Consider the following 57,671-nt stretch of genomic DNA (forward strand, 5'->3'; position numbering starts at 1 on the left):
ATACATCTCTTACGGAGAGAATTGATTTTCTACTCAACACTTATTCCGTTTTTAGAAAGAAAAGAAAATCGCCGTAAAGCATGTCTTTACAGAAAATTTACGGCGTTGGATTCCCGTTTTTACAGGGATTTTAAGATAAGACTGTTTGCCTTGTCCACTACCGAAGTGTCCAGAGAGGCAAGATAGATGCGTGTGGTAGTTTCCGAGTCGTGTCCCATCGCTTCGCTGATTGTGGCAATGGGGATATTCTTGCTTTTGGCGATACTTGCCCAGCCGTGGCGGGCAACATAGGTTGTCAGCGGAATGGCCAGCCCCAACCGTTCGCCGATTTTCTTCAGGTTGTTGTTTATCCGGTGCGCCTCGCTCTTGTATTGCTGTCTTTCATCTTTACCATTGCTTTTGATGATAGGTAACAGATAAGGCGAGCCGGTCGTGTCGTACTTGTCGATCAATTCCTGCATGGGTTTCTCCCATTTGATAAACAGTTGCTGGTTGGTCTTGTGCCGGCGGTAGGATAGAATACCGTTCTGCAGATTTTTTTTCTTCAAAAACGCCATGTCGACGAATGACATTCCGCGTGTATAGAACGAGAACATGAAAACATCTCTTGCGTAGTCCATCACCGGATACAATCTCAAATCCAGATCCCGTATCTGACGGATGACGTGCAGAGGCACTGCACGTTTGACAGTCTTGTCGATTCCGGTATAGACGTGTTTGAACGGATAACGCTGCACAATCAATTCTTTATCCACTGCACGGTTGTATATTGCCCGGAGATTGCGCATGTAGAATGAAATGCTGTTGGGACAGACTCCGGTTGATTTGAGGTATGTCTCGTATGCCGTCATCAAGTCGGAATCCACGTTGTCCAAAAGGATGTCGCATCCTTTCCTGAACCTTGCAAAACTATTGACGGCGGTCGTGTAGGTTTCTGCAGTACATTGTTTCCCGATTTGTTTCAACTGATCGACAAGATCCCGGGCAAAGGATATAAAGCAACGATTGTCTGCCGGTGAAAAGTATTTTGACACCACATTCTCTGCCATATAGTCACCGTCCGCACGTTCAAGATGCGAGATGATACTTTTCAGTCGTTTCGTATCTTCCTGTACGGCATTTTTTAATGAAACCAGATAGTTTTGGCGTACCTCCCCGATGTCAGGAGGAAAAACAATTTCCTCATTTTCCGCATCCCATTCTCGCAGGTGCAGTTTATAACCGGTGCGGATCTGCCTGGCTACCCGGTTGTGAATCACTTGATAGAATAATGTGCCCTCTTTCGTTTCGGCAGAGGATGCACGAAATTTGGTTTTTACTGTTGCCATAAATTATATATATAAATTGTTCTCCGCATCCTGTTGCAACGGTGTGGAACATTTTGGTATTTAGCCTTTTGTTGCCATCCATTTCGTTTGCAAAGTTACTTTGGATTCAAAGAGGCACAATGTGGGGCGAATGGAGATTTACAGAATTCGATGGAACTGTTTCAGTTCTTCAGCAAAGATAGCCCTTATGGTATTGAAGGTTTACACCGGATCATCCCGTCTTGACATTGATTCCCTTCAGAACATCCTTACCTCATACTGGAAACCTTATCTTGAGAACCTTCACGCGTATATGACTGACGCCACATGCTATGAAAGTCATATGCGTTTTCCTACGAATATGAAGCTCCTTTGGGAAAGCATCGAATAGCTCTACCGGCATATCTGCATGCATTGCAGGGAGCTCGGCATAAGGCGTCCTCGTAACAAATACACAGATGTTACGGAAAACCCTCTTTCCTATTACAAGAAAAGAAAGAGAAAGGCTTTAAGAACAAGGATACCGAAGCGTCGCATGATCAGACTTCTGGAAAACTCATCATACAAAGAAATGACATGCACAGAGAATACGGATCTTTACTCAAAAATACTTCTGACACGTATTACAATAATAGATACTCCCTCCCATGTAGCTTTCCTTCAAGATCATATCCCCGCAACGCAGGCAGTGAGTCCCTACCGTGTCTTTGGACAAATAAGGAATGTATCCCCCCTTTTGGTCGAATAAATCTTTCTCCGAATCACGCCCTCCTTTTTCAAGCATTTCGTGCATCGTGTTCTTCACGTGGTGGTACAAATCTTGCCGTTGTTGCCCGGACAAGGTGCTGACCTTAACCTTCGGGTGAAGACGGGCATTATACAAAATATCCTGCAACACCCCGTTTCCCAGACCGGGAATCATCTGATCGGTGGCAAGGAAAGCCTTCACGCTCTTGTTCTGCACATCCTCCGCATTAATTAAACTTAAAAAATATTCTTGGGTAAAAGCATCCGACATGACTTGCGGCTTCATCTTGGCACACGCGTAATAAGAGTTCAACCCTCCCTCGAACGAATCGCCCGTGAAACACAATATTCCCCCGTACATCCGCACCGAAACGATGATGCAACTCTCGTCATCGAACCCCACGAGCAGCTGGTGTTTATTAGGCAATTTCGCACCCGGAGCGTAATAACGCAGATTTGCCCCATCGGTAAACACAAGTTTAGCGTCCCCCACGTTTACCTGCACCATTCCCCCGTGGGCACACGAATCCCCCACGATTTTATCCTGCAACAACGCGGGATATTCTTCCGGCTTTCCGCAAGAAAACGTGAATTTATGTGGCGTGTGACCGACCAAAACATAGGTTACTCGCTTCCCTTTAATCGTTTCATTCAATTGTTTCGCCAGACAAATAGCTTCCGGTGCTTCTATCATATCATTCTATTTTTATTGTTCGTTCTCAAATATAGAACAAAAAAGTGAATCATAACATTCTTTTCATTACTTTCGTTACAAGAGAAAAAAGAAGTTATGAACTACAAGATCACACATTATCCCCAAGAACAGCGGTTCGAGATCGAACTCGGGGGCATGAAGGCTTACGCCGAATACGATTTACACGATGACAGTCTGGATATTATCCACACTTTTGTTCCGAAACCGTTAGAGGGACAAGGCATCGCCGGGGCACTTACCGAAGTTGCTTACGAATACGCGAAAGCCAATGACCTGAAACCGAAAGCAACGTGCTCCTATGCCGTCGTTTGGCTGAAAAGACACCCGGAATACCTGTGATTTTTACCGCGTGGGCATTTCATCCCGTGTTCGAGGATAATCACATATACCGGCAATATATATTAAACAACTCTTTAGGCATCTTCAACAAATGCGTGAATTTTATACGACTGTCCCCTTTCTCGATCCACGTGTCAAGAGGTACCTCGTGAATGATCTTGTCATAATCGGGATAATCTTTCCGTACCCGCAGGATCAACTCCACGTCGAAAAGCCATTTGGAATTAAAACTATCCTTGAATATCCCGGGAACTAACTCGCTCCGGAATAACTTTGCCCCACATTGGGTATCATACACGGGAAGGCGGTATAACATCGAAACCAACGTGGCAAATCCCCGTCCCAGGTAATGGCGATACGCCTTACGTTGCACGTTCGCCCCCAGGCGTTTCAGCCGGACACCCATCACCACTTGCACCCCCGGTTTATAATCCATCTCCTCCGACAGCAGATGAAGATCCTCCAACGGGGTAGCCAGATCGGCATCCAAGAAACCTATCGCCTCGTATCGCCCCAACGAAGCGACATATAGCATACCACTCCTCACGGCTTCCGCCTTGCCCCGGTTGTCCGCGTTATCCACCAACAGGAAACGCTCCGGCTCGGACGCCACCACCTGCCGTAAAACTTCAGAAGTGTTATCCCGGCTTCCGTCGTTCACGAAGCAAAAGTCAAACCGCTCGTCTTCACGCACGAATTCTCGAAACTTGGGCACATCCAATCGTTGAGCCTCATTATAACAAGGTATGATAATACATATTTTTTCCATATTGCCCTTTTTTATAATCGAATATCTCCCCCTTGGGACAACATCTTTTGCAACTCGGCAGCTTCCCAATCATGAGGATCGAGTTCCGCGGCTTTCTTCACGTACTCCAACGCTGTTCCCCGGCGTCCTTCCGACAACTCGTACAACGCCCACAATAACATCAACTCGCTGTCTTCCTCCACGTCCTTCATCTGTACCAGCAGATCATGTGCTTCAGCCAATTTCTTCTGTTGCAGGAAAGCCCGGATTTCTATCTTGCGTAAGGTCACCTTATCCCGTCCTTGTTCGTTCAGCAACTTCGTCACCTGTCCCAGCATCCCGTAATTCTTCACCCGGCAATAACACTCCGCCAACGAAAGCAGCACTTTCTCGTCGGCTCTCTTTGCCTGCACCACCTTCTCGTAAGGTTCGATCGCCTTCGCATAATTCCGGTTGCGTTTCAAAATATCCCCACCTAACGCCAGTGCCAAATCGTTGCGCCCGTTATATCGCAAAGCCTTGTTCACCAAATCGAGAGCCTCTTTGTCCCGACCTTCCGTGTAGTAAATCAATCCCTTCAAGTAATAGGAAGAAGAAGCCACATCATTCTGCGCCAACATGGCATCCACCGCTTGATGTGCCGTGGCATAACGCTCCAAATCCAGCGCGGCGAGAGCCTTTATATTCAGCGCATCCATCAGCTGGGGTTGCCACTTCAAAGACTCCTCGGCACAGCGCAAGGCATCCTCGTTCTTGTGTTCCGCGTAATACATCTTGGACAACCGCATCCACATCTCCTCGTTCCACGGGTGCGTTTTCAAATATTCCTCCAGCTTGGCTATAGCCTCGGGGTATTTCTTTTCTTGTTCCAGCACGATAGCCTCGTAATCCTCTTTGGAAGTACGCTTACCAATCACGCACATGGGTAAACCGTCGGCATCCACCGAATGGAGAAAACCCTCCTTCACGGGGAAAAGCCCGTTCTTCAGCTGGAAACTGTTGATGTACACGTTACCGAATATCATATAATCCCAGTCTTTGCTGTATTTATCGTAATAGCGGCTATAAATAACCTTCACGTTCGTGTCTTTCCGGAAATAATGTTGCAGGTTGGCACTGTGGTTGGTCACAATTGTCACGGGGCGTCCTTTATAGTCCACGTTCGCTTTGAACCAATCCACCCCTTTCTTCAGGGAATTATAATAATAATCCGTCTCGTAATCACCATAGGCACCCTTTAACCCTCCCACCGACTCGTTGAAATAAACGTAGTCGTTCGGGTGGTTGACCGCCATATGCCGTGCCGGAAGGAACAACAATCCGATCAACACGCTCGCCGCCACGAGTTTCAGATACTTGGGTGCCACTGTCAACAGCAACGTCCAGAAACGGGCTGCCAGCAACACCATAAACGGCATGACAAACAACAAGTGCCGGATGCCGCCATACAAGTTCGATTTCTTGTAAATCACCCAGAACACGGGGAACACAAGCGAAAACAAGATAAAGAAAGAAAGCAACGAAAATTCCTTCTTCCGGGAAATCATAAAAATAAAGTACCCGAAGAAACCAACCACAACTACTAGCGGTGAAGCGATCAGCAAGTATTTCGGGGCATAATGCACGGGCAACATATTGGACATCATCTGTTGTCCCTCGAATATGGTACGCAACCCGATATTATAATTCGTGAACTCCTTCAAGGAAAGCACCACGTTCGTGAAAGGACGAGCCAGTGCAAAAGGCCACGTGACGATAGACAAAAAGTACCCCACGAACAACACGATCACAATCAGAAACAAAATATTCTCCACCTCTTTCCGGTATTTCAAGAAATTGTAGAATTCCTTGAAACCCACCCACAAGATATAGAACAAGCCCCCGTACATCACGAGATAAGGGAACAACAGCAATCCACCGGAACGTGTGCCCAACGCCAAGGCGATACCTAGCACGGTACCGATCACGTGGCGGAGTTTTATCACCGGGTAACGGTCGAACAAGCGGACGAAATAGAATATCGCCACCAGATAGCCCTCCGCAAAAGGAATATCCTTCAGATTATTCATGCTATGCCCAAAGAACCGGGGCGAAAAGAAGAGCAGCAACATGGACAGCAGACCACACAATCCGCCCCCGAAACGCAACCCCATCAGTCCGATCACGATCACCCCCAACGCCCCGACAAGGGCACACACCACGTGGCGCACCGCATACACGTCGTCCGCACCGATCGCATTAGCCACGACCGCCGCCACGACCTGCATCGAATTGCCATAAAGATGCAATGCCGTCTTCGGCTGGCTCAACGCAGCTTTATCCCCTTTCGTGAAATAATCCAGCACGTAACCGGAATGGCGGTGGTCGACATACTCGTCGCCGCTAATCCCGTAATCCTTACTCACGTAAGGCATATAGAAAAACACGAATACCCCGAAAAGCAACATCAGCATACGGTAGACCATATCCCGGCGGGCTCGATTGCCGGCATCGAACAGGGTTGTAAAGAAACGCCCGGAAAACAAGAATCGGAACGGAACCCGCCACAAGTAATTGACAGCCGGGTTAGAGTTTGACACGGAAGCCTTCCAAGTAATATTGGTTTCCAAGCGATCGAATTTCATGTATGCTTTCTGCAAACTGTAACTCACCGCCCTTAACAAATTGCTATCCAAGTCCTCCCCGGCGTATGCTTTCATGAACAACGACTTCTGCCCGATCAACACCGGAGAATCCGTGATCACCCGGTCGCCCCGCCACAACGCCATATCCATGAAACCGAACCACAATTTCCGTTTCTGAACCGACACGTAATACACGTGCTCCTTCCGGCATGATTTCCGGTAAACCTGCCCCAAGGGTGCCAGGGAATTAAGCGCCACCCGGTCGAGATCGACCAACATGATTTCATCGGAATCTATCTCCCGAAGCACCTTCAAAAACTCCTCGTGACTACATCCCGCTTTTAACAATACAATATTATTCTGCAAGCCGCTACCCGCATCCCAACGGGACATCTGAAAATCCACATTCCCGGTAACACCAATCACCTGAATCGCTTTATTCTCGTTCTCTTCCACAATAATTCCTTTTACGCAACAATTTATATACTTCTCTAACCCTATCGATTTTTTTCCAAGGGGATAAATATAATAAAAAACTTTTTCTCATTCATCATTCTTAAAAAGTATTTACTCAACACATCCGCCCTAGATCACGGAGTAAACAAGGCGAGGATGAAAAAGATTCCTGGGAATCACGGCAAAATTTCACCAGGACCATCCCCGACACGCGGGTAACATGACAATCCCGACAGGACATCACTAGGCACGGGAGAATATTTCAGTCGTGTTTCTGACAAATCGTGACGTTCTGTCAGTAAATATGTCATTAAATATTCCAAACAGGATATATTTTTATGAAAAAAAGTCTTGTTCCACGGCTGGCACACCGTTTGATAAAAGATAAATGTTCTTGAAACTATTCGAGGAGAAAGAACGAAAAAACAAGTATTGAAAATAATAACATTATAATATTTAATCATATGGGAAAGATAATTGGTATAGACTTGGGAACCACAAACTCTTGCGTTGCCGTAATGGAAGGTAACGAACCCGTGGTAATCCCTAACAGTGAGGGAAGAAGAACGACACCGTCTATCGTCGCTTTCGTTGATAACGGCGAAAGGAAAGTGGGTGATCCTGCAAAACGTCAGGCAATCACGAACCCGACGAGAACAATATATTCTATCAAACGGTTTATGGGTGAAACCTATGACCAAGTGTCAAAAGAAATCAACCGTGTACCGTACAAAGTAATACGCGGCGAAAATAACACGCCCCGCGTAGAGATCGGTGACCGGAAATATTCTCCGCAAGAGATTTCCGCAATGATCCTTCAAAAGATGAAAAAGACTGCCGAGGACTACTTGGGACAGGAAGTTACGGAAGCGGTAATCACCGTGCCCGCGTACTTCAACGACTCTCAACGTCAGGCAACAAAAGAAGCCGGAGAGATTGCCGGATTGACCGTGAAACGTATCATCAATGAGCCGACAGCTGCTGCTTTGGCTTACGGGCTGGACAAGCAGGACAAGGATATGAAAATCGCAGTATTCGACTTGGGAGGTGGTACCTTTGATATTTCCGTACTGGAATTGGGTGACGGGGTATTCGAGGTGAAATCAACCGACGGTGATACTCACTTGGGTGGTGACGACTTCGACGACGTGATTATCAACTGGCTTGCTGACGAATTCAAGAAAGACGAAGGCGTGGACATCCGGAAAGACCCGATGGCTCACCAACGCTTGAAAGAAGCTGCCGAAAAAGCAAAAATCGAGTTGTCAAGCTCTACTTCCACGGAAATCAACCTGCCGTACATATTCCCGGTAGACGGAATTCCAAAGCACTTGGTTAGAACGTTGACCAGAGCTCAATTCGAGCAATTGACCGACCACTTGGTACAAGCCACAATCGAACCGTGTCGCCGTGCCTTGAAAAACGCTAACATCAGCGCTTCGGACATCAGCGAAGTGATCCTCGTGGGTGGTTCTACCCGTATCCCGGCTGTTCAGAAGAAAGTTGAAGAATTCTTCGGCAAAGCCCCGTCAAAGGGTGTAAACCCGGATGAAGTAGTTGCAGTAGGTGCCGCTATCCAAGGTGGTGTATTAACCGGAGAGGTAAAAGACGTGCTGTTGCTTGACGTTACCCCGCTTTCTTTGGGTATCGAAACGTTAGGTGGCGTGATGACCAAATTGATCGAGTCGAACACGACCATCCCTACCAAGAAGTCAGAGGTATTCTCAACGGCTGCCGATAACCAACCGTCAGTAGAAATCCACGTGTTGCAAGGAGAACGTCCTATGGCAAAAGACAACAAGACAATAGGACGTTTCCACTTGGATGGTCTACCACCAGCCCCGCGTGGAGTACCACAGATCGAGGTTAGCTTTGATATTGATGCCAACGGTATCTTGAAAGTATCAGCCAAGGATAAAGCAACCGGAAAAGAACAATCTATCCGTATCGAAGCTTCATCCGGTCTTTCTGACGCCGAGATCAAGAAGATGAAAGACGAGGCTGCCGCTAACGCAGAAGCAGACCGTGTAGAAAAAGAACGTATAGACACGATCAACAAGGCTGACAGTATGATCTTCCAAACTGAAAAGCAATTGAAAGAATTTGGAGACAAATTGCCTGCTGACAAGAAACAACCGATCGAAACCGCTTTGCAAAAACTGAAAGACGCTCACAAGGCTCAAGATGTCGCTGCAATTAATTCGGCTATCGATGAACTGAATAATGTATTCCAAGCTGCATCACAAGAGATGTATAACGCCCAACAACAAGCCGGCGGACAACAACAAGGTGCACCGAACACGGAACAACAACCGAACAACGGAGGAAAAGACCAAGAGGTAACCGATGTTGATTTCGAGGAGGTGAAATAACAAAAAAGGGCTGGAAAACAGCCCTTTTTTTATTCATTATATCAAAAGTCCATAAAATCTATATTCACATGAACCTCTTGGTTTTATAGATTTTATGGACTTTATTTTATTATCTACTATTTCAGATATTTCGCGATAGTTTCCTTTAACAGGATTGCCGACAAAGGCTTGGTCAAATAATCATTACACCCGGCTTCCAACGCTTTCACGCGATCATCGTCAAAAGCAAAAGCGGTTAACGCGATGATTGGAATATCTTTAGCTTCCGCCCGGATAGCACGAGTTGCCGCCAAACCGTCCATTACCGGCATTTTAATATCCATCAAGATAAGGTCTGGTTTTGTTTCGTTGAACATATCTATTGCCTGTTGTCCATCCCACGCATGAACTAAGGTATAAATCTTTCCAATAATGGCTTTCAATAAAAGATAATTGCTTTCAACATCTTCTGCAACCAGAATTGTTCTACCAGCATTTACACTTTCTTTTGTCTCTTTGTTTTCCATATCGTTCGTCCCTGTTTCCATTGCAATTTCTTGATAAGGAATTGTAAATTTAAAAATAGAACCTTCATTTTCTTCAGATTGGACTGATATATCTCCACCCATTTTTTCAACTAGCATCTTACATATTGCCAATCCTAATCCCGAACCTTGGACAAAGGTATTCAATTTTGTGAAACGATCAAATATTGTAGACACTTTATCTTCGGGTATTCCGCACCCAGTATCCTCTACATAGAACTCGACATATTCGCCGACAAGCGTGTACCCGAAACGGATGTACCCTTTCGTGGTGAACTTGGAAGCATTGATAATCAAATTAGAAACAACCTGAAACAATCTATTCCCATCAGCCGACAAGAACAAGTTCTCGCTCCGCTCGTCAAATATTAGTTTCACACCCTCTTTCATCCGTGATCCGTGCACTTCCAGTATTTTCAAACACAACTCACGGATGTTCATGGGTTTATAAACAAATTCCAAACTTCCCGCCTCAATCTTGGAAAGATCGAGAATATCATTAATCAATTGGGTCAATAATTCCGAATTATCCTCAACGATATTCATGTAATACTCCCGCTCGTCCATATCCTCAGACTCGGCAATCAAGCGGGTAAACCCAATAATCGCGTTCAACGGAGTACGGATCTCATGGCTCATGTTGGCAAGAAAAGCAGATTTCAGTTTATCGGATTGCTCCGCTTTCACCCGAGCTTTGATTAATTCCTGTTCCGTGTTCTTCATATCGGTCATATCCCACGAAATACCGACTAAGAAACAAGGCCTCCCATTATCCCCGCATACCAATGTTTTCAACGTTTTCACTGTACGCAATTCCCCGTTATTTGCCTCGTAAGTCTCGAAAAATTCGCAATCCTTACCGATAGCCAACAGGCGCTTATCATCTTTCCGGAAACGTTCGGCATCCTTCCGGTTGGGGAAAACCTCGAAATCAGTCTTACCAATGGCTCGCTCCCGGGAGATATGGGAATATCGCTCAAAAGCCTTGTTCCAATAGATGTAACGGAAATCATCATGAATATCCTTCACGAAAAGACAGACGGGAATATTATCCAGCACCGTATTCATGATCGAATGCAACTCTTTGATTTTGCTTTCATTCTCCACGTCCCGCGTGATGTCTTGTCCAAAAATCCAAATTAACTCGTCACCGGAAGAATGTATCGCTATGTGTACCATCAATTTCAAGATATGGCATGAACCATCAGGCTGATGCAAATAAAGAATATCCTCAACCACCCCTTCCGTTTCCCTCAGCATCCGGACTTTCTCTGGCCATGAATCGGGAGTAACGTCCTCGTTGATTTCCCAAATAAAAACGTCCGAGAAGTCATCCGGCAAATGGAAACGTGCCTTAGCTAAGCGATTAGCGTACACTAAATCGCCATCCGGTCGAAAAGCATACACCTCTCGATCAATATGTTCTATCGCATAATCAACAATTGCTAACTTATCAATTGATTCAAAAACACTCATTATAGCCCCACATTTAACAAGACAAATATATTAAAAAAACACAGTAAAAGAAATTTACACCGAGAAAAGAAATTAAAATATTATTTTCGCCTAGTGTAAAAACTTTATAATTATATCACAAAAAACTTTCCCGAAAAGATCAATTTTTATACATTTGCCCCCGTATTCAGTATGTGGTACTAGAAATGTGGAATTAAGAATTGATTCAAACTATAAATGTTTAATTAAAAATTTAAAATTATGCTAGGATTGATTTATCTACTTATCGTCGTTTTAATGTTGGTTTCCATGTGGAAAATCTTCGAGAAAGCAGGTAGACAGGGTTGGGAAGGTATTATTCCTATTTACAACGTTTACGTGATGCTTCAAATTATCAACAGACCGTGGTGGTGGCTTTTAATCATTATCTTCGTGCCGATTGCAAACCTCGTGTTCTCCATTATCATGTTGCACGAATTCCTTGCCAAATTCGGTAAAGGCGTTGGTTTCACGATCGCTACCATATTCTTCGGTTTCGTTACGTTACCGATGTTGGCTTTCGGTGACGCTACGTTCAAAAATGAATAGTGTTATTTTGCTACATAAAAAAAAGCCGGCTTACAAGCCGGCTTTTTTATTGTATTGCCAATTCCCGCAAGAAATCCCGTATCGTCTTTTGCACTTTCACGGGGTCACCCGTGTAGCTATTCACGAGTATCGTGAATGCCAATACTTCTCCCCTTCGGGTATGCAAATATCCGGATAGAGCACGAACTCCAAACATAGAGCCTGTTTTAGCCCTTAAATTACCTCCTAATACAGGATCGGCGGAATATACCCGCAAGCCCCTGTCGACACCTCCTTGTGGCAAGGAAGCGAGAAAAGAATCACCCAACTGCTTGTTCGCCCACACCAGCAGGTCTGTAACTGTTCCCGCGGGTAAAGCGTTTGAAGTAGAAAGCCCGCAGGCATCTTTTATCGTGATTCCCGAAGAATCTATTCCCATGCGGTTTAATTCTTCTTTTACCGCAGTTTCAAATTCCGAAGGACTCACCAAAGCACCGAGAGCCTCGGCAAATAGATTCACGCTATTCTTGTTCGTGTAAAAAACGATTTCTTTTAATAAAGGAGATTCAACCGTGAAGAATTCTTGTCGGTCGGTAAGAATGTCTTTTTTCTTTTTCAGGACTACTCCTTTGTTTTTCAATTCCTTTTCCAATTCCGCACGGAAAACGGAAGCCGGGTGGTGCATTGCCCCTTTCACGGCAAAAGACGAACGATTGGCAGGGATGGTTCCCCGTATTGATAAAGTAGATGCTTCCGGTCCACCATATATCCATGCGTAATCCTGTTGTTTCACGGAAGACACGACCTCGTTGCGTAGTTTCACTCCCGGTACTGACGGAATGACAGAAACGATACGCGGACGGGTACCCGGTTTCCCGGATGCCAAATTGATCGTGTAGGTGTTATCCCTGTAATTAAACGGATGATACAAAGCCGCATAATAATTGGCGACATCCTCCCAAAGCCATGAGCCCGGAATGAGAGGTTGTTGCCCTTCGTTCTCTATGATTATATTTCCCTCTATCTGTTTTATTCCCAGACGGACAATCGAATCTACCAAACGGCTCAAGAAATTCCCATTGAAATACTTTGAATCAAGACAAGGATCCCCCCCCGCCTCTATCACTATATTTCCTTGAAGCAGCCCATCCCTTATCTTCCCCGAGTAGGATACTTTTGTGTGAAAAGTCAGAGAATCCCCCTTTAACTTCAAAGCCAAAGACGTGGACAATAATTTCAACACGGAAGCCGGACGCAAGGACATTCCGGCATTATACTCGTACACGACTTTACCGTCAGCCACATTCTTCACGCTCACGCCAATAGCCGCATGTTTCATTTCCTTCTGTTGCCAAAAGGTATTCAATACCTCCTGAGATTGTGCAATTCCCCGGTTAAAAATCAACAGAACGAAAATGAAAATTTCCCAAAATCTCATCACTCGGCAATGGATTTCAATACTTTATTCACCTCTTCCTCTGTACTGTGCAATTTTTCTTTGCAAAACTCGACAAGCACGGCAATCCGCTTTACTTTCTCCCTCAATTCATCGACATCCAGCTTATTCTCTTCCAATAGTTTTACCAGGTTCTCGATCTCTTCCATGGCTGATTTATAAGTCAAACTCTCTTCCATAACTATTCTTTATTTACTTGTATCTTTTACTTCACTCCGTATTATACCCTTAAACAATTCCGTTTCCAAAACATCCCCCTCCCGCACGAGAACACTATCCCGTACGGCTTTTCCATTTACCCGGGTGATCGAAAATCCCTTTTCTAAAATGTTTTTCGGATCGGCATATTTCATTTTGGTTTCTGCCAATTCTAAAAAATAACGATTTGCAGTCAATATTTCCGTGACCTTTCCCTCGACCTTCGCTTTTAGCTGCTCCAAATAGTTCATCCGGTTGCCGATAAACAATTGTGAAGCATGATCGGCTCGCTGTGACGCGAGCATCAAACGATTTTCCTGACTCTCCAAAAACAGCCGGGTAAATTGTTTCAATTCCGTGATCTTCACCACTTGACGAGTTTTCTCGTCTTGCAATATCCGTTTGGCTTCCCGCATCAGACTCTCTTTGGCTACTTCCAGACGTCCTTCCGCCTCGTTAAATCGCTCGATCAGGAACGCCGCGGCAGCCGTAGGTGTCTTCACGCTACGGTACGCCACCCGGTCGACAATGGTTTCATCCCGCTCATGCCCGATACCGGCAAGCACGGGTATAGGGAATTGTGCCACGTTCGCCGCCAGGTCATACGAATCAAAACTTCCCAAATCTGTCTGCGAACCACCCCCACGGATGATAACAACCACGTCGAAAAGCGCCTCGTACTCGTATATTCTTTCCAGTGCGGCAATGACCGATTCCGTTGTTTTTTCCCCTTGCATAACAGCAGGAAACAACTTCGTGTGAAAGGCATACCCGTACACATTCCGATGCAATTGATCCACGAAATCACCGTATCCTGCCGCCGTCGGGGAGGATATTACGGCTATCGTTTTCGGAAGCAGAGGCAGTTCCAGTTCCCGGTTCATATCAATGACTCCCTCGCGTGTCAAGCGGTCTATAATCTCTTTCCGCTTACGTTCCAAGTCACCCACCGTGAAAGTCGGGTCAATATTCTTAATATTCAGTGAATAACCGTATAGCTCGTGAAAAACGATCTCCACGCTGACCAACACCTTTATTCCCCGTTGCAGGGATTTCCCCGTCGTGGTTTCAAAATAAGGTTTCAGCATCCGATAGGTGAACGCCCATATCGTCGCTCTAGCCATGGCAATAACGGCATCATCCTCCTCCCGCTTCTCCACGAGTTCAAGATAACAATGCCCCGAACGGTTTTCCTTCACGTCCGCTATCTCGGCAACCACCAAAAAAGTATCCGGGAAACGATTTTTCAATTCTTGTTTCACCAGAGTATTCAATTGGTATAATCCGATAGGATCCATTTAATCTATCTCTAACTTATTCAGTTCCTCAATATAAGATAACAATTCCACCCGTCCCATTTTGGTTTCGGCTGAAGTCATAAAAGCCATCGGCATGGTTTCCCACGTTTCTTTCATGCCTTCCTGGTATTTGGCGATACAATTCATGCGTTCCGTGGTCGTCAACTTATCTGCTTTCGTGAATACCATCACGAAGGGCACGCCATTTTCACCCAACCATTCCATGAATTCCAAGTCAATTTTCAACGGGGCATGACGACTATCTATCAACACGAACAGACAGACCATATTTTCCCGTTTCAAGATATAATTGCGGATTATTCCGCTAAACTGCGCCCGCTGCGATTTTGAAGAACGGGCATACCCGTATCCCGGTAAATCCACCAAGTACCACTCGTCATTAATCAAGAAATGATTTATTAACTGGGTTTTCCCTGGGACTCCGGATGTTTTAGCAAGTTTACCGTGGTTCGTCAGCATATTAATCAACGAGGATTTTCCCACGTTTGATCTCCCGATAAACGCATACTCATGCTTGTCTGGCTCCGGACATTTCTTCACGTCCGAATTACTTATCACAAATTTAGCACTGTAAACTTCCATAACGTCTCAATTTAAAAATGAAAAAAATTGAAGATGCAGTTAGCCTTTGCTTTCCACATCTTCAAATTTACAAATTATTTTAGCTCCGGGAAGAGGATCTGTTGAAATTTCTAGGCTTTTTCGGGTCACTTCCCGGTCTGCCCCTACGTTTACCGCCACTATTACCATTACGGTCATCCCGGCGTCCACCCCGATCTCTGGAATCATTGCGATCGCTTGAGCGACGCTCTCTTCTACCGGAGAAATCCCCTTTGCCCCGGTCATCCCGGCGACGTCCACGATCCCGCGTAGGAATAGCTTTGATTTCTAACGGAATTCCATTAAAGAGCACTTTGCTGAAATCAACAGCAAAGTCTGAAGCACTGTCCTCATCGATCTCAAACTTCGTGTCTGTATCGAAAATACGAATGCCTCCGACACCAATGCCCCGACGACGGGAATATTTGTTAATCAAGGACATCAGATCCTTCGGCGTCAACCCGTCTTCCCGTCCGACATTCAACGTGAAGGTGCTATACACGGTATCTCCGCCCCGTCCTCTGCGGTCACGGTCACGACCTCCCCGGTCGCCTCTTTCCGAACGTCCGCCCCGGTCATCATCCTCGATATTCAAGTCGTCCGTATTCTTGTATTTCTTCAACAACCTACCGAACTCGTAAGAAACCAAATGACGAAGCACTTCTTCTTTCGTGAGTCCTGCAAATTTGTCGTACACTTCCTGCGCGTACAAGTCCATATCCTCGTATTCTTCCGAGGCAAGAATCTTATCACCGTAGAACGCCAACTGCGCCCGGCAGATTTCTTCTCCTCCCGGTACAGACTTGTACTCGAATTGTTTCTTGAGCATATTCTCGATACGGCGTAATTTTCCTTTCTCCTTCGAGTGGATAATCGCTATCGAGATACCCTCTTTTCCGGCACGTCCGGTTCTACCGCTACGATGCGTGTAGCTCTCCACGTCCTCCGGCAAATTATAATTAATCACGTGAGTCAGGTTATCCACGTCCAGTCCGCGGGCTGCCACGTCTGTTGCCACCAGCACCTTCAAACGTTTTGCGCGGAAAGCGTTCATCACGTTATCCCGTTGTGCCTGGCTCAAATCGCCGTGCAAGGCATCGCAATCAATCCCGTCCCGTTGCAGATGCTTGGCTATATCCTGCGCATCATTTTTCGTTCGTGTAAATATGATCGCGTACATACTCGGCGCACAGTCCACGATGCGTCGCAACGTTTCGTAGCAATCCTTGGCTCTCACCATGTAATACTGGTGAGATACGGTATCCGCTCCCTGATTCTTTTTACCGACAGAAATTTCTTTTTGATTTACCAAATAATTCCGGGCAATCCGTTCTACCTCCTTAGGCATGGTTGCCGAGAAAAGATAGGTATTTTTCTCCTTGGGGGTATTGCTCAGGATGAAATCCAAATCCTCCTGGAATCCCATATTCAACATCTCGTCTGCCTCGTCCAACACGACAGCAAACACACTCTCAATGTTGATTGCCTTCCGGTTCAACAAATCGACCAAGCGTCCCGGTGTAGCCACAACCACGTGCACACCTCTCTGCAAATCTTTGATCTGCCTTCTTATATCCGTACCTCCATACACACAGGTCACACGAATATCTTTACGGTACTTGGAGTAGTTTCTCAAGTCATTCCCAATCTGCACGCACAATTCGCGTGTGGGGCTTAAAATCAATACTTGAACATTATTCCACTCCGGCTCAATTTTTTGTAACAGCGGCAATCCGAATGCGGCTGTCTTTCCCGTCCCGGTCTGAGCTAATACTACTAAATCATTTTCTTCTCCTAAAATAACGGGGATTGCTTTCTCCTGTACCGGACTCGGTGTTTCAAACCCTAAATCCGCGATTCCTTTAAGCATTTCCTCGCTTACTCCTAATTCTCTAAACTTTTCCATTAAACTGTTTTAAATTACCCTCTCGATTTTCGATTTAGATTACAATTAAAAGTCGCAAACAACTTTTCCAAAGCTTCTTCAATTTTTACTGAAACCATCTTGTGATTTCCAATCTAAAATCTAAAATCATAAAATCCAAAATCGCTAGGTTCTGTCTATTTTAATATGCCTCCGCGTATAGGCCGGAGTTTCCTCTAATTCTTTTATTTGTTCCTGTGACAAATCGGCTTGAAGCAGTACGTCGGCTTCCTTCAACAGTTCTTCCACGTAATTGATAGCTCCTTTTTCCAATTCCTTTTTTCTACCGGGTTCCGTCACTTCTTCTGCTTGTACCGTATTTTTAGGACCGGGTATCGGTATCGTATCCACGTCGTCCATCGGGAATCCCGTGGCAATAATCGTCACGGAAATAGCATCCCCCAACGATTCATCCGTTCCCACACCCCATATAATCGCAGCATTATCCCCGACTTCCCGAATAACATACGAGGTAATCTCGTTCATCTCGTCCATCGTAATCTCGTCCGTTCCCGAGGTGATATTCAATAAAATATCCTTTGCTCCAGCCAAATCGTTTTTGTTTAACAAAGGGCTATTCAACGCATCCGCTATCACCCGGTGCGCCCGTTCTTCCCCGCCAGCCTGAGCCGCACCCATGATAGCAATGCCGCTATCAGTCATGACGGTACGTACATCCGCGAAATCCACATTGATATATCCCGGCAAAGTAATAATTTCAGCTATACCTTTCGCCGCAATATTCAACACATCATTCGCCTTTCCAAAAGCACAGGAAAGCGGTTGCGGCCCGTATATCCTTTGTATTTTCTCGTTATCAATGATGATAAGAGAATCCACGTAATCCTTCATCTTACTTACTCCGACACGGGCTTGCTCCAATCGCTTCGGTCCCTCGAAACGAGCAGGAATCGTCACGATCCCCACGGTCAGGATTCCCATTTCCTTAGAGAGTTTGGCTATCACCGGGGCTGCGCCTGTTCCGGTTCCGCCACCCATGGCAGCAGTGATAAATACCATTCTCGTATTCTTACTCAACAACTCCCGGATTTCATCCACGCTCTCGAGAGCTGCCGCTTCACCGACCTCGGCACGATTGCCGGCACCCAGTCCGGTTCCCAATTGAATACGAGTTTTTATCGGGCTCTGGTTCAATGCCTGCGAATCCGTGTTGCAAAGCACGAAGTCCACATCGCAAATTCCTTGCCGGTACATGTATTCGACAGCATTACCGCCACCTCCGCCGACACCGATCACTTTGATAATAGGTGTCGTCACTTCGTACTGATTAAAATTGATCAATCCATCTACCATGACAATACATTTTACATTTCAGAATCCCTACCCATATCTTCATTGAACATATTTCCTAACTTACGCTTGAACCAACTATCCACGTCGGGCACCTCGTTCAATCCTCTCTTGCGTCCTTTCTCCCGCTCGAAGTCCCGGTCATATTCTTCGTTGTGTTCCCGTATATTTCGTTTCCGTTTGAACAGAGGTTCGTCCTCCGAATCCTCGAACTCTCGCATCTCTTCATCGTCATTCCACGGCTTTCTCACCCGTTCTTCTCTCACCCGGGCAACCCGGCGTTGTTGGTCTTCCTGTTCCCGACGCAACCGACGGTTCTCTTCCGCCAGTTGTTTCCGACGACGTTGTTCTTCCTCTACCTCTTTCGCGCTTTCCAACTTCATTTCCAGATCGTCCACACGCTCCACTTTGAACGTGGGGGCTTTCCGTTTCGTGTCTACCGGAGAATTATTGAATCCGGTGGCAATCACCGCCACGTGCAATTCTTCATTTAGCGACTCGTCTTTTCCGGCTCCCCAAATCACATCGACATCCCGACCGACCAATTCTTTCACGTAATCGGTAATCAGCGTGATTTCATCCATCGTAATCTCTTTCGAGCCGTACAACATATTCAGCAATATATTGGAAGCGCCCCGTATATCGTTACTATTCAGCAACGGGGATTCCAAAGCCATCTGCACGGCTTCCATTGCACGATTCTCTCCCGCCGATTCCCCGGCTCCCATCAGTGCCACCCCGCTATTCCGCATCACAACCTCCACATCCGCGAAGTCGACGTTCACGAATCCTTTTAAGGTGATAATTTCCGCAATACTCTTTGCCGCTATCGTCAACACGTTATCCGCCATCTCGAATGCCTTCGACAATTTCAAGTTGCCGTACATATCCCGCAATTTCTCGTTGCAGATAATCAGCAAAGCATCCACGTATTCCGACAATTCATCGACACCCTCCATGGCTTGCTCCACGCGCCTGCGCCCCTCGAAACTAAAAGGAATAGTCACGATGCCAATCGTCAATATCCCCAACTCCCGAGCTTGTTTCGCAATCACTGGCGCCGCACCCGTTCCGGTTCCGCCCCCCATTCCTGCCGTGATAAACACCATCTTCGTGTTCCGCTCGAGGATTGTTTTGATGTAATCCAGACTTTCTATCGCCGACTGTTTCCCGCGTTCCGGCAAACTACCGGCACCGCGTCCTTCGGTAAGCTCCTTTCCAATCTGTATCCTATTCTTCACGGGACTAATCCGCAAAGCTTGTATATCGGTATTACATACAACAAACTCCACCCCCCGGATACCTTGACGGCACATGTGATTGACGGCATTACTACCGCCTCCCCCGACGCCGATCACTTTAATAATCGACTCATCCTGTTCCGGAATCCTCAAATCCAATAACGCATCTTCATTCAACATAGCTGAAAAGTGTTATATCATTATTCTTAAAAAAAACTATCAAACCAACCTCTTTTCTTCGGTTCCTTGCGTTCACAACGCAATAACCCCAAAGCCGTGAAGTTCTCCGGTGTTTTCAAGGGTGTTTCCTTGGCGAATTTTACAGTTGACACGCTTGCCATACTTATCGGATGCTTTGACAAACGATTCAACAAGACATCTATTCCCTGCACCCGGCTACCTCCACCGGTCAACAATATACCATCCTCCAATTGCTTGTAATAACCGCTTTTCAATATCTGCCAGATAGCTCCTTCCAACAACTCCTCCAAACGGCATTGCTCCACGTGTACCATATCCTGTATATCAATACAGTATTTCGTGTCCGGAATCATTATTTTCCGGCTTTTACACTCGGCTTGCAATGCCATCCCGTATTCGTGTTTCAACTTTTTCGCACTCGCCATGTTCTCGATGGAAAAAGCCGTATTTATATCTTTCTCAATTGTATTACATCCCAGAGGCAAAACCTCGTCGTACACGATCATTCCATCTTGGAAGACGTGCACTTTTATACTGTCCGCACCCAAATCGATCAGCGCGAAATCCCTCACTCCTTTTCGTCCCCGTGCCACAAGAGCTTTCTGGGCGGCACTTACTGCCGAATAAAAATTAATCTTTTCAACCCCGGATTCGTTCAAAGCTTGGCGCAAGCCTTCCAACATACGTTTTCTAGCCACGTAAACATGGAAATCGACTTCCAAACGCCGGGTTTCACAGCCTACCGGATCACTCTCCGGTTCTCCGTCCAGCGTATAAGCAAAAGGCACGACATCCACAATCTCTTCCATCTCCAGATTCACGTTATTGCGGCACTTTTTCTCCAACTCCTGCAAATCGGCTTCTTCCACTCGTTTTACACGGGAAAACTTTGATATTTCCCGGTCTTCCACTTGCTGCACCCACTCCCCTGCCAATGCAATGTTTAATGCATCGATATGCATCTCGTGTTCTTGCTTGAATTTCTCCAACAAACGCTGCACGCAAGACTTCACCCGAAGCCGATCGACCACCATCCCCCGGTGGATACCCTGAGAAGCAACACTCTCTATTCCAACCAAACGGCACTCACCCCCGGAAACCTCACCGAGAGCCATCACCATTTTTTCAGACCCCATATCTAAAGAAGCTACAAATCCCATAATATCTATTTTTTATTTTCTAACACAAACTACTTGGTTATCAAATTTCAAATTGACTTCCTTGTACTGGTTCCAACCTTTCTTGGCAATACCTTCCTTCAAAAACAGCATCAGCTTGTCCAAGCGTTCCTGGCTATTCTCGACCTTTCCGAGTACGATTCTGAAATCACCCACTTTGGGGATCATCACGACATCCTCGTTTGATCTCACTACCAGTTGCTCGATGTAGGCATCCCAAAACGCATCGTCCCTCAAGGACATTACGAACGGACCTAACTTCTCGCACGCGTATTTTGTACTAATATCACCGGTTGCAACAACAACCCTGGAAGTAAACTTAGAAGACAACGGCATCACTTTCCCGTCACTATCAACGTAGTAACCCTCACCCGTCATTACTCTCAAAACAGGTTCACGTTGCTTGATATTTACATGGATATAACCGTCTAAACTGTAGTAAACCTGAGCCGACTTTATCATCGGATTTTTGACAAGTACCCTTTCCAAACTATCTTTATTTACTGCCATAATACTTTTGTCTGTTATGCCTCCGTATCCCTTCTTTATCGCTTTCATAATATCTTCCTCGTCCACAAACACGTTGACATCCGTATTTTTGACAGCAACCCGCACCCCTCTACATGTTACCTCCCCCAATTTTGTCGCCACAAAGGTAAGCACAATTATCAGGTAAACAAGCAAAATGCAAGATAATATGTATGGTAGTATGCGTTTCATTTGTCAAATCAACGATTTGCTTTGTTAAACATCTCGGTAAACACCGGAATAAAGCGGTCTATATCCCCGGCTCCCACCGTCATAAAAACACCTTCTGTCACGTGTTCCTGCACGTATGCCGGAAAATCTTCTTTCGTCACCCGGACATAAGGCACTGTCAAACGGTCGGCAATCAACGCTGACGTCACTCCCGGTATCGGTTTTTCCCGTGCCGGGTATATATCCAATAAGATCACCTCATCCGCCAGATTCAGACTCTTCGCGAAATCGGGATAGAAATCATTTGTCCGGGAATATAAATGCGGTTGAAAAGCCACCGTCAATTTTTTCTCCGACCACATCTCCCGTATCGACGACAATGATGCCTCGATCTCTCGCGGGTGATGGGCATAATCATCGATATAAATGATTCGGTCATTTTTGGCGTGCACGTCAAACCTCCTTGCTACCCCCTTGAACAAAGGCAACGCTTCCCGTATCTCCCCGGCAGTCATTCCCGCGTACAAGGCTACCGTAATGGCAGCCGTGGCATTCTCCACGTTTACCCTTCCCGGAAAACACAAGCGCAAATCTTTGATTTCAACATCTTTCCCGATATAATCGAACAAGAAACTACCGTTATCCACCCGTAAGTTATCGGCATAATAATCCGTTTTCTCCCCGGCGGCATAGTGCCCGGTAATCGCCCGTCTTTTTAACTCCAATCCTTTTCTCAAGAAAAGCTCTCCCCTCGTTTGTAAAGCGAACTCTTCAAAAGCCTTCAAAAGCTCCTCGTGCGTCCCGTATATATCCAGATGATCGGCATCCATGGCTGTAATAACAGCTATCTCCGGGTGAAGATGTAAAAACGAACGATCGTATTCATCCGCTTCAATCACCACGTAATCCGAATTTTTATCAATCAACAGATTCGTCCCGAAATTAGAGGATATTCCCCCCAAGAAAGCACTGCATCCCACGTGTGAATTTTTCAACAAAAACGCCAACATCGTCGTGGTTGTCGTTTTCCCGTGCGTTCCGGCGATACAAAGCGCTTTCTTGCTACGGGACAGGAAACCCAGCACTTCCGCCCGCTTGTGTAAAGCGTAACCATTCTCCCGGAAGAAACTCAATATCCGATTCTCCCCCGGTACAGCCGGAGTATAAACAACCAAAGTATGTTCCTTATCCCGAAAGACCTCCCCGATCTTTGCCTCGACATCCTCGTAAGTAATATCAAACCCCTCCTCCTCACTCATTTTTCGTGTCAAAGGCGACTCGGTCTTATCATACCCTGCCACGTCATATCCCATAACCTTGAAATAACGCGCCAAAGCACTCATCCCAATTCCCCCGATACCCACGAAATATATCGCTTTTACATTACCAATTTCCATAATTTCAAATTTTAGATTCCAACAATCTCTAAGATTTGCTTTGCGATCACCTCGTCCGAATCCTTCATGGCTAACGTCAAGATATGTTCGGAGAGAGCTTCTCGCTCGTTGTCATTTGTCAGCAAACGCTCCATAACATCGCCCAACTGTTCGACCACGTCACTATCTTTCACCATAACGGCAGCCTGTTTGTTTACCAATGCCATCGCATTTTTCGTTTGATGATCCTCAGCCACATTCGGTGAAGGAACCAACACAACAGCCTTCCCCAGCAGGCACAATTCAGAGATTGTTCCGGCACCCGCTCTTGCCACCACAAGATCGGCACAGGCATAAGCCAAATCCATCCGTTTCAGAAAAGGCATGAATTTTATATTCTCCGGTAAGCGATCTTTCAACTCCGCTTCCAGCTGTTTATGGTAATAACTACCGCACTGCCAAATCACTTGCACATCCTTCCAACCGGCAACACGCTCCAACCATCGCACCATCGCTTTATTCATCGAACCTGCACCAAGGCTTCCCCCGGTCACAAGAACCATTTTTTTCTTCGGGTCTAAACCGTAAAAAGCAAAACCTTCCTCCCGTTCGCCCAACGCGTTCAGCAAATCCTTGCGCACGGGATTACCCGTGAGTATGATTTTCTCTTTCGGGAAAAAACGCTCCATTCCCTCGTAAGCCACACAAATTTTCTCCGCTTTCTTCGCCAATAATTTATTAGTTACCCCGGCATAAGAGTTTTGTTCCTGCAAGACTAACGGGATACCCGCTTTAGCTGCCACTCGCCCGATAGGACCACTGGCATACCCCCCGACCCCGACTACCACATCTGGCTTAAATTCTTTCACGAGGCGTTTCGCTTTCCGCAGACTTCGCCACAAATTCCATGCAACCTTCAGATTACTCAACGTCAATTTCCGTTGCAGCCCCCGAACAGGCAATCCCACGATCCGGTACCCCGCCTCCGGCACTTTCTCCATTTCCATCTTACCCTCTGCTCCCACGAACAAAATATCAATATCCGGATCCAACCGCTTCAAAGCGTTCGCGATCGAGAGTGCCGGAAATATATGCCCTCCTGTTCCTCCTCCACTGATAATCACCTTTTTCATATATATCTTATTTTATCTCTTCATTCTCTTCTTGTATCGTAGCCATCTTCAATTTCTCTTTCGCTTCCACTTCTCCCTCTTCCGAGAAAGTATGGCTGACACTTAATATCATCCCGAATGCCGCACTCGTGAACAACAGGGAAGTTCCTCCCATACTCACTAACGGCAAAGGTTGCCCGGTCACGGGGAACAATCCCACGCAAACCCCCATATTTATCAATGCCTGTAATACAATACACAATCCCAACCCGGTCACCAGCATTGCCGGAAACATTCTCGTACAGCGCCGGACGATCACTCCCACGCGATAAAGTATAATCAAATACAACAACATAACCACCCCGGCTCCCCCCAAACCGTACTCCTCCACGATAATCGCGAATATAAAGTCAGAATAAGGATGCGGCAAAAAATTACGCTGCACGCTTGTCCCCGGCGCTATTTTGAACAATCCGCCCCGAGCCACAGCGATCTTCGCTTGGTCTGATTGGTAAGAATCATCTTTATTCGCCTTTGATGGAACAAAAAACGCTTCCAAACGACTTTTTACAGTCAACAGACGTCCCACCTTTGCCAACTGCTTGTCCGGCACAATAAAGAGTATCGCCACCAACAAGCCGATCAATACCACGCCACTCCCGATAATCTTACCGAAAGTCCTCATATTCAACCGTCCCACGAACAACATAAACAGACAGACTCCCCCCAGCAATGCCGACGTCGAAAAGTTCTCCATAAAAATCATACCAAGAACAGGAAGCACCCACAGCATCCGCAACAACACATGATCGTCACACCCTTTCTCCGTCTGCTCGAACGCTATTGCCCGGGCACAGAATATAACGACAGCCAATTTGGCAAATTCCGAAGGCTGGAAAGAAATACCGAAAATCTTTATCCAACGGTCTGTATCATTCAACGTAGCTCCCATCACTTTCGCCAATATCAGAAAACCAAAGGAAGCCAACAACAGAAGCGAAGCAAAAGAAAGTAAATACTTATAATGGCAAGATTGCGTCAACAGGATCACGCCATAACAACCCACCAATAAAAAGAGTTGCTTAATCAGGTAAAAACTGGTATCCCCCCCCCGTACACGAAAGGCAAGGCTTCCCGTGGAGGAATACACCACCAACAGGGAGATCAGCATCAACGCGATCACCACAGCTCCCAGAATCCTATCCCCTTTTAAACGCAAACTTATTTTCATAGCCATTCACGATTTTATTACTTCCTTGTCAAATCACACTGTCTTTTTATCTCTCTTACTTTTTCCTTAAATAACTCACCCCTATTCTCGTAATTTTTGAACAAATCAAAACTTGCACAACACGGGGAAAGCAAAACGACATCTCCCTCCACGGCACGACGATACGCCTCTTCCATCGTGGCATCAAGGCTACGCGTATCTATCACTTCACAAATCGGGGAAAAAGAATCAATCAATTTCTTATTATCCACACCCATACATATCAGTAACTTCACCTTCTCCCGCACGAGGTCAAACAAAACGCTGTAATCATTCCCTTTATCCGTTCCTCCGGCTATCCATACCACGGGAGCGTGCATACTATCCAGCGCGTACCATGCCGAATCCACATTTGTAGCCTTCGAATCGTTGATATAAGTCACTCCATTGACAACTTCCACGGTTTCCAGACGATGTTCTACCTGCGGGAAGGTTGTCAATCCCTTTCTTAATTCATCATCACTCACTCCCGCCTTTAATGCCGCCAATATTGCGGCCATCGCGTTATACACGTTATGCCGTCCCTGTATCGTGATATCTTTCTTATCAATGCGGAATGTCCTTTCCCTCCAAGAGGCTACCACCGTATCTCCATCCGTATACGCGCTCAAACCATCATTCTCCGAATACGTAAAACCAGCCATCTCCGGAACGATATCACCTCGTTCCACCCGTTCCCGTACCACATCACAATCATTGCCATAGATAAACAAATCCTCCGCTCTCATATTATTCAAAATACGGAACTTAGAATTAGCATAATTCTCGAACTTATAGTCATAACGATCCAAGTGGTCAGGAGTAATATTGGTCAATATCGCCGTGTCGCACCGGAAACGGAACATCCCGTCCAGTTGGAAACTAGACAATTCCACCACGTAAACGCAATGCAAGTTATCCGCCACTTGTGCCGCCAGACTGTTCCCGACATTTCCGGCAAGCCCCACGTCATACCCGGCTTCTTTCAATATGTGATATAACAGCAAAGTGGTAGTCGTCTTCCCATTGCTTCCCGTGATGCAGTACATCTTCGCATCCGAGTGCCGCCCGGCAAACTCGATTTCCGAAATCACCTCGATTCCCTTTTCACGCAACCCGACAATCATCGGCAATTTATCCGGAATTCCCGGACTCTTTACCACAACATCAGCTGCAAATATCTTCGCTTCCGTGTGTTGTCCTTCCTCGTACTCCACACCTAATTCTTCCAATACTTTCTTGTACTTATCAGCCAATTTTCCTTTGTCTGACAAGAAAACTTCATATCCCAATTTCTTTCCCAATCGGGCTGCCCCCGCTCCACTTTCTCCTCCTCCTAAAATAACCAACTTCTTCATATTATAATCACTTAATCGTAAATCTCTAAATCACCGAATTTTCAACGTAACGATTGTTATCACAGCCAAAGCAATTCCCACGATCCAAAAGCGTGTCACGATTTTCGGTTCCGGAATCCCTTTCTTTTGGAAATGATGGTGCAAAGGCGACATCAAAAATATTCTTCGTCCCTCGCCATATCTTTTCTTCGTGTACTTGAAATAACTTACCTGCATCGCTACCGACAAATTCTCCACGAGGAATATCCCGCAAAGGATAGGAATCAACAATTCTTTATGAATCATGATGGCAAACACCGCAATAATACCTCCCAAAGACAAACTTCCCGTGTCCCCCATAAATACCTGGGCAGGAAAAGAATTGTACCACAAGAAACCAATCGTGGCACCGATAAAGGCAGCGATAAACACCACCAACTCCCCGGAATGCGGGATATACATGATATTCAGATAATCGGCATACACCATATTACCCGAAACGTACGCCAGAATACCCAGCGTTGCACCAACAATCGCCGAAGTCCCTGTCGCCAAGCCGTCAAGCCCGTCTGTCAAGTTAGCCCCGTTCGATACCGCGGTCACGATAAATATCGTAATCAAAATAAATACCAACCATCCGATAGGTTCTGCATATTTCCCGAAAAACGCACCAAACCAAGCATAATCAAATTCATTATTCTTGAAAAAAGGAATCGTTGTTCTGGTCGACTTAACATCTTTTGTCAATACCGTTTTGCTATTCTCCGTCGAAAAGCCTTCGTCCACGGTGTTCGTCACCACGCCCACTTCAGACAACATCGCTTTCTCACGAATCACCACATCGTCACTCACGTACAAAGTCACCCCCACGATCAGTCCTAAACCGACCTGTCCGATCACTTTGAAACGTCCTTTCAACCCCTCTTTATGTTTCCGGAATACCTTGATATAATCATCCAGAAAACCGATCAATCCCAACCACACCGTTGCCACAAGCATCAATTGAATATACACGTTATCCAACCGGGCAAACAAGATCACTGGAATCAATATTGCCAACAGGATAATAATTCCCCCCATCGTCGGAGTTCCCTTTTTCTGCATTTGTCCTTCCAAACCAAGATCACGAATCTCTTCTCCCACCTGTTGCTTTTGCAGGATTCGGATAATTCGCTTCCCGACCACGGTAGCAATCAACAAAGATAAAATGACGGCACAAGCCGACCGGAACGTGATATACTGGAACATCCCGGCTCCCGGGAAATCAAACTGTTCTAAATAATCAAATATGTGGTAAAACATAGTATTACAACTTAAATATTTCCTTTATAACCTCTTTGTCATCAAAATGATGTTTCACACCTTTTATTTCCTGATAATCCTCGTGCCCTTTCCCGGCAACCAGAACAATGTCACCCGGTTTTGCCAGCATCAATGCCGTGCGAATCGCTTCCTTCCGGTCGGCTATCGCCAACACCCGGTCCCGGGCATCTTCCGGTACGCCCGCACGCATATCCTCTATAATTGCCGCAGGTTCCTCGCTTCGCGGGTTATCCGATGTCAATACCACCCGGTCGCTCAACCGACAAGCCACCTCCGCCATCTCCGGACGTTTCGTCCGGTCACGGTCACCCCCGGCTCCAACCACCGTAATAACAGTCCCATCCTTCTTCAAACCTCCTATCGTCGACAACACATTTTCCAAGGCATCCGGCGTGTGAGCATAATCCACAACTGCCATCACCCCTTCACGGGACAAGATGGTTTCAAAACGTCCCGACACCGGAACCAACATACTCATCACGGGCAACAATTCCTCTTTATCGAAACCTAACAACCGTGCAGCCGAATACACTGCCAATAAATTATAAGCATTAAAATCGCCCGTGAACTTCGTCCACACCTCGCTCCCGTCTAGCAATAACAGCATACTGTCCAGATGACGTTCCAGCGTTTTGCAATTAAAATCCGCCATCCGCTTGCACGAATAGGTATATTTACGCGCTTTCGTGTTCTGCAACATCACCATACCATTCTTATCGTCCGTATTCGTCAGAGCAAAAGCCTTCGGCGACAAACGGTCGAAAAAACCTTTCTTCGCCTCTATATATGCCCGAAATGTCTTGTGATAATCCAGATGGTCATGCGTAATATTTGAAAAGATCGCCCCGTCAAAATCCAATCCGCTGATACGGCGTTGGTCTGCGGCGTGCGAACTCACCTCCATAAAACAATACTCGCACCCTTCATCCACCATCCGTTTCATCAGAGAATTGATTTCCAAAGCATCCGGAGTCGTATGTGTCGCGTGCACTTTTTCATCCCCCACGTAGTTACAAACCGTTGACAATAATCCGGCTCGCTTACCCAACAAACGCGCTACCTCGTACAACAACGTCGCTGTTGTCGTTTTCCCGTTTGTTCCCGTTACTCCCACCAATTTCATCTTCCGTGACGGATGCCCGTAATAGGCTGATGCCATCCATCCTAACGCTTCCGAGGAATTCGCCGTTTTCACCACGACAATTCCCTCCGGCAAATTTTCCGGCACCTCCTCACAAACCACGGCTATCGCTCCCCCGGCAATTGCCTTACCGATAAAAGCGTGTCCGTCAACACTCACCCCTCTTTGGGCAACAAAAACGTCCCCCTTGCCCACTTTCCGGGAATCAAAGTGAATCGCCGAAACTTCTGCTTCCGGCCCTCCTTGCACGATCTCGCAAGCTACTCCCTCTAACAAATCTTTTAATTTCATTACTCTATATATCAAATAATCTTCAATCCAGTACTATCCCTATATAACTTCCCTTTCTCACCCTCTGCCCCGGTTCCAACGACTGCTTACTCACCGTCCCGCTCCCGCTTACACCAACCTTCAACCCGCTATTTTCCAACAAATACAGCGCATCCCTCAACCCCATTCCTTTCACGTTCGGTATCACGGAGAAATCCACGTTTCGTGCTTTCAGTTCAAACTCTTTCCCTTCCTTATCCCGGGAAGTTATCACCCATTCGGCATTCCCCGCCTCGTCAGTCACATCTATGCCCAAATTATCATATATGGTCAGAAAATCTTGTTTCATCCCGTTCTGACTGATTGGCAATATCTTATCAAATTTCACCTCAGCATCATCATGCCGCATCAACGATGCCATCGAATAAATCTTATCGGCTATCTCCCGAAATACATTTCCCGACACGACATTCCCGTAATACCCTACCGAAGTCGACGGGTTATCCACCACCACAATACACGTGTACAAAGGCTTATCCGCAGGAAAATACCCCACGAAACTGGCTCTATATTTAGGTTCTACCTTATATCCTTTCTTACCTGCCGCTATTTTCGCGGTACCCGTCTTTCCCGCGATCTTGCAAGCCGCATTTCTCAAATTCTTCGCCGTACCATTCTCCACAACCCCTTCCATCATTTGCTTCATGTACTCCAAAGTCTGCTTGCTGCATATATTATTAGTTACCACCTCCGGTTCCAAACGTTCTATCACCTGGCTCCCGTCACGAATCTCTTTTACAATACGGGGCTTCATCCGCTTTCCACCATTTGCCAAGGCGTTATAAAATGCCAACACTTGCAACGGAGTCACCTTTAACTCATACCCGAAACTCATCCATCGTAAGGAAGTTCCGCTCCACGACTTATCCGTGGGATACTTGATGTACGGTTCCGCCTCTCCCACGATATCAATCCCCACTTTCCGATTCAACCCCATGGCATACAATCGGTTTACAAATTTTTCCGGCTGTTTGCGATAATGTTCGTACACCAATTCCGTAATACCATTCAGCGAACGCTCGAAAATAGATTGCACCGTCACTTTCCCTACCGGCCTCTTGGACTCCCGCAAAGTCACCCCATCATGCGTATATATGCCATCCCCTAAATCGATCGTATCCGCCGGATGCACGTACCCGTCTTCAAGCAGAGCCACCATCGTGGCAGCCTTAATCACCGATCCCGGTTCCGCCGCATCCATAATCGCGTTATTCAACACCTCACGATAACCCGACGACGTTTTCGACACGTTCGCTATCGCCTTAATATCTCCCGTCTTCACTTCCATCAAAATAGCAGTACCGGCATCCGCCCTGTAATATTCCAACTGGCGAGTCAACGCTCCCTGCACAATATCTTGACAATCTACATTAATCGTTGTCACCACGTCATTTCCATCCACTGGCTCTTCCTCCGTCATAGAAATCCATCTACCGGACATCATCTGCCGAAAACTCCTTCCCGGCACACCCCGCAATTGTTTCTCGAAAGCACCTTCTATTCCCACACGTCCTTCGAAACTGCCATCCGCCGCTTCATTCAAATACCCTATCGTCCGGAATGCCAGATCACGATGCGGCTGCAATCTCACGTTCTCTTGCTCAAGAATCAAACCGCTTCGGGTACCCCTCTCCCGAAAAATAGGAAATTTCTTAACCGCCATAAGTTCGGTATAAGAAATTTTCTTCTTGTTAATCAACAGGTAACGATTAGGTTTCGCCCCGAATTTTCCTTTCCATAACTTCTGCCTGTACACCGCTGCCGAAGCATCCCCGAAAAACTTTGACAGGCAAATTGCCAGGCTATCCACCTTTCGCCTAAACAGCGTATCCGCCACCGCCACACAATCAAACCGGAGCGAATAATACGGCACGGAACTGGCAAGAATACGCCCGTCATCGGCATATATATTTCCCCGAACAGGAGCTATCACAAAATCTTTTTTGGAAACATTCTGAGCTTGTCTTCTCAATTCATCCCCCTTCCACACCTGAACATACAAAGCCTGTATCACGATCAACACCGCAATCCCAATCACCACCAGGTAAACAAGCCCCAGACGTCCCGCCAACTCATGTTTCATTGAAGATGCCATACCTATTTCTCTATCTTTACCGGAGGTTCTTTACTCTGTACCAAATCCAAACCCGCTTCCTTCACGCGTCTCTCCACCTCCGAAGGCACGCTGATCCGCATTAATTCAGAAGCCGTCGTTACCGACTCGAAACGCAAATTGCCCAACTCCTTCTCCAACGCCACCTTCTTCATGTACAACTTCTCCGTGTTATATCCATTCGCGATATACAAGATTCCCAATAACGTCAAGAAAAGAATAAACCCCATATTCCGGCGCAACACCGTATCGGCGAGCAGACGCCCGTCCAACACCTCCTTCATGGACTCTGCCAATACCTCCTTCTGCTCCTGGGAGGGAGATACAAAATCCTTCACTTTCTTTTTCTTGAACCACTTCATATCACATCCTTTCCGCTATTCTCAATTTGGCACTTCTAGCTCTCGGGTTACGTTCTACCTCCTCCTCCGACGGAACGATCACCTTCCGGTTCACCAACTCAAAATTCCGTTTCACGTGTCCGTAAAAATCTTTTTCCACTTTTCCCTCGAAATTCCCGCTCTTCAGGAAATTTTTCACGATCCGGTCTTCCAGCGAGTGATAGGTAATCACCACCAAACGTCCCCCGGGACGCAATGCCAGTTCCGCCTGTTGCAACATTTCTTTCAATACATCCAATTCCCCGTTCACCTCGATACGCAACGCTTGATACACCTGTGCCAAATATTTTTTCTCCTTCTGCTTCGGCACCCGGGGCGCTATCACTTGCAAAAACTCCTCCGAACGTTCAATCGGCTTCTCCGCCCGAGCCTTCAGAATCAACCCCACCAAACCGCGGGCATTCTCCACCTCGCCATACTCCCGAAACACCCGGATCAACTCCTCCTCGCTATATGTATTCAACACGTCAGTTGCCTTCAACCGTCCTTTCCTGTTCATCCGCATATCCAGTTCCGCGTCAAACCGAAACGAAAATCCCCGGTCAGCCTCATCAAACTCGTGTGACGACACGCCCAAATCTGCAAGAATACCATCCGCCTTATCATACCCGCAATACCGCAAAAAATTCCGCAAGTAACGGAAATTATGGTTCACGAAAATAAAACGGCTATCATCCGGCACGTTCGCTAACGCATCCGAATCTTGATCAAACCCTATCAGGCAACCGCCCTCCAAACGTTTCAGAATCTCCCGCGAATGACCTCCGCCCCCGAAAGTCAAATCGAGATACACCCCCTCCGGGTCAATATTCAACCCGGAAACAGATTCTTCCAACAATACCGGCACATGATACAAAGATTCCATATTCATCACAATCCTAAATTTCCAAAATTCAATTTATCCGTCAAAAGTACAAATTCCTCCGTACTCAACGCACCCTCTTCATACTTTATTTTATCCCAAATCTCGATCTTCGAATCCAACCCGACCAAAACGATCTCATCGCCCTCAATCGCCACTTGCTCAAGCATTTTACGGGGAATCAGAATACGCCCGTTAGCATCCAGCTCCACCTCCAAAGCGCCATGGAAAAAACCTCTTCGGAAACGCATATGTTCCTGGTTAAACGGGCTCAATTTAGCCCGCAACTCTTCCGCCAGCCTCAACCATTCGCCCTTAGGATAAACATCTATACATGCCTCGAAAATATTTCGCTGCAACACGAAAGAACCCTCCTGTACAGCCTGCATTTCCTTACGAAAAACAGCCGGTACCACCAAGCGTCCCTTGCTATCCAACTTGCATGTATAATCTCCTATAAACGACAACATATTCTTTATCCAATTTAGTGATGTAAAGTTATTAAATAATTTCCCACTTTAAACCACTTTCCCCCACTTTTTTATTGTTAAAATTACAACAATTTAAAATACAATCACTTAAACAAAATTCAGTTCTACAATTTTATAACATATGCGACCTTACGACTTTACGGACATTTAGACCTTATGGACTCGAGGCTGTGTTGAACACAGCCTCTCCCTTGTTACCCTACTGTCAGACTCACGCTATTCGAACAGACCTTCCCGTTTTTCTTCATCGCGAAACAATAGGCTTTCACGTTCTCCTCCGACCAATTCTCGGGCAACGGATAACTCGTACTCCCACTTTCACCTCGGACACGTAAAGCTACTAATCTAGACCTTTGTGCTTCCGTTTCATACAACACGGCATATACCAAGTCATCGCTGGCAGCATACCCCTCTTCCGCTTTCTCGGACTCTTGCTCAAAAAAATACTTATTCGTGTCCGAATCGTAGGTTACGGAAACCTTCGGCGTATTCCTGATTCCAGTAGCCACAAGCAGACGGGAATAATCCACCGTCACCGCATAATCCTCCCCAACGCTCACGCATCCCATGTTCAATGAAACGAACGCATTAGAAGTCGTACCGTTCCCTATTCCCCGGAATCCTTTCTGAACCACGGGCAACAGCCAGCGTGATAGTTCAATCAACGCCTTCATCTTCGCCCGTTGCACCAACACCTCCGGACTCGGATTATCCTTTCTCGCGAAAATCTTCGCCCTGGCGACATTCTGCTTGTTCATGTAACACATCGTCACGTTACCAACAGACTTCGTTACCCTACCTAATAAATAAGAATTAAATTTTGCCATAACAATAAAATTTAAAAATGAATAAATATAAAAATAAACACTCGTTTTCTATTTGTAAATCACCCAATCGGCAATCACAAAATCAATAATATCTCACCCAGTCCGGCAACTGCAATGCAGGTCCGGGATCTACCTTTCTCTCTGTCACATCCGAATGCCCCACGATCTCCTGAATTGAATAACTATCAGTCAACACCCCGCACACCTCGGCAAGCACTCTTTCCTGTACTTCAGTGTACCTATGCCAATACGTTTTTCCCGATCCCGCCTCATCAACATACACCTCATCGAAAGGCACCACAACCCCGCACTCCGCGACAAACTTTCCTCCTTCCTGCCGAAGTTGTCCTAAATTATCCAACTCTATCCCCAGCGAACAATGGTTCAAACCGCTCCGTCCCGCGTATCGGCTTTTCCCGGCGTGCCAAGCCACAATATTAAACGGTACCAACTGAACCACTTCTCCCGCCCTCCCGATCACGAGATGAGCCGAAGCCGCCACATCCGGTCTTGCCAGATAACGAACCGATGACATAACACTCGAACCGGCAGTGTAATGCAGAATAATCATATCCGGTCCGGCAATCACTTGTGTATTCTTCCCGCAATCCACATGAACCACCCCATCTCCCTCCAACCGATGGTTGACAATTGAAAACTGAGAATTAAAAACGCCATAATCTAAAATCATAAATCGCAATTTAAAATCGTAAATCATCACCGAATCGTGTCAGCGTCGGCTCTTCGCGAGGGTTGTCAAGATTTTCTCCCCGCTTCTCCCGACCACATATCCACCCAGCCCGATCTCCAGTAAATCCCAAAAACGGGAAGTATCCGAGAGAATCGATATATTCGTGAACGTACCCATCAAAATCACCGCGGCAAACGTCAGCATCACCAAAGGTCGCCACGACCGTTGCAACCAATTCCCTTTCCCCTCCTCCTGCAACAACGCAGCCTGTGCCTGTATCAACTCCTGCTCTCTTTCCAGCAACAATCGTAACAAATCCGCCTCCAGTTGCTTCTTTTCCCGGGCAGGCAAAGTCAATCGCTCCACCACCCCGCTCACGGCATCCGCCACGTTCTTTATCGGACTCACCCCACTCATAAACAGATATATTGAGAATTTGAATACTCCATACCCTTATCCGACACGAAAAAACAATATAAATGCACTTTCACGCCCGCCTCCCGGTCAACACGAAAACTTGCACCTCCATCACACCTCCGGGCTTCCACTCCCTCCACGACCATCGGCATAAACTCCCGATTCCCATAAATCACAATCACCCCCAACCGGTCATCCATCTCGGGTTCCTCCTCACCCGAATCTCCATCCCAGCACAACACCACCTGCCCCTCCTCATCCATTTTCCCCACCAAATCATACACGCACTGCCTCTTCCCTGCCGTAAAATGAATCTGCGAAAAATCCCTGATTTTCCCGTCCTCTTTGAAAGCCTTCACGTTCAACTTCATATGCAAAGCATACCCGTTAACCGCGATTCCCTTCGCCGACTCGTTCCAGATTCTCCCGATAGGCGATTCCTTCACCCTTTGATAAAACTCCACTGCCACCCTGAATTTCGAGCGCACCGCTTCCTGTTTTGCCGTTTTCGGGTTACGTACCACCGAGGGCAAAGCCCTCATGTAAAGCTTCCCGCCCCGTTCGCAAAAGACGATATTCCCGACTCGTCCTTTAAGCCTAAAAACACTACTTACTCTTGCCATAATTTTTTCTTTTAAATGATTATCACAAATCACCTCGACTTGCGAATGCAATATTAGCGCATCCCCACAACCTGCCTACTACACGTAATTATTAATTCATAACATTTCCTTGCAAACATCTATCCATCAACCCCATTCCAAAAATAAAAATTACCGATCGAGCTATTCCCCTAACGGAATCACCCAATCGGCAATCACCAAATCATAGAGCCCCGACCTATCTACATATACCTATTTTTCATTTCAAACCTTCTACTATTCTTCTTTTCGAAGTAAAGCATATAGATTCCATGCTTGAACATGTTTAATGCCATCTCGTAAAGGCATTACAATATCATCTAAAGAAACCACTATCTTTTCAAAATTATCGTCAATTCCTTTAAAAGCGGAATACTCCCTTTCTATAGTAGCTTCATCCGTCAGCATATAGGTACATTGCCAATAGATGATTCTATCCGCTTTTTTGGTAACAAAATCCACCTCCTTATTACGCAAGGCTCCGACATAAACATCGAATCCTGCCCGCTTTAATTCCAAATAAACGAGATTCTCCACAAGAAACCCGTACCCATACCCGTATCCAGGGTAGAGATAATTTTTATAAGCGAGATCATTCATATAGTATTTTGCATTACCTGATAAAATATCCTTCCCCTTAATATCGTACCTGTCGCACCGATGAACCAAAAACGTATCTTCGATATAGCCGATATAGGTAGCAACAGCATCATAACCCGTTTTCCGTCCTTGACTTTTAAAATAATTAACAATTCCAGTAACCGAAACCAAATTAGAAGCATTGTTCACCAAATACATGAAAATATCTTCAAGCAACTTTGCGTCCCGGACATTATAACGCTGAACAATATCTCGTAACATCACCGTATCTTTCACGGCAGACACATAATTTCGTTTAACCTCCTGCTTATTGAGCATAAACAATTCGGGGAGTCCTCCTCCTTGCATATATTCCAAATAACTTGCTCTATCCTCTTTTTTACTCGTTATTCCCAAGAATTCGAAGTAGCTGAATGGAAAAATTTCAAACGAGACATACCTTCCCGATAAAAGCGAGGCTAATTCTCCGGACAACATCTTAGAGTTCGAACCACTTATAAACAACTCATAATTATCGGAGTAATCCTGAGAGTAGGAATTGACAACTTTTTCCCAACTCTCAATCATTTGCACCTCATCAATGAAAATATACACCTTGCCCACAGGTTTCAGATTCTCTTTATACACTTTCAACAATTCATCCAATTCTTTATAAGTTTTTAAAAACTCAAGATCCGTGAATTCCATGTTGATGAATAGCGTATTCTCGGGTTTTACCCCATCATCTATCAGTTGTCGTGCAACTTGCCGCAAAATATAACTTTTTCCGGAACGTCGTTGACCGACCAATACTTTTATCAAACGATTTCCCAAATAATCGGCAATCTTTTCCGTATATTCTTTTCGCTTATACCCCAGATCAATGGAGTTTGTCCCCCCAAAATTATACTTCCGAAGTAGGTTGAATTTTTCGTTCATATCCAAAGATTTTGCACAAATGCAACAATTTTCGGATATATCCGAAAATATTGCAGAAACTTTATCAACCTACTTCCAAAAATAAAAATTACCGATTGAGTCATCCCCTAACGGAATCACCCAATCGGCAATCACCAAATCACAGAATCCCTAATTCTTCCTCCTCCACCCGCACCTGTTATCTGCTTCCTTCAAGATAGCGGCAATCATCCGCTTCAAAAAAGGCGTCAACTCCCGCTTGCGATCAAAGAACTGTTCCCGCAATTGCTGATAATTCGATATATCCTCCCCGAACACCTCTTTCACCATCGCCACCAGATCCTTCTCCCCCAACGCATCCCCGGCAGGCGAATACAACTCATCCACCAGCACCAGCCCCTCGATCAACTCCATGATCATCATCTTGTACTTCGTCGACTTCCACCGGATCATCACCCGGACCGCTTTCTTACTGTCATCCGTTCTCCGGCAATCCCCCCGCTCACGTGACCAACGGCACTCCGCCTCCACCAGCTTCAACGCCACCCGGATATAACAACAAGCCCCCTCCCCATTTTTTCCCAAAAGCGCCGTCCCTCTCAACACGCTCCAACCAGAATTCCAACCCCACCCGAGCTCCCGTCAGCATTCTTTCCCTGACCATGAGCTCATCTTCCGCCTCGCTCACCTCTCGCAACTCCCCCGCGAACTCCCGAATGGCAACTTTAAAACTCTCGTCTTCAAAACTCACACTTGAACCTTCAGCCAACAAAGCGAAAAACCTTGTTTCCAACAAATTTTTCATAGCATAAATATTACAAATTATTAAAATAAAAAAGCCCCGGGCACACTCCGCCCGAGGCATATCATCAATTTCTCAATTGCCAATCACAAAATCACAAATCGTAAATCATCTAAATCTCGCTTCCCTTTTCTCCCAATCCACCCATAAATTCTTATCGTATCGCCAACTATCCAATAACGCCTCTTCATACCGCTTCCCCGAGAACACCAACAACACCGCCCCCGGCTCTTCCGCCTTGATACAATTCCCAAATCCCTCCGGCACGCAAACAATCTCGCTCTTCGCTTCCGACAGATGAAACACCTCCGCCTTCAAATTCTCACTCGGGTGCTCCCAATCATCAATCTCCACCAACCCGATCGTGAAAGCCCCTTTCACGCAATAGAACCACTTCTTCTCGAACTGGTGCGCATGCCAACCCCTCACGATACTTTCGTCCGGATGATGAATAAAATAAAACCTCTCCACCCCCTCGAAATCAAAACCATTCAAAGAAGAAATTAATCCTCTATAATCCGTGAAAATTTCCCCCTCAACTATTTTTACCTTTTTCATATTCTACCCAATTTCACCAATACCAAAAACTTCACTAAATAAATCTGCCGTTTTATTCTTGATGGCTGTTTCACCAGTCGATACGCCCATTCCAAGCCATGATCTACCCACCACTTCGGGGCTCTTTTCACATTTCCCGTGTACACATCAAAACTTCCCCCCAACCCTTGATAAATCGCAGGATGACGTTCCAACATTTCCTCCATCAACAACTCCTGTTTCGGGGACCCCATCGCGACAAACACCACATCAGGTTTCTTCACCGCGACATCTTCTATCAAATTCCTCCTCTCCTCCTCCGTTTGAATATACCCATTGCGATAAGCCACAATCCGAATTCCCTCAAACTCCGCTTTCAACTTATTCACGGTAGCCTCGATCACCTCTTGTTTCCCTCCCACCAAATAAAACGTTTTATCACTCTGGTACAAAGAAGCTATTATCTTCAACCACAACTCACATCCCGGAATCTTCACCACCTCCTTATACCCCTTTTTCTTCATAGCCATCACCGCCCCAATGCCATCGCAATACCCTATATTTCGATTTATAATCCCTCTCGTCTGGTCCGTAGCGTGAAGAATTTTCTCTGCATTAATCGCCACCAAAATACCTTTCTCCCGTTCCACATGATCCAACAATTCCTCATGAGAAACAAAAGCATAAACCCTCACACCATTCAAATATACATTTTGTATCATAATCACTCAAATTAACGACCTATTTCACGGGCACTTACTTGTTTCTAATATATAAAAAGACAACGCATTAAACATGAAAGCGTTACTCCATCTCATATAAGAAATCTTAGAACTTATACCAGGCTTCAACTGATAATAAAAATACCCTTTTTTATCCTGCATATGATCAATTGTCCATTTCAACACCCTCTCCACAAACTCCCGATAATCACTCAATTTATGCAACCTGCTTAACGTTACCAACAACTGTCCCGGACAATGAATATCAATAGGATATTTCCGGTCATGATAATATTTCGGACAACCGTCCTCCTCAAAGAAATTTTTAATATAAAAATCAAATCCCTTTTCTATATTTTCATGAAAAGATCCGTCACCCGTCAGTTCCTCGTAAGCGATCAATCCGTCCAAATTATATCCCGTGTGAAAACTATCAATCCACCCCTGTACCGGCAACATACCATACACCCAGGAACCATCTTCTTTTTGCCCCTTGCAACAAGCAACAACCGAAGCCCTTGCCGCCGTCTTGTACTCCTCTTTGCCTGTATAATAATAGCAATAAGATAATAATCGGCTTCCTAATAAAGAAGCATTAAACACCGTATCATTCCCTTTTAACGGACTATACGAGAATAAAAATCCGCCATTATATTCAGCCCTGTGCAAATCCTCTAAAACAAAATCAGCCGCGGATAACGCACACTTCAAATAGCCTTCATTCTTTGTCACCTCGTAAGCGTCCATCAATGCAGTAGCACAAAAATTTGTAGCCACAACCGTAGGTGTATTCTTTGGAAATAAGAATAACCGTCGTGCTTGCCAATCAAAATTATACCCCCAGCAAGCACCACGATACCCCTCCGACCGCAATGAAATAAGCAATTCCGCCAATTCTTCAATCCTCGTCTTTATCATTCCTGCCGTTCCGACCCTTTCTGCTAATCGCGGAAATTCCACCACCGCCTTATACAAGTTGCAATACCCCGACAAAAACAACCCGATCCCCTTGGCATTATATTCTTTCGGGACTAAAGCCATCCGCCTCAAATTAATTGGACTACGCTTAAATCCCTGTATCAAAACCAATCTACAGACTGCAGACTTCTTAAAAAAGGGAAGAAATTGAAACAACCGTGAATTCAATCCGTCATACGGATCCCATCCACGGAACCTCTCTTTTTCACAATAATCACACAACACAACAAATGAATCAATCACTTTCATCTTTCATTTTCAACATTTCACAAGAACTCAGCAACAATAAACTCCTCGTATATAGACTTATCCACGACCACATTTACTTCTATTTCAGCATCATCCCTCAATTTAAAATAAGTCCATACACATCACTAATTGTCTTATATTTAAATACATTATTTGTTCTTTTCAATAAATACTTCAATCCTCTCTCTCCAACATAGCTCTTAGGATGACCAACAAGAACAAATAAATTTCTATCTTGCGATTTTATCATTGAAAGAAACTTTTTGTGCATAGAAGGAGTTAACAAACAAAAATCCCAAGTTTGACATTCCTTTTCAAAAAAAAATTTGATTTTACTAAACTTACCTTTTGTCCTATCGCAAATTTTTGCGTCAAAAGTATTTCTTGCAGACTCTTTATTCCGAAGTAACGACTTTATCCGTTCTCTTGAAACATATTTCGTCCAACGAGTAATAGGGAATGCAACTATTGGTAATTCTATCAGTCCTAAATCTCCTTGCATTTCTAATTCTTCCCCAACATACCAGTAATCTATATCTATAGGAATATTAGTGTAATCATAATTTGAAAGAGTTCCTTGCTCTTTACCTCCTGGATAAATTGAAGAATCTACATATATTCCTGAATGCAGCATCGCTTTAACAATTTCTTTTGATGGTTGAACATTATATCCACCTGCACGCAAAGCTATACAACGATACTTGGGATTAATTGGTTTTATAAGCTCTTCAATTGATTGTTTACCTTTTATCAATAAATTTACAAGAGAATATTCTCCTTCGTGTAAATATCCTCCTAATTTCCAATCTGCTAAATCAACATTCCATCGTCCTTCTTGATATTTTGCATTTACCCACTGAGGATGAAGATGTAGTTGCACATCATGACCTTGACGATACAAATCTTGAATTTGTTTTTCTATCGCTTCTATTGGGTTTTGAGTATATCCCATTTTATTACCATTATTCCATTCTTCTTTTAGCCGCCAATATTCTATAACCTCAAAAAAGAAAGTAAATTTCAAATTATATCTATCAGCAACATTTAAAAGTGCATATGTCGGATCTATTATATGCTTAAACACATCACCACTTCCATCTCCATAAAGCTCGTAATCAAGTGTAAACAACATCTGTTTCATTTCAATAATCTCGTATGTCCGTTTGAAAATTCAATTTTGCAATTTTCAAACAATTCACTATTACCTACAATATAACAAAATGTAAATCCCAATTTTTTTCGAATATAAGAAGTACAGTTAATTTTTTTCACATAATCTCCAGCCAAAATCAATCTCGCATTTAATGCTTCATCATGAACCTTTGTCTTTACATTAATTATTTTCCCACTTTCAATTTTAACTTTTAAATTGTATATTTCAGATTCATAATAATCCTCAACCCCACACAATAAAACATCTTCGAAAGTGTGAAAAATTGGAATATTTTTAATACCCAAACCTAATGATTTTGATCCCAATTTCAATAATTTCCCATAAGGAGAATCCCAATAAAAAGGAGTTGTAGAATTTTCATGTCCAGAAACTATCAACTTGGAATCTTTTCCCCATACGCATACAGCCTTTGTAGGATGAATACTTTTGACAACCCCTTCAGAATGTGCAAAAACATTCGTCAAAATTCCCATCGAAGATTTTGTGTTTTGCATATCAAAAATATTTCCTTGCCTAGCCCATTCATAAGAATTTCCTGGTGGATAATAAGGCATCATAATCACCCCTTCATCTGTTACAATTTTTTTTAACAATTCGACCAATTCCTTTGGAGAAAAAGTTGCATTCAGATTACCGAAACTTGAAGCAACAATTAAACGATCTCCTTTCTTTATTTCAAGTTCTTTAAGTAAGAAATTTTCCATCATCGCAAGTGTTACTTTTTTTCGAAAAATTCCTTTACTTTGATTTACCATCTTTCTTTTAAACTTTTTCAATGCTAGACGTTGTTTATAAGAAAGGATATTCTTTAAACAGCTTTTTATATAATTCATAAATCACATATCAACGATAATACTATTTACTTTTGTAGAACGCCCTTTAGATATCTCTCGAACAATATTTATTTCATAGTCAAATAATTCAGGCCATTTTAACTCAATGTCATCTACAATTCTTTTTCCAACTTCTTGCGTATAATTCTTTTTAGGTACAATTTTAATAATCAGCTTCCCTTTCTCCTTTTGTACAAATTGTAACGAATCAATATAATTCCAAACATAATCTTCTAATGCAAGAATTGCAATTCCAGATATTTTATTCCCTTTTTTTGTAGTAAGAAACGTTTGTCCTCTTCCGTCTAAAGACTTTATAAAACCACTACTATCAATTTTTCCAAAATCTTGTGTTTTATACCGAATAAATGGCATTGCTTCATTCCAATAAGAAGTACCTACAATTTCATAATTACCAAATTCATCTTCAAGATTTTCATTATATGCATATAAATTATCCAATTGGTAACTAATTGTTTTTTGCTCCTCATTTACAATTGACTTCCCTAAAGCAACATGTTCTGACATATTATAACTGCAATATATCTTAGGACTCCCAAATGCTCTATTAAAATTTTCATAATGAGCGAATAAAAAAACGTCCGAAGTCAATAATAATCCCTTCACTTTTATCGGCTGTAAACCGTTATCATTAATATATCTAGCGAATAAATACAATAATGTAGGATAGGAATGTATCACATCAGGAACAAACTTCACACAAGAATTATAGATATTTTCAAACCATTCAGGTACTAGATGTACCGGAGAAACCAATAATCGATTACCACAACGTTGAACTGGAGTTAATGAAATATCACGTAATGCTTCTAGCCCAATACGTATTATTCTTGTCCTTAAATAATCAAATTTAATATCACGTAACCACCATTCATGAAAAGCTTTCTGCATCCCAATTTCTTGATGACTATTAGCGATTAATATACCTTGACCTGTTGTGCCCTCTGTAGAACCTGTTTTCAATTTATCCGCATGATACTTTTCATTTATGAAATTATCCCAATTATTCATCACAATTTGTTTTGTTAGATAAGGAAATTCTTCTAACTTTTGATAAATATTTTCAACTGTTAATGATGCCGGATCAATATCTACATTATCACGATACCACGGAACATATAATAGCGCTTCTTCCAAAACATGTTTCATTTTCTTTCTAAGAGCAATATTTACTATATCCAATTGCCCTAACTCTTTCTGTCTAGACAAATAAATAACATCATTATAAACAGACGTATACAACCATGATTTAGGGAATGGACTAAAAACATAACTTCCCCAACGGCTTTTCTTTACAATATGCTTTATTGCATCTAAATATTTCATAAATAAGAATTATTATTTACTAATACTAATTGTTCATTTTTCGTCGAAAGTATAATAAAAGCAATCCCTACAAATAAAAGTGAAGATTGCGTACTTGAATAAGCATGCCCTGCAAAATAACCATGACCAATAAATAAACATACTGCTATTATTCCCCAAAAATTTATTGGCAATTTATATTTTATATAACGACAAAAAGTAATATATAAGACATAAAAAGAAAAAAATAACACAACTCCCCCTATAATAATACCGTAATACCCAATCAGATCATGCATATCCATTTCTGTCAAACGATATCCTTCTACATTTCGAATTAATGCAACACTCCTTCCAAATCCTGTATAACCTTTCCCTAGCCCCCATTGTATTATATTAAAACCTTCAAAAACTTGTTCTGCAGCTTCTTTTAAACTTGTACGCGACCCACCCGCTAATAATACATAAAATCGTTCTAACATATAACTATCTTCAGAGAAGAGATAAAATACATTATAAACGATATAACTTAATAAAACAAACATTCCCAAAAACATAAATATTTTTTTTCCTCGAGTCAAAAAAATTTTAGATGAAAATAAAATGAAATATATCAACATTATCCACACAATAATACTCCCTCCAATTCCCGCCATCGTACCAAGCATAATTGTAGCTATTGTAACGACAATTATCTTTATCAAATAATAAATCTTATGTGTAGAAAGATACAGATAACATAACAAACAATTCGTAAGTAATAAAACTAAACCAATATCATTTCCCGCAGTAAAAAAACCTTTTGTTCCAAACCCATATGCAGAATCTATTTCACCATAAGAATTTACACCTAACCCCAAATAAAACAAAACAATAATAGAAAAAGCAGCAATTACCCCATATTGCGTCAATAATTTTAGAAATTCATCATTATTGATATATTTTTTCATTCCAAATAAAAATGCCAAAACCCAATATGAGAAAGAAAATTTAATGAAATAATTCAATTCACTAGTTAAATCAAAATAAGGTTCACACACACACCAATAAGTCCAAGTCAAAACATAAATAAATAATAATAACGATGCACATTTAAAGAAAGTACTCCACTTATTCAATAAGCATACGACTAAACATATAACTAAAATAAACCCCTTGTACAATGCTGGGAAAAAAGGAGTTGTATTAAAATAATGTTGAATATACCCATTATACATATCAACAAATACAGAAATAACAAAAACTAACCATAAAAAAAATTGACAACATATTTTATATGGTATCGATAAAAGATTCATAACCTATTTATTTTCAAAATATAATTTTTATAACACCAATATATATTTATTGCCAAACAAACAATACAAATAACAAATTTCACGATAAACGATAAACCACCAAAAGAACACAAAAAAGTAAAAATTAATAAGAAAAAAGAAAGAAAAAAAGAAGGCTCTTTTACTACATGATAAGGCATTATTTTATACCTCAAATATAAGGGAAGAAATAACAATACTACTAATACATAAGCAATCGTTTGCCCCCACACAAACCCTAACACACCATATTCATAAAAATAAAAAAATAACCCTACAGAAAGTAAGGTAAAAATCCCATTATCAACTAAATACAACCAAGTCTTTTCTTTTACGGCAACAAAACGAGCAACAGCTTGGCGATACACACCCAAAAAAACAAAGAAAAACATATAATTAGAAATCTGACGAATATTTTCTATGTTATATGATGCTCCATATACCCAATTAACAATTTCAGGAAAAAGAATTAACGGAACAGATATTAGTAAAGCCACTTGTAATGGCAATAAAATATTCAGTTTTTCCAACAACAAAATATCAGTTGACTTTCGATACTTAGACATCATACTAACAAATGGTATACATACCATAAAAGCAACCCCTATTACAATCAATAAAATCACATTTATGATTGAATAGTATCCCATTTGTACATAGCCATTGGGAACAGACACAAGCCTCGTTTCATTATACCACGATAAAGCAGCAGTCAAAAGTCCGGAAGTTATATAAGGTAACACAAATGTCAATACCATTTTACATTCAAGCATACACTTGTTCAAAGAAGGTTTTAATTGATACTCTTTTAATACTTTTCTCAACTCGATTCGAGCAAATACACACACAATCACATTATAAAATATATAGGCAAAAACGGCACCCTTCAAATGATAAAAATAGGTACACACATAATACACGGGAAATGCACAAACGATCTGAAGTAAATTAATTTTACTAATACATTTGTATCGATTAAAACCTCGTAAGATTCCAAATTGATTATTATTAATAGAACTAACTAATATTACAATAGATGATGCTTTCAAATATCCAGTTAATTCTGGTTTATTCAACATTTTTAACGCTATTACATCCGAAAAGCCCCAAGAAAGAATGAATAAAATAATACCGAAAACAAAACTAAACATGTTAAATATCCCTATCAATTTTCCAACTTTCACATTATCATTTGGGAAATATTTTGCGATATAATTAGTTCCCGCCAATCCTATGCTTGAACCTACAAAATCCGCAAATAGCATGGTTGTACTACGAATGATACTAAATTCACCATACAATTTAGCTTGCAAGATTTTTGCAACAAAAATCCATATTAGAAATAATAATATTTTAGAAATAAAAGTTCCTACTATCGACCAAAAACTATTTGCGAACAATTCTTTCAACATACCATGATGCTGAATTTTACTTATTATCGCACGTACCATAATACAAAACTAAAAAACGATCAATTAGATTTCCCCAATCATAATGTTTCATCAAAGCTTCCCGCACACCTTTGGGATCAAAAGAAGTTTCTAAGCATTCTATTATTCTTTGAGCTAAATCACTCGGTCGTTCCCTTGTTATATCTATTGGTGCTCCAATATACATATTCAATGTTTGACGAAATTCATTTATCATCGCATAATATCCAATGACAGGAATTCCTACAGCTAAAGCTTCTGTATAAACAAGTCCAAAACTTTCAAACTTACTTGGAACAACTAACAAATCTGATTGAGTATACATTTTAAGTATATCCTCAAATTTTGTACGTCCGAATACTTTATACTCAAAATTCCAGGTATGATCTTGAATATATTTTTGTGCTTCATCATTACATATTATCAATAATCGTACTCTTGTATTAAAATAGTCATTATTATCAAGAGCTTCAAGCAAAAAAGACAACCCTTTTGTTGTCAAACTTTCCTTATAACCATTAAATATTATAACTTTCTTATTATCGGCACTCTTAGAACAGGATTTATATGGATAATTATCAAAAAAAGTCGGATTAGATATCTTTACCAATTTAGTCAAATCTCCTAATTTAGCTTTTTGATGCTGAATTAAAGCGACATCCGAAATATATATAACATTGGAAGCAACCGCATAATTATCCCGCAATAAAATTGTCAGTTTCTTATCTTCAGGATAATTACCATCTAACCAAAAACCATGATCTGTTATAATAATGCTTTTGGAATACTTAAGCCATTTTAAAGCAATTGCAGCAGGATTATACAGCGAATGTATATGAATAAAATCCGGTGTATGTTTCTTCAAAAACACAGATAAAGTTGCGTAATAATATGCTATTAACACATTGGTCTTAAAAGAATATCTACGAATAGTATAACCTTTCACAAAAAACAACATCAAAAAACCTTTCAATACCGCTTTAATCCATCCTATTTTCAAGGAATTTATGACATCAGGATGCTTTATACCAAAAGGCTTATGATAACATATAAAAGTTTGAATTTTCTCTTTATTTAAAGCACTAATTAAACCATCTATATGCGTTGCTATTCCCCCAGCCGCAATTCCTCTATACCTTGCAGGCAAGGTGCCGATTATTAGTCCGATCTTACTCTTTTTCATTTCCTTTCAAAATTCTTTTTGCCACAGATTTACAAGGGACTCCAAATGCTATTGACATAGGAGGCACATCTTTCGTAACAACAGATCCTGCTCCAATAATAGAGCCATCCCCTATATGCACTCCTTTGGTTACAACCACATTCGCCCCAATCCATACATTATTCCCAATATGTACATCTCCTATTATATGCCCACAATCACGTACACTCAACGTTGTATTAATATCATGATCATTAGATACAATATAGCAATTGCCTGCAATCATAGTATTCTCTCCAATTACAATATTCCCCACGCCTGCATTAATAATCGTATTATATGAAATTGAAGTTCTTCTCCCAATCTTTAACATACTATTACGTCCAATAAGCATACAGCAATTATTATGGATATCTACATGATCTGCAATATCAACATTACAATACCATCCTCTAATTTTACAATTTCCCACAACTTTCAAACTCCGTCCAATCTTCGCTCCAGAAAGAACATATTTATACCTGACATAACGGCTAGTCAATTGAATTATTCCTCTTCTAAAGAGCAATAACAAAATCGTCAATATTTTTCGAACGACCATACCCTATTACCTCCTAGATTTTCTTTCATATTCATAATATAGAATTAAGATTCCACACCATAATCCTTTAATTGGAAAAATAAACAATTACTCTTTCATATTTTACACCCTTCACAGAAAATTATGATCCCTCATACATCATGCTGTTCCTGAAAGAATCCTCCACTTAGCTTATTTTCTCACACCATTTCCAACAGCATCAAACTCGCTATAAAACTATCCCAACCATTCAACAATTCTCCCGCACGCCTTCCCATCCCCGTAAGGATTTACCGCTTTGCTCATCTTCTCGTAATACTCCTCGTCCTCCAGCAAGGTCGAAACCTCTCCCACGATCTTCCCGAAATCCGTGCCCACGAGTTTCACCGTCCCGGCTTCCAAGGCTTCCGGGCGTTCTGTCGTATCACGCATCACGAGTACGGGTTTGCCCAAACCGGGTGCCTCCTCTTGAATACCTCCACTATCCGTCAATACAATCGTGGACTTCTCCATCAGATACACGAATGACAGGTACTCCAACGGCTCGATGAAAAACATATTGGAAGCGACATCTTCCCCGAATACCTCCCGGATAGGCTTCCGCACGTTCGGGTTCAAGTGCATCGGGTACACGAAATCCACTCCCGGATACTTTTCCTTCAACGTTTTTATAGCCAAACATATATGGATAAATCCTTGCCCGAAATTTTCTCTCCGGTGTCCCGTGATAAGCACTAATTTCCGACCATCACCTTTCAAACGCTCCACGTCATACCCCGCTTTTCGTAACTCTTCACGCAAAGAAAGATCTAAACGCCCGTCATGCTTCATCTTATCCACCACCATGTACAAAGCATCAATCACCGTATTTCCGGTCACGGCAATTGCCTTCGGGTGAATCCCCTCTGCCAATAAATTCTGCCGACTTAAAGCCGTGGGGGCAAAATGGTAAGTTGCCACGCGTCCCGTGATTTGCCTGTTCATCTCCTCCGGCCAAGGGCTATAAATATTATGAGTTCGCAATCCCGCTTCCACGTGTCCCACGGGTATTTGCTGGTAGAAACTTGCCAAAGCCGCCGCCGTTGATGTCGTCGTGTCCCCGTGGACAAGCACCACATCCGGCTGCACCTCTTTCAACACATCCCGCATACCCGTCAATACCCGTGCCGTCACGTCATACAGGTCCTGTCCCTGTTTCATGATATTCAAGTCATAATCGGGTTCGATTTCAAAAATATGCAATACCTGGTCCAACATCTCCCGATGCTGCCCCGTCACGCACACGACCGTCTGGAACTCCTCCGGGTGCCGTTGAAATTCTTTCACCAAAGGAGCCATTTTTATCGCCTCGGGACGTGTCCCGAAAACTAACATCACCCTTTTTCTCATCGTTACTTCTTGTATATCCCGCAAAAATCAAGTATTACTTTTCCGTCCGTCCAAGGCAATTCCTTGAATACATCGTGAGCGACAAGCATCACCACGATATCCGCACGATCGTATGCTTCCCGGTACCCAGTCAATTTGAATATTTTATGCTCGCTGACGTTCGGCTCCACGACCAAGATATCCGCATTATTGCATCCCTGCATCACTTTCGTCGTGATATATTTTGCCGGGGATTCCCGCAAATCATCGATATTCGGCTTGAATGCCAATCCCATCATGGCAACCACGGGCTTACGATGGTGCTTCAATTCAAATTTCAACATTTCATTCTGAACCTTCTCCGCGCACCAGAATGCCTTGTAATTATTAATTTCCCGGGCATCGGCAATAATCTTCGACTCCATCGGGAATTCCGCCGTGATAAAATAAGGATCCACGGCTATGCAATGCCCCCCGACACCACATCCCGGTTGCAGGATGTTCACCCGCGGATGTTTGTTTGCCAAATTTATCAACTCCCACACGTTGATCCCCGCCTTGTCGCATATCAGGGAAAGCTCGTTAGCAAAAGCGATTTGTACATCCCGGGATGAATTTTCCGTCAATTTACACATCTCGGCTGTGCGAGCGTTGGTTCTATGCAACGTACCTTGCACGAACTGAGCGTAAAACTCGATAGCTTTCTCGGTCGAAGCCTCATTCACCCCTCCGATCACCCGGTCGTTGTGCACTAACTCGTGAATGACATTCCCGGGCAACACCCGCTCCGGACAATAAGCGATATAGATTTTATCCCGTAATTCCGGGCGTTCCGTGTAAATCAAATTCATCATTTTTTCGGTAGTGCCAACCGGAGAAGTCGATTCGATCACGTACAAATCGCCCTCTTTCAGCAGTGGCAACACGGCTCGGGTAGCAGCCTCCACGTAAGAAATATCCGGTTCATGATTGCCTTTAAATGGAGTGGGAACTACCATAAAATAAGCGGCACTTTCTTCCGGGACAAGCGATGCCTTCAACATCCCGTTTGCAACGACTTCCCCGAGCATCTCTTCCATCCCCGGTTCTATGATATGAAGTTTTCCTTGATTGGTCAATTCGACCACTTTGGGATTTATATCAACTCCCGTTATCTGCACACCATGTTTTGCCGCAATAATCGCTGTAGGCAGACCGATATAGCCTAACCCCATAAAACAAGCTTTCATTTTCAAAATATATTTATTAGTTTTGCATTAATCTCATCAAATAACTTTCCACCGCCAATGGCAACTGGGAATCAAACCATCGAATCGTGGTCTTCCCGTCATAAATGCCGAATTCGGATTCTCCCTCCTTTTCCAAAACAATAAGCCCCTCCTCCACGAAATCAAAGAGAATGGAATCCACCCGCAATCTTTCCGCCCCGGATTTTTCTTTTATCTCATCGATCGTAACCACCTTACCCGCTTTCTTCTCCAAGAAGAATTTCACCTTCAACGCGTCCCGTTCCTTGCAATTGCGACACCCCGCTTCAACAAGCTGCTGCTCCAAACGAGCCGCTTCATCCAGCTTTTTCTTGATCCTGGCACTCAACCACAAGTGAAAAAGCGTCCACAGGACGACATCCAACACGATAAGCACGTTGATATTTATATACAGACACAACGCGATATTCAGCATAATAAACACCGAAGCCAAACCCAAAATCGTGAACATAGCCACCCGGTGAGAGTAACCTAACGCGAGGAATTTATGATGGATATGATTCTTATCCGGCAAGAATAACGGTTTTCCCGCACGGTAACGATGAAGTACCACCCGAACAACATCCAAACAAGGTACCAATAGTACCGAAAAAGCCACCACGATAAACGGGTAAGCCAACTCGGTCTCCTCATTTTGAAGCAGGCAAGCGAACTTTACCGCCAACACACTCAAGATCAAACCAATCACCAAAGCCCCCGTGTCACCCATAAATATCTTGTACCTCTTTTGGGCAATCCCGAACACATTATAATAAAAGAAGGGAATTAACGCCCCTAACGTGGTAAAAGCCAACAACGCGCTTGTCTCTTGCCCCTCGTGAAGGAACAAAGCCCCCAAAAACAGCAACGCTACACCACTCAGCCCGGAAGCCAAACCGTCGATCCCGTCTATCAGATTCACGGCGTTAATAACAAACACGATTAAAAAGACCGTCAAAGGAACACCCAACCAGGCGGGAATTTCCCACACGCCGCAAATACCATACAAATTGTTCACCCACGTACCGGAGAGAGTGATCAACCCGGCTGCAATGATCTGGAACACGAATTTAAATCGCCAACTGACTCCCACGACATCGTCCGCAATTCCTATCAAGTACAACAAGATACATGCGCACATCACCATAATAAAACTGGCAGTCATAAAATATTCCATCACATTCGCATCAAACCGGGAAAAAATGGAAACCGTAACCCCTATCGCGAAAAAGATTGCCGGAAAAAACGCCACTCCTCCCAAACGGGAAGAAACACAAGTATGCACTTTTCTGGCATTAGGCTGATCTATCAAATGCTTCCGGATAGATATAAGCAATATCTTAGGTATAAGATACGCCGTTGCCAACAAACTAATAAAAAAAGAAGAAAAAAACATACAACCAAAATTATTCTTTCACAACATAATGTTCGTTACGCGCCACAAACTCCCTCGTTGCCAGAATATTAAAAACCTCCGCCACCAAACTGAAATCAGCATCTTTGCCCGTTTGCCGGAAACGTTCAATTTTTTCTTCCTCCTGTCGTGCCACACTTACCCGTAAACGAGCCCGATCCTCGTTCAGGCGTTCTAGTTCCTCTGTCGGCAATTCCATTACCCCGACAACATCACCATACAGGCAGAAAGCATCCCACCACGATAATAAAACCTCTTGGTCGCCCCCACGGATATATCCCAAAGCCTCCGTGACCAACCTCCCCGCCAATTCCCCGCACATCTTGTCATTCGCGAAATAGTAGCAATTGCATAGCAACCGGCAAATATTCGGTGTCCGACAAGGCAACACGATTTTGTCACTCCCCCTGGCTGTAAGAATACGGTACGCCGCATCCAACCCATTGTTCAAGTAACTCAAGTCTGAATATAACTGGTAAACATCCATCATGTCCGCCGCGTAACCCGCCCGGGAATCGACGGGTAAATCCTCGTTCGCCAATTGCTCCGAATATAGCCGGGCAATTTCCTTCGCCCGCTCGTGGACATCATACGGGTTACCGAAATCACTCTCCAACCACGGGTACACCCGTACCATGGAATACACGGTCAAATAACCGTGCAATAAACCAGACAACATTTCCGGGGGATACGACCGGATGTCGAGATTGTACAATTGCTTGTACAATTCGTGAAATAAACCTTTATCCATTATTTTGTTTTACACTATTCTTTCCAGGAAAGAGCCCGGAATATAGGAAGTGGCTATCGATGCCACGCCGTCTAAACGAATCACCACTCGTTTGTGCCCCTTCAGACGCACCAATTCTCCTTCCAAGCCTTGCAGGGGTCCCTTCATAACCCGTACCCGATCGCCTCGTTTAAGGTTTTTATTCAATACCTCTATGCCATTAGGCGAGAAATCCAGCAAAAACATGAAATCCTGCATTTGTTTATCGGGAACAACTAAAGAATGGCGTCCTTCTATATCTTTCAAATAAATAATATTCAATGAATAGTCGTTAATCAAAGAAAAACTCGTTGCCTTATCCGTACGGATAAAAATCATCCCATGAATCAAAAGTACTCGAATCGTTTTGCGACCAAGAGGTGTTTCCCGTACTTGCTCTTCCTGCGGCAGAAAATTTTCGATCCCCAATTCATCCAGTTTTTTTTGGATCAATAATTCCTGATTCACCCGCGTGTAAGCGACATACCAGTTTAATTTCTTCTCCTCAATCATGTAATTGCCGATTCTCCCTGTTTATTAACGATTCTACCGCCACTTAGGCAATACACCATCATGACCCGTCCGAATACGCTTCGCGCACTAACCCTACTACCGGTCCCGATTTATTGCCATGTGTTCCACGCACTTCACTTAAACAGTGACATAATAATGCACGAAAACTGTTTCGATAAACGATAATTTTCGACAAAAACAATCGTTTATTGCGCTGCAAATATACATCATTTTTGTTTATCGCAAATTTTATGAGCATTAATTTTTATTTCTCGAAATTCACGGCAATCCCATAGTAATCCCAAAGTAAAACTACCTCATGACCGCTACAAAGCACTTACACCGCATTTACAGCACAATTAGCCAGCGGCGCTGTAAGCACGTTAAAACTTATTTGCAAGCAAGTACAGGTAGTATTACTTTGGGATTACCCCGAATTGAAGACAGGTTTACCCTAATCAAATTGCCCTAGAAATAAAATCCCAGGTTAAAATAACATTCAAGTTTTTTGCTCCAATCTGAAAGGCTGAACATCAAATCAATTGGTCCAAAAATAGAATCTCGGGAATAACCGACGCCTCCGCCCCAGATGCCTTTCCGTCCAAAAAGATCAAAGAAATTGCCATCTTGCAAAGCGTAATTCCCGACAAAAGAAAGATAATGCTTTCTTCCCGCTCGCTGACGGAACTCAACCCGCCCGACAAGCAGGGAATTATCGAAGACCTCCACGTGATTGATTCCTAGAAACGGCAATTGCTGTGTCGCATAACGCCCGAAAACCGCTCCGCCCATACAGTTCAGATAAGAATATGCCGCATTGTTCCCGATCAGCACGCGACCGTACACCGCGGGCAATAACTTCAAGCGATCGGAAATAGAAACTACCGGGGCAAAGTTCACCGCCAACGCCGAGAAAGGAGCTCCCCCTTTGTAGGTTCCCAAGTCATCCGTATAAATCGAACAGGAAGCCTGGAAAGCAACACCCCGATTCGGGTAAAAACGACGATCGTAGGTATCCAGTTGAGCCTGCCCGTAATAACTGAAACAACCTTCCGGACGCACGTCGATGATCTCCTCCGCGTTCGAGAAAAGCAGGGAATTGTAATCGAAATACTCGTAACGCAGACCTACCTGAAACTTAAAATTACGGAAATAAAGGCTCGACAACCCGAATTCTCCCATGTGGTAACGATACGTCACGTTGTTCGCCTTCTTTCCCTGGTAATAATAATTCACATCATTATAGCGAAACATGTACGCCAGGTTGAAACGCCGCAGGAAAGTATTTTCCAGCGAATACTCCACCTTAGCGTAAGGATTTTTGCTCAATCGCCCCGTCAGGTCAAGCCGTGAACCCCTCAACGCCCGATTGTTCAAAGTCGTGTTCAGAAGGATTGCCGCCATCTCTTCCGAGTCAAAGCGAAATCCGATATTTACCGCGCTCATTGGTTGTGCCCGCAATTCCAGTTCCAACTCGTAGGGAGGTTCGCCCAACAGGCGGTAGCTCACGGCTGCAAAAGCCTTTGTCCCGTACAACATGGCTATCTCCCGATGAATATCGTCGAGCGTTACCACGCTATTCTCCCGCATCCGCATCTTCCGGCGAACCCATCCTTCTTCCTTAGCGGTAAGTCCCTCGATGCGTATCTCCCGGATCGCGAACTCCCCCGGTAAGTCCACAGACGACGGTACGGCAACCTTCTCCTGCTGACCGCCGATCAAGGCTTTCACACGCATGATCTCCCCCCAATCCCGCAAAGCTGCCACTTTTCCCCTTGCCAATAAAGAATCTATCGACCGGGCACTAAAACTAGCCGCCGAATATCCTTTCACGTTCGGGCGTATCACCAGATCGGCAAGTTTCACGTTCTCCTCGTGCTTGTTCATACAGAGCAAATTGATAATCTGCGGTATCACGCCGGAAACGGATTCCAGCTTATCTTCCGCCATCAAATCCGCCTGCACATCCACCCCGATCACGATCTCCGCACCCAGGGCACGTGCCACGTCTGTCGGAAAATTATTCAGCACGCCCCCGTCTACCAGCACCCGATCGCCCACGATCACCGGGGTAAACGCACCCGGTATTGCCATACTCGCCCGCATTGCCCGTACCAGGTTCCCCTCCTTCATCACGACCTCCTGCCGGTTGAGCACGTCTGCCGCCACGCAGGCAAAGGGGATAGGCAATTTCAGAAAATCCAACGAATCGTGATACCCGATGGTAAGATCCGTGAAAAGATTGTACACGTTCTGCCCCCGGATAAATCCCGTGGGACGGCGCCTTCCCCGCTCGAAAGGGAAAGATAACACGTATTTCGCGTCAAACTCCTTCTCCCCGAAGGGCAGGTCATTACGGTTTACCTTATCACTCAAAAGAAACATCCAGTCCTGCGCCCGCACGAGGCTATCCAGTTGGTCGGCAGTATAACCGATGGCATACAGTCCCCCGACGATAGAGCCCATACTAGTTCCCACGATCACGTCCACGGGGATTCCCGCTTTTTCCAACACCTGCAACACCCCGATATGCGCCACTCCTTTCGCTCCTCCGCCACTCAATACCAATCCAACCTTCTTGCGTTGAGCCGACGTGTCGATCGCCAACGCGAGAAAGCACAAGAAGATTATGGAGTAACGGTATCCTTTCATTTCTTTATCTTCAGATTTTCAATCCAATCCCCGATTTCTTTCAACGCAACGGGAGAAAACGTCTGGGATATACTTCCATACAAGGCAGGATTTCCGGATTCACATTCCTGAAACAAGTGATTCAATCCCGGCAACACTTTGATTGTCACGTTCCGGTTCTTCGCGGCTACCAATCCCCGCCTGATTCCATTCAAATTTATTTCTGGCAAAACCTGTAAATCCTTATCACCATTCAATGCCAACACGGGACATTTTACCTTCTTCAATGCCAGTACCGGATCGTAACGCATAAAAAAATACATCCACGGGTTTAGTAATTGGTCAACCCTTGCACGGATAATATCTTCTGACTTTATTCCCCCTATGGCTCCCGGGGGTGCCACTTCCAGTAAATTCCGAAAATAAGTCGACACGGAATCTCTCACCTCATCCACGGACGAGGAAGCAAGTATTATATCGTATATACCTCGATGCCAACGTTCTATCTCTTGAACCACGGTATCCGCAATCCCCGTTTCCCGATTAATCGCCGTTTGCTGTGTCAACAAAACTTGATCCCCTCGGATACCCGTTCCCGCCAACAAGACAATGAATTTCACGTCTTTCGATTCACTCGCTACCAAAGGGGCTATCATTCCCCCTTCACTATGTCCAATCAATCCGATTTCGCGGAATTTCCGTTTTTCCTTCAAGTAACGCACGGCAGATGCCGCATCTCGGGCGAAATCCAAGGAAGTGGCTTTATCAAATACACCTGTCGATTTTCCCACACCCCGATCATCAAAACGCAAAACACCTATTCCCCGACGT

The 57,671-nt window shown here is 44.0% G+C and carries 52 protein-coding genes and 1 pseudogene (1 of these 53 cut by a window edge); 4 read left to right on the plus strand and 49 right to left on the minus strand.

Annotation, left to right across the window (positions count from 1 at the left end):
* Positions 1-119: 119 nt before the first annotated feature.
* The gene (locus tag A3CY_RS0105330; RefSeq protein ID WP_018336870.1) at positions 120-1,328 is read right to left on the minus strand and encodes a site-specific integrase; all 1,209 of its coding nucleotides are present in this window, start codon (positions 1,326-1,328) and stop codon (positions 120-122) included.
* Between the two features lie 148 nt (positions 1,329-1,476).
* On the opposite strand from A3CY_RS0105330, the pseudogene A3CY_RS23265 reads away from it, so the two are divergent.
* Positions 1,477-1,952: pseudogene (locus tag A3CY_RS23265) on the plus strand (DDE transposase); the annotation flags it as partial.
* On the opposite strand, the gene A3CY_RS0105335 reads toward A3CY_RS23265, so the two are convergent.
* Positions 1,909-2,748 (minus strand): hypothetical protein, encoded by an 840-nt coding sequence (locus tag A3CY_RS0105335; RefSeq protein ID WP_018336871.1) that lies wholly within the window; start codon positions 2,746-2,748, stop codon positions 1,909-1,911. The pseudogene A3CY_RS23265 and the gene A3CY_RS0105335 sit on opposite strands and share 44 nt — an antisense overlap.
* Positions 2,749-2,844: 96 nt before the next feature.
* Between A3CY_RS0105335 and A3CY_RS0105340 the strand changes: the two genes are divergently transcribed.
* Positions 2,845-3,108 (plus strand): GNAT family N-acetyltransferase, encoded by a 264-nt coding sequence (locus tag A3CY_RS0105340; protein WP_018336872.1) that lies wholly within the window; start codon positions 2,845-2,847, stop codon positions 3,106-3,108.
* 40 nt (positions 3,109-3,148) lie between these two features.
* On the opposite strand, the gene A3CY_RS0105345 is transcribed toward A3CY_RS0105340, so the two are convergent.
* The 3 genes from A3CY_RS0105345 to A3CY_RS22860 form a co-directional block, all read right to left on the minus strand.
* On the minus strand, positions 3,149-3,877 hold the full coding sequence (locus A3CY_RS0105345; RefSeq protein WP_018336873.1) for a glycosyltransferase: 729 nt from the start codon (positions 3,875-3,877) through the stop codon (positions 3,149-3,151).
* Positions 3,878-3,888: 11 nt separating this feature from the next.
* Positions 3,889-6,936: a tetratricopeptide repeat protein gene (locus A3CY_RS0105350; RefSeq protein ID WP_018336874.1), complete on the minus strand. Its 3,048-nt coding sequence runs from the start codon at positions 6,934-6,936 to the stop codon at positions 3,889-3,891.
* Between the two features lie 176 nt (positions 6,937-7,112).
* A complete protein-coding gene (locus tag A3CY_RS22860; RefSeq protein ID WP_155828186.1) occupies positions 7,113-7,259 on the minus strand; it encodes a hypothetical protein in 147 nt (48 codons plus the stop codon).
* Between the two features lie 141 nt (positions 7,260-7,400).
* Here A3CY_RS22860 and dnaK point away from each other — a divergent pair, with 141 nt between their 5' ends.
* Positions 7,401-9,308, plus strand: coding sequence for a molecular chaperone DnaK (gene dnaK / locus A3CY_RS0105355; RefSeq protein ID WP_018336875.1), 1,908 nt, complete (start codon positions 7,401-7,403; stop codon positions 9,306-9,308).
* A gap of 116 nt (positions 9,309-9,424) precedes the next feature.
* On the opposite strand, the gene A3CY_RS20300 is transcribed toward dnaK, so the two are convergent.
* Positions 9,425-11,308 carry an ATP-binding protein gene (locus A3CY_RS20300; RefSeq protein ID WP_018336876.1) on the minus strand — a complete coding sequence of 628 codons (1,884 nt, stop codon included), beginning with the start codon at positions 11,306-11,308 and terminating at the stop codon, positions 9,425-9,427.
* A 240-nt stretch (positions 11,309-11,548) separates the two neighbouring features.
* On the opposite strand from A3CY_RS20300, the gene A3CY_RS0105365 reads away from it, so the two are divergent.
* Entirely contained in the window at positions 11,549-11,875 is a 327-nt protein-coding gene (locus tag A3CY_RS0105365) for a DUF5684 domain-containing protein (protein WP_018336877.1), read from the plus strand.
* A gap of 46 nt (positions 11,876-11,921) precedes the next feature.
* On the opposite strand, the gene dacB is transcribed toward A3CY_RS0105365, so the two are convergent.
* The 43 genes from dacB to A3CY_RS0105580 form a co-directional block, all read right to left on the minus strand.
* Positions 11,922-13,292 carry a D-alanyl-D-alanine carboxypeptidase/D-alanyl-D-alanine endopeptidase gene (gene dacB, locus A3CY_RS0105370; RefSeq protein WP_018336878.1) on the minus strand — a complete coding sequence of 457 codons (1,371 nt, stop codon included), beginning with the start codon at positions 13,290-13,292 and terminating at the stop codon, positions 11,922-11,924.
* Positions 13,292-13,489, minus strand: coding sequence for an exodeoxyribonuclease VII small subunit (xseB, locus tag A3CY_RS0105375; RefSeq protein WP_018336879.1), 198 nt, complete (start codon positions 13,487-13,489; stop codon positions 13,292-13,294). The genes dacB and xseB overlap by 1 nt, the downstream gene beginning before the upstream one ends.
* 9 nt (positions 13,490-13,498) lie before the next feature.
* Positions 13,499-14,806 carry an exodeoxyribonuclease VII large subunit gene (xseA, locus tag A3CY_RS0105380; RefSeq protein WP_018336880.1) on the minus strand — a complete coding sequence of 436 codons (1,308 nt, stop codon included), beginning with the start codon at positions 14,804-14,806 and terminating at the stop codon, positions 13,499-13,501.
* Positions 14,807-15,409, minus strand: coding sequence for a ribosome biogenesis GTP-binding protein YihA/YsxC (yihA, locus tag A3CY_RS22675; RefSeq protein ID WP_018336881.1), 603 nt, complete (start codon positions 15,407-15,409; stop codon positions 14,807-14,809).
* A 79-nt stretch (positions 15,410-15,488) separates the two neighbouring features.
* A complete protein-coding gene (locus tag A3CY_RS0105390; RefSeq protein WP_018336882.1) occupies positions 15,489-17,333 on the minus strand; it encodes a DEAD/DEAH box helicase in 1,845 nt (614 codons plus the stop codon).
* A 144-nt stretch (positions 17,334-17,477) separates the two neighbouring features.
* Complete coding sequence (gene ftsZ / locus A3CY_RS20305) at positions 17,478-18,665, minus strand: cell division protein FtsZ (protein WP_018336883.1); 1,188 nt, start codon at positions 18,663-18,665, stop codon at positions 17,478-17,480.
* A gap of 11 nt (positions 18,666-18,676) precedes the next feature.
* Positions 18,677-20,083, minus strand: a complete 1,407-nt coding sequence (gene ftsZ, locus A3CY_RS0105400) for a cell division protein FtsZ (RefSeq protein ID WP_018336884.1) — start codon at positions 20,081-20,083, stop codon at positions 18,677-18,679.
* Between the two features lie 26 nt (positions 20,084-20,109).
* Entirely contained in the window at positions 20,110-21,264 is a 1,155-nt protein-coding gene (gene ftsA, locus A3CY_RS0105405) for a cell division protein FtsA (protein ID WP_018336885.1), read from the minus strand.
* A 12-nt stretch (positions 21,265-21,276) separates the two neighbouring features.
* Positions 21,277-21,933 carry a cell division protein FtsQ/DivIB gene (locus tag A3CY_RS0105410; protein ID WP_231932375.1) on the minus strand — a complete coding sequence of 219 codons (657 nt, stop codon included), beginning with the start codon at positions 21,931-21,933 and terminating at the stop codon, positions 21,277-21,279.
* A 77-nt stretch (positions 21,934-22,010) separates the two neighbouring features.
* Positions 22,011-23,378, minus strand: a complete 1,368-nt coding sequence (gene murC / locus A3CY_RS0105415; protein ID WP_018336887.1) for a UDP-N-acetylmuramate--L-alanine ligase — start codon at positions 23,376-23,378, stop codon at positions 22,011-22,013.
* An 11-nt stretch (positions 23,379-23,389) separates the two neighbouring features.
* A complete protein-coding gene (gene murG, locus A3CY_RS0105420; RefSeq protein WP_018336888.1) occupies positions 23,390-24,490 on the minus strand; it encodes an undecaprenyldiphospho-muramoylpentapeptide beta-N-acetylglucosaminyltransferase in 1,101 nt (366 codons plus the stop codon).
* Positions 24,491-24,497: 7 nt separating this feature from the next.
* Positions 24,498-25,700: an FtsW/RodA/SpoVE family cell cycle protein gene (locus tag A3CY_RS0105425; RefSeq protein ID WP_231932369.1), complete on the minus strand. Its 1,203-nt coding sequence runs from the start codon at positions 25,698-25,700 to the stop codon at positions 24,498-24,500.
* Positions 25,701-25,717: 17 nt separating this feature from the next.
* Positions 25,718-27,076 (minus strand): UDP-N-acetylmuramoyl-L-alanine--D-glutamate ligase, encoded by a 1,359-nt coding sequence (murD, locus tag A3CY_RS0105430; RefSeq protein ID WP_018336890.1) that lies wholly within the window; start codon positions 27,074-27,076, stop codon positions 25,718-25,720.
* Positions 27,077-27,106: 30 nt separating this feature from the next.
* Positions 27,107-28,357, minus strand: coding sequence for a phospho-N-acetylmuramoyl-pentapeptide-transferase (gene mraY, locus A3CY_RS0105435; protein WP_018336891.1), 1,251 nt, complete (start codon positions 28,355-28,357; stop codon positions 27,107-27,109).
* A 4-nt stretch (positions 28,358-28,361) separates the two neighbouring features.
* Positions 28,362-29,810: a UDP-N-acetylmuramoyl-L-alanyl-D-glutamate--2,6-diaminopimelate ligase gene (locus A3CY_RS0105440; protein ID WP_026207336.1), complete on the minus strand. Its 1,449-nt coding sequence runs from the start codon at positions 29,808-29,810 to the stop codon at positions 28,362-28,364.
* 22 nt (positions 29,811-29,832) lie between these two features.
* Complete coding sequence (locus tag A3CY_RS0105445; protein ID WP_155828187.1) at positions 29,833-31,944, minus strand: penicillin-binding protein; 2,112 nt, start codon at positions 31,942-31,944, stop codon at positions 29,833-29,835.
* Between the two features lie 2 nt (positions 31,945-31,946).
* Positions 31,947-32,324 carry an FtsL-like putative cell division protein gene (locus tag A3CY_RS0105450; RefSeq protein WP_018336894.1) on the minus strand — a complete coding sequence of 126 codons (378 nt, stop codon included), beginning with the start codon at positions 32,322-32,324 and terminating at the stop codon, positions 31,947-31,949.
* Position 32,325: 1 nt separating this feature from the next.
* Positions 32,326-33,234, minus strand: coding sequence for a 16S rRNA (cytosine(1402)-N(4))-methyltransferase RsmH (gene rsmH / locus A3CY_RS0105455; protein WP_018336895.1), 909 nt, complete (start codon positions 33,232-33,234; stop codon positions 32,326-32,328).
* The gene (gene mraZ / locus A3CY_RS0105460) at positions 33,234-33,695 is read right to left on the minus strand and encodes a division/cell wall cluster transcriptional repressor MraZ (RefSeq protein WP_018336896.1); all 462 of its coding nucleotides are present in this window, start codon (positions 33,693-33,695) and stop codon (positions 33,234-33,236) included. Before mraZ ends, rsmH begins: the two co-directional genes overlap by 1 nt.
* 215 nt (positions 33,696-33,910) lie before the next feature.
* Positions 33,911-34,543 carry a DUF6266 family protein gene (locus tag A3CY_RS0105465; protein WP_018336897.1) on the minus strand — a complete coding sequence of 211 codons (633 nt, stop codon included), beginning with the start codon at positions 34,541-34,543 and terminating at the stop codon, positions 33,911-33,913.
* 82 nt (positions 34,544-34,625) lie between these two features.
* The gene (locus A3CY_RS0105470; protein WP_018336898.1) at positions 34,626-35,234 is read right to left on the minus strand and encodes an N-acetylmuramoyl-L-alanine amidase; all 609 of its coding nucleotides are present in this window, start codon (positions 35,232-35,234) and stop codon (positions 34,626-34,628) included.
* A 39-nt stretch (positions 35,235-35,273) separates the two neighbouring features.
* The gene (locus A3CY_RS0105475) at positions 35,274-35,651 is read right to left on the minus strand and encodes a 3TM-type holin (RefSeq protein ID WP_018336899.1); all 378 of its coding nucleotides are present in this window, start codon (positions 35,649-35,651) and stop codon (positions 35,274-35,276) included.
* A complete protein-coding gene (locus A3CY_RS0105480; protein WP_018336900.1) occupies positions 35,648-36,274 on the minus strand; it encodes a DUF6266 family protein in 627 nt (208 codons plus the stop codon). Before A3CY_RS0105480 ends, A3CY_RS0105475 begins: the two co-directional genes overlap by 4 nt.
* A gap of 255 nt (positions 36,275-36,529) precedes the next feature.
* Entirely contained in the window at positions 36,530-37,810 is a 1,281-nt protein-coding gene (locus tag A3CY_RS0105485) for an ATP-binding protein (protein ID WP_018336901.1), read from the minus strand.
* A 150-nt stretch (positions 37,811-37,960) separates the two neighbouring features.
* Complete coding sequence (locus A3CY_RS20310; RefSeq protein WP_169503561.1) at positions 37,961-38,374, minus strand: hypothetical protein; 414 nt, start codon at positions 38,372-38,374, stop codon at positions 37,961-37,963.
* Positions 38,292-38,594, minus strand: a complete 303-nt coding sequence (locus A3CY_RS0105495) for a hypothetical protein (protein WP_155828188.1) — start codon at positions 38,592-38,594, stop codon at positions 38,292-38,294. The genes A3CY_RS20310 and A3CY_RS0105495 overlap by 83 nt, the downstream gene beginning before the upstream one ends.
* A gap of 105 nt (positions 38,595-38,699) precedes the next feature.
* Positions 38,700-39,149, minus strand: a complete 450-nt coding sequence (locus tag A3CY_RS0105500) for a WxcM-like domain-containing protein (RefSeq protein ID WP_018336904.1) — start codon at positions 39,147-39,149, stop codon at positions 38,700-38,702.
* Positions 39,146-39,847, minus strand: a complete 702-nt coding sequence (locus A3CY_RS0105505; RefSeq protein WP_155828234.1) for a WecB/TagA/CpsF family glycosyltransferase — start codon at positions 39,845-39,847, stop codon at positions 39,146-39,148. The genes A3CY_RS0105500 and A3CY_RS0105505 overlap by 4 nt, the downstream gene beginning before the upstream one ends.
* Positions 39,848-39,874: 27 nt before the next feature.
* Positions 39,875-41,077, minus strand: a complete 1,203-nt coding sequence (locus tag A3CY_RS0105510; RefSeq protein ID WP_018336906.1) for a glycoside hydrolase family 88 protein — start codon at positions 41,075-41,077, stop codon at positions 39,875-39,877.
* A gap of 97 nt (positions 41,078-41,174) precedes the next feature.
* A complete protein-coding gene (locus tag A3CY_RS0105515) occupies positions 41,175-42,209 on the minus strand; it encodes a polysaccharide deacetylase family protein (RefSeq protein ID WP_155828189.1) in 1,035 nt (344 codons plus the stop codon).
* A 5-nt stretch (positions 42,210-42,214) separates the two neighbouring features.
* Complete coding sequence (locus tag A3CY_RS20315) at positions 42,215-43,084, minus strand: AAC(3) family N-acetyltransferase (protein ID WP_018336908.1); 870 nt, start codon at positions 43,082-43,084, stop codon at positions 42,215-42,217.
* A 3-nt stretch (positions 43,085-43,087) separates the two neighbouring features.
* On the minus strand, positions 43,088-44,431 hold the full coding sequence (locus tag A3CY_RS0105525; protein WP_018336909.1) for an acyl-CoA synthetase family protein: 1,344 nt from the start codon (positions 44,429-44,431) through the stop codon (positions 43,088-43,090).
* Positions 44,428-45,708: an O-antigen ligase family protein gene (locus tag A3CY_RS0105530; protein WP_018336910.1), complete on the minus strand. Its 1,281-nt coding sequence runs from the start codon at positions 45,706-45,708 to the stop codon at positions 44,428-44,430. The genes A3CY_RS0105525 and A3CY_RS0105530 overlap by 4 nt, the downstream gene beginning before the upstream one ends.
* Positions 45,705-47,138: an oligosaccharide flippase family protein gene (locus A3CY_RS0105535; RefSeq protein WP_169503563.1), complete on the minus strand. Its 1,434-nt coding sequence runs from the start codon at positions 47,136-47,138 to the stop codon at positions 45,705-45,707. Before A3CY_RS0105535 ends, A3CY_RS0105530 begins: the two co-directional genes overlap by 4 nt.
* A gap of 16 nt (positions 47,139-47,154) precedes the next feature.
* Entirely contained in the window at positions 47,155-48,339 is a 1,185-nt protein-coding gene (locus A3CY_RS0105540; RefSeq protein ID WP_018336912.1) for a glycosyltransferase family 4 protein, read from the minus strand.
* Positions 48,326-48,919, minus strand: a complete 594-nt coding sequence (locus A3CY_RS0105545; protein WP_018336913.1) for an acyltransferase — start codon at positions 48,917-48,919, stop codon at positions 48,326-48,328. Before A3CY_RS0105545 ends, A3CY_RS0105540 begins: the two co-directional genes overlap by 14 nt.
* A gap of 216 nt (positions 48,920-49,135) precedes the next feature.
* Positions 49,136-50,287 (minus strand): non-hydrolyzing UDP-N-acetylglucosamine 2-epimerase, encoded by a 1,152-nt coding sequence (wecB, locus tag A3CY_RS0105550; RefSeq protein ID WP_040371478.1) that lies wholly within the window; start codon positions 50,285-50,287, stop codon positions 49,136-49,138.
* 2 nt (positions 50,288-50,289) lie between these two features.
* Positions 50,290-51,495 carry a UDP-N-acetyl-D-mannosamine dehydrogenase gene (gene wecC, locus A3CY_RS0105555; RefSeq protein WP_026207340.1) on the minus strand — a complete coding sequence of 402 codons (1,206 nt, stop codon included), beginning with the start codon at positions 51,493-51,495 and terminating at the stop codon, positions 50,290-50,292.
* A 16-nt stretch (positions 51,496-51,511) separates the two neighbouring features.
* On the minus strand, positions 51,512-52,909 hold the full coding sequence (locus A3CY_RS20320; RefSeq protein WP_018336916.1) for an MraY family glycosyltransferase: 1,398 nt from the start codon (positions 52,907-52,909) through the stop codon (positions 51,512-51,514).
* A gap of 10 nt (positions 52,910-52,919) precedes the next feature.
* Positions 52,920-53,678 carry a hypothetical protein gene (locus tag A3CY_RS0105565; protein WP_018336917.1) on the minus strand — a complete coding sequence of 253 codons (759 nt, stop codon included), beginning with the start codon at positions 53,676-53,678 and terminating at the stop codon, positions 52,920-52,922.
* A gap of 9 nt (positions 53,679-53,687) precedes the next feature.
* Positions 53,688-54,209, minus strand: a complete 522-nt coding sequence (locus A3CY_RS0105570; RefSeq protein ID WP_018336918.1) for a UpxY family transcription antiterminator — start codon at positions 54,207-54,209, stop codon at positions 53,688-53,690.
* Positions 54,210-54,677: 468 nt separating this feature from the next.
* Complete coding sequence (locus A3CY_RS0105575; protein WP_018336919.1) at positions 54,678-56,861, minus strand: patatin-like phospholipase family protein; 2,184 nt, start codon at positions 56,859-56,861, stop codon at positions 54,678-54,680.
* A protein-coding gene (locus A3CY_RS0105580) for an alpha/beta hydrolase family protein (protein WP_018336920.1) crosses the window boundary here: on the minus strand, positions 56,858-57,671 show its final stretch. The gene runs 893 nt beyond the window's last position; only the last 814 of its 1,707 coding nucleotides appear in the window; its start codon lies off the right edge, out of view; the stop codon is at positions 56,858-56,860. Before A3CY_RS0105580 ends, A3CY_RS0105575 begins: the two co-directional genes overlap by 4 nt.

The organism is Butyricimonas synergistica DSM 23225 (assembly GCF_000379665.1).
GTDB classification, from domain to species: Bacteria; Bacteroidota; Bacteroidia; order Bacteroidales; family Marinifilaceae; genus Butyricimonas; species Butyricimonas synergistica.

Bases quoted from the DNA above. Each gene is read 5' to 3' on its own strand.
- A3CY_RS0105330 (WP_018336870.1), bottom strand. From the start codon at position 1,328: ATGGCAACAGTAAAAACCAAATTTCGTGCATCCTCTGCCGAAACGAAA.
- A3CY_RS0105335 (WP_018336871.1), bottom strand. From the start codon at position 2,748: ATGATAGAAGCACCGGAAGCTATTTGTCTGGCGAAACAATTGAATGAA.
- A3CY_RS0105340 (WP_018336872.1), top strand. From the start codon at position 2,845: ATGAACTACAAGATCACACATTATCCCCAAGAACAGCGGTTCGAGATC.
- A3CY_RS0105345 (WP_018336873.1), bottom strand. From the start codon at position 3,877: ATGGAAAAAATATGTATTATCATACCTTGTTATAATGAGGCTCAACGA.
- dnaK (WP_018336875.1), top strand. From the start codon at position 7,401: ATGGGAAAGATAATTGGTATAGACTTGGGAACCACAAACTCTTGCGTT.
- A3CY_RS20300 (WP_018336876.1), bottom strand. From the start codon at position 11,308: ATGAGTGTTTTTGAATCAATTGATAAGTTAGCAATTGTTGATTATGCG.
- A3CY_RS0105365 (WP_018336877.1), top strand. From the start codon at position 11,549: ATGCTAGGATTGATTTATCTACTTATCGTCGTTTTAATGTTGGTTTCC.
- dacB (WP_018336878.1), bottom strand. From the start codon at position 13,292: ATGAGATTTTGGGAAATTTTCATTTTCGTTCTGTTGATTTTTAACCGG.
- xseB (WP_018336879.1), bottom strand. From the start codon at position 13,489: ATGGAAGAGAGTTTGACTTATAAATCAGCCATGGAAGAGATCGAGAAC.
- xseA (WP_018336880.1), bottom strand. From the start codon at position 14,806: ATGGATCCTATCGGATTATACCAATTGAATACTCTGGTGAAACAAGAA.
- yihA (WP_018336881.1), bottom strand. From the start codon at position 15,409: ATGGAAGTTTACAGTGCTAAATTTGTGATAAGTAATTCGGACGTGAAG.
- A3CY_RS0105390 (WP_018336882.1), bottom strand. From the start codon at position 17,333: ATGGAAAAGTTTAGAGAATTAGGAGTAAGCGAGGAAATGCTTAAAGGA.
- ftsZ (WP_018336883.1), bottom strand. From the start codon at position 18,665: ATGGTAGATGGATTGATCAATTTTAATCAGTACGAAGTGACGACACCT.
- ftsZ (WP_018336884.1), bottom strand. From the start codon at position 20,083: ATGTTGAATGAAGATGCGTTATTGGATTTGAGGATTCCGGAACAGGAT.
- ftsA (WP_018336885.1), bottom strand. From the start codon at position 21,264: ATGGGATTTGTAGCTTCTTTAGATATGGGGTCTGAAAAAATGGTGATG.
- murC (WP_018336887.1), bottom strand. From the start codon at position 23,378: ATGGAAATTGGTAATGTAAAAGCGATATATTTCGTGGGTATCGGGGGA.
- murG (WP_018336888.1), bottom strand. From the start codon at position 24,490: ATGAAAAAGGTGATTATCAGTGGAGGAGGAACAGGAGGGCATATATTT.
- A3CY_RS0105425 (WP_231932369.1), bottom strand. From the start codon at position 25,700: ATGAAAATAAGTTTGCGTTTAAAAGGGGATAGGATTCTGGGAGCTGTG.
- murD (WP_018336890.1), bottom strand. From the start codon at position 27,076: ATGAAGAAGTTGGTTATTTTAGGAGGAGGAGAAAGTGGAGCGGGGGCA.
- mraY (WP_018336891.1), bottom strand. From the start codon at position 28,357: ATGTTTTACCACATATTTGATTATTTAGAACAGTTTGATTTCCCGGGA.
- A3CY_RS0105440 (WP_026207336.1), bottom strand. From the start codon at position 29,810: ATGAAATTAAAAGATTTGTTAGAGGGAGTAGCTTGCGAGATCGTGCAA.
- A3CY_RS0105445 (WP_155828187.1), bottom strand. From the start codon at position 31,944: ATGGCATCTTCAATGAAACATGAGTTGGCGGGACGTCTGGGGCTTGTT.
- A3CY_RS0105450 (WP_018336894.1), bottom strand. From the start codon at position 32,324: ATGAAGTGGTTCAAGAAAAAGAAAGTGAAGGATTTTGTATCTCCCTCC.
- rsmH (WP_018336895.1), bottom strand. From the start codon at position 33,234: ATGAATATGGAATCTTTGTATCATGTGCCGGTATTGTTGGAAGAATCT.
- mraZ (WP_018336896.1), bottom strand. From the start codon at position 33,695: ATGTTGTCGTTTATAGGAGATTATACATGCAAGTTGGATAGCAAGGGA.
- A3CY_RS0105465 (WP_018336897.1), bottom strand. From the start codon at position 34,543: ATGGCAAAATTTAATTCTTATTTATTAGGTAGGGTAACGAAGTCTGTT.
- A3CY_RS0105470 (WP_018336898.1), bottom strand. From the start codon at position 35,234: ATGATTTTAGATTATGGCGTTTTTAATTCTCAGTTTTCAATTGTCAAC.
- A3CY_RS0105475 (WP_018336899.1), bottom strand. From the start codon at position 35,651: ATGAGTGGGGTGAGTCCGATAAAGAACGTGGCGGATGCCGTGAGCGGG.
- A3CY_RS0105480 (WP_018336900.1), bottom strand. From the start codon at position 36,274: ATGGCAAGAGTAAGTAGTGTTTTTAGGCTTAAAGGACGAGTCGGGAAT.
- A3CY_RS0105485 (WP_018336901.1), bottom strand. From the start codon at position 37,810: ATGAACGAAAAATTCAACCTACTTCGGAAGTATAATTTTGGGGGGACA.
- A3CY_RS0105495 (WP_155828188.1), bottom strand. From the start codon at position 38,594: ATGAAAAATTTGTTGGAAACAAGGTTTTTCGCTTTGTTGGCTGAAGGT.
- A3CY_RS0105500 (WP_018336904.1), bottom strand. From the start codon at position 39,149: ATGAAAAAGGTAAAAATAGTTGAGGGGGAAATTTTCACGGATTATAGA.
- A3CY_RS0105510 (WP_018336906.1), bottom strand. From the start codon at position 41,077: ATGAAAGTGATTGATTCATTTGTTGTGTTGTGTGATTATTGTGAAAAA.
- A3CY_RS0105515 (WP_155828189.1), bottom strand. From the start codon at position 42,209: ATGTTGTTTACACTTGATTACGAGCTTTATGGAGATGGAAGTGGTGAT.
- A3CY_RS20315 (WP_018336908.1), bottom strand. From the start codon at position 43,084: ATGAATTATATAAAAAGCTGTTTAAAGAATATCCTTTCTTATAAACAA.
- A3CY_RS0105525 (WP_018336909.1), bottom strand. From the start codon at position 44,431: ATGAAATATTTAGATGCAATAAAGCATATTGTAAAGAAAAGCCGTTGG.
- A3CY_RS0105530 (WP_018336910.1), bottom strand. From the start codon at position 45,708: ATGAATCTTTTATCGATACCATATAAAATATGTTGTCAATTTTTTTTA.
- A3CY_RS0105535 (WP_169503563.1), bottom strand. From the start codon at position 47,138: ATGTTGAAAGAATTGTTCGCAAATAGTTTTTGGTCGATAGTAGGAACT.
- A3CY_RS0105540 (WP_018336912.1), bottom strand. From the start codon at position 48,339: ATGAAAAAGAGTAAGATCGGACTAATAATCGGCACCTTGCCTGCAAGG.
- A3CY_RS0105545 (WP_018336913.1), bottom strand. From the start codon at position 48,919: ATGGTCGTTCGAAAAATATTGACGATTTTGTTATTGCTCTTTAGAAGA.
- wecB (WP_040371478.1), bottom strand. From the start codon at position 50,287: ATGAGAAAAAGGGTGATGTTAGTTTTCGGGACACGTCCCGAGGCGATA.
- wecC (WP_026207340.1), bottom strand. From the start codon at position 51,495: ATGAAAGCTTGTTTTATGGGGTTAGGCTATATCGGTCTGCCTACAGCG.
- A3CY_RS20320 (WP_018336916.1), bottom strand. From the start codon at position 52,909: ATGTTTTTTTCTTCTTTTTTTATTAGTTTGTTGGCAACGGCGTATCTT.
- A3CY_RS0105565 (WP_018336917.1), bottom strand. From the start codon at position 53,678: ATGGATAAAGGTTTATTTCACGAATTGTACAAGCAATTGTACAATCTC.
- A3CY_RS0105570 (WP_018336918.1), bottom strand. From the start codon at position 54,209: ATGATTGAGGAGAAGAAATTAAACTGGTATGTCGCTTACACGCGGGTG.
- A3CY_RS0105575 (WP_018336919.1), bottom strand. From the start codon at position 56,861: ATGAAAGGATACCGTTACTCCATAATCTTCTTGTGCTTTCTCGCGTTG.